Below are 57,671 nucleotides of genomic sequence, written 5' to 3' on the forward strand. Positions count from 1 at the left end.
GCGACTTGCATGCCTAATCCATGCCGCCAACGTTCATTCTGAGCCAGGATCAAACCCTTCAATTTTGTATTGATTCACCAGCGAGCAAGCTCGCCGGGAGAAAGCAAAGTTAAAACCGATAGCTGATCTGGTCTGGAGCCTCGGTAAAGACTCCAGCGATTCGCCATTTTTTCATTCATCCGAACCAAACCACTCCGAAAAGCAACTTGATCCAGAATCACGAGAAATGACCTCGCAAATCTAAACTCAACAGAAGTTTCATCACCAAATTGTCAAAGATCAATGTGTCTGGTCGCCCTCGATGTCGTCGCTGACCCGGAGGTCGCTGAGACAAAAAGTTGTGTGCCAAACGCGAGGGCGAATCATTACCCGTAGATCGTTCGTCGTCAATGCGTTGTCGCAGTGTTTCTTAAGATTTGGCACATTTTTTGCCATCTTTAGACGTGTGTGCTCCGCTCATTGCCTAAATCCTCGCCAATTCACGCAACAGTACAGCCTGGAATGATCACCATTTTTTGTTTTTGACTCATCGTTTCGAATTCGTCGCACTGAAGATGTCGCACTGAAGATGATGTCGGTCAGCAGATCTGCCGCGTGCCTTCGATTGGTTGGCATTCCGAGGTTTGGATTGCAATAGGCGAATGACGAGACCCTGGGAACGCTTCCCGGCTGTGGGGGGACGAAGCTGAGGGGACGACGTGGGCTGGTCGCCTGTACTTTGATTTTGCTTTATGATCCCAGACCATTAAGCCTTTGCCAAAATAGACCATCACCAAAAACGTTCCTCACCAAATACGTTTTCCAGGAAACGATTGAATGACTGATTCGAAGCAAGCATCACCACAGAGAATGGCCACCATGGCCCTGCACGCCGGGCAAGTCGTTGACCCGACCACCAACAGTCGTGCTGTTCCGATCTATGCGACGACCAGCTTCACGTTCAATGACACCGATCATGCGGCAGCTCTATTCGGGCTGACTGAGTTTGGCAATATCTACAGCCGATTGATGAATCCAACCGTCGATGTCCTTGAAAAACGGTTGGCGGCGATGGAAGGCGGAGTCACGGGACTCTGTTTTGCGTCCGGGCAAGCTGCGATCACGGCGGCTGTTCTTACGCTGGCTCATAGCGGCCAAAACATCGTCAGCAGCACGTCGCTGTACGGAGGGACGTGGACGCTGTTCACGCAAACGTTGAAGCAAATGGGCATCGAAGTCCGATTCTTCAATCCGGACCATCCCGAGGAAATTCACAAACTGGTCGACGAGAACACGCGACTGGTTTACATGGAAAGCATCGGCAATCCCAAGAACGATGTGCCGGACTTCAGGGCAATCGCCGATGCCGCGCACACGGCGCCCCACGGTGCATTGCCGGTGCTTTGCGACAACACCACGATGACACCGATGTTGTTGAAGCCATTCGAGCATGGCATCGACATCGTGATCTACAGCACCACGAAGTTTCTGGGCGGTCACGGCGTTCATATCGGCGGTGCGATCGTCGACAGCGGTAACTTCAAGTGGGCCGATCAGCCTGAGAAATGGCCTGAGTTCTGCGCTCCGTCACCTTCTTATCACGGTGCGATTTTCGAAGAGCACCTTCGACCGATGGGCAACATCGCCTACTTGCTGCACATCCGAACGCACTGGCTGCGAGACACCGGTGCGGCGATGAGTCCGTTTGCTGCGTTCTTGTTCTTAATGGGAATCGAGACCCTGCATTTGCGTATGCCGCGACACTGTGAGAACGCGATGGCAGTTGCGACGTTCCTGGAGAATCACGATTCGGTCGAATGGGTGAACTTCCCTGGACTGAAGTCGCACAAGGATTACGCACGTGGTCAGAAGTATCTGCCCAACGGCCAAGGTGCGATCATGGGTTTTGGAATCAAAGGCGGAGTCGAAGCGGGTAAGAAGTTCATCAACGCCTGTAAGCTGTGTTCGCACTTGGCAAACATCGGTGACGCGAAGACCTTGGTCATTCATCCCGCCAGCACGACGCACCAGCAATTGAGCGGCGAAGAGCAAGCTAAGACTGGCGTACGTCCCGAGTACATTCGTGTTTCAGTCGGTATCGAAGATGTTCAAGACATCATCGATGACTTGAGCCAAGCTTTGGCTGTCGCGACCGCATGACCGAGAATTCGGCCAATCTGCGAGGTGCCGAGAGCACCGATGATGTCCGTTCGGCTGCGCCCCTGAAGCACGTTCAGACGATCGACTTTGTTGGTCCGATCGTGCTTGAACTTGGCATTTCGCTTCCTCGCGTGACGTGCGCATACGAAACATGGGGCCAGCTGAATGGCGACGCGTCGAACGCGGTGTTGGTGTGTCATGCGATCACGGGTGACTCGCACGCTACGCGTCATGATGAAAATGATGACGCCGGTTGGTGGGAGCAATTGATCGGGCCCGGAAAGGCGATCGATACTGATCGTTTCTTTGTGGTCTGCCCAAATGTTCTCGGTGGCTGCCGGGGTACGACGGGGCCATCGGATATTGATCCTCTTTCGAATCCGCCCAAACCCTACGGAGCTAGCTTTCCGCGAATCACGATCGCCGACATGGTTGGCGTTCAAAAACGGTTGGCTGATCATTTGGGGGTCAAGCGTTGGCGATCCATCGTCGGCGGTTCGCTGGGTGGGCACCAAGCGATGACCTGGGTGACTCGTTATCCCGGATCGGCCGATTCCTGTGTGATCATTGCGTCCTCGCCACGTTTGAGCAGCCAATCCCTTGGCTTCGATATCATCGCTCGCAATGCAATTCAATCGGATCCAAACTTCGCTGGCGGTCAGTACTACGACAAACCACAACGACCTGATACGGGGTTGGCGATCGCAAGAATGCTCGGTCACATCACTTATCTCTCGAGTGAAGCGATGGCCGACAAGTTTGATCCTGATCGTCATGATCCGCGTCAGATCGCGTCTGGTTTCGAACAACAGTTCAGCGTCGGTTCGTATCTGGCACACCAGGGCGAGAAGTTCACGACTCGATTTGATGCAAACAGTTACGTCACGTTATCGATGGCACTCGACTTGTTCGATCTTGGGTCGACGCGTTTGCAGTTGATGGAAGCTTTTGACGAAGCGGACAGTAGTTTTCTAGTGATTAGCTTCAGCAGCGACTGGTTGTTTCCGCCGAGTCAGTCTCGTGACATAGTCGCGGCGCTTGCGGCGCTAGATAAACAAGTCACCTACACCGAAGTCACTTCGACTGCGGGGCACGATTCCTTTTTGGTCGACCGCGAAATTGGCCAATACGCGCCGATCATCGAAGCGCGGCTGGGGAAGGTGGACCGGTCGCCGCTGACATTAACGCGATTGGAAGAGTTCATTCTGTCATGTATTCCAAGCGGCCTTTCGGTGCTTGACCTCGGCTGTGGCGACGGCAATCTGATGGCGGCGTTGCGAGAACGGGGACATGAGAAATTGGTCGGTGTTGAAGTTGCCCAGGACAACATTTTGAAGGCTGCATCGCGCGGTTTGAATGTCATCGACTATGACCTGAATACTGGGTTGCCCGCATTCATCGACAACCAGTTCGACTTCATTGTGTTGAGTTCGACGCTGCAGGCGGTCGCCAATGTGGCCGAGCTGTTTGACGAAATGTTGCGAGTAGGAAAGCGGGTGGTCGTTAGCTTTCCAAATTTTGCTTACCGGACACTTCGCGAAGACTATGTCGTGCGAGGTCGTTCGCCGCGAGCACCGGGCGAATTCAATTACTGTTGGTATGACACGCCCAATCGCCGTTTTCCAAGCATCGCCGACGTGATGGATCTTTGTCGTGAGAAAAACGTGACTGTCGAGCAGGAGATCTACTTTGATTCTGCGACGCAGACGCAAATCTGGCCCGATGATGACCCGAATTTGAATGCCGAGACAGCGATCTTAGTACTTTCTCGCTAAGACGCTGTTACGATAGATCGTCGCGGTGCACCGATTTTGGGGCATCGTGTTCCCCATTTCTTCGTGTTCAAAGTGGTGCTGCGTTATGAAGTCGATTGCAGTTTTGGCGGCTCTTTGTTGGTCGTTTGGTTCGCTGGCGTCGTGCTTGGCGGCTGATCAACCTAACTTCATCATCATTTTCACGGACGACCAGGGCTACAACGACTTGGGGTGTTTTGGGTCAAAGAAGATCGAGACGCCGAACATCGATCGTCTGGCTCGCGAAGGCCGCAAGTACACCAGCTTCTATACGGCCTGTTCCGTATGTTCGCCTTCCCGCGCGGCACTGTTGACGGGCAGCTATCCCAAGCGTGTTGGCATGCACAAGCACGTACTGTTTCCGCAAAGCGATTACGGCCTGAACCCGGCCGAGTACACGATCGCTGACCATTTGAAATCCCAAGGTTATGCGACCGCTTGTGTTGGGAAGTGGCACCTCGGGCATCATCCCGAAACGTTGCCGCGTGCCAATGGTTTCGATTCGTACTACGGAATTCCGTATTCCAATGACATGAATCATCCCGACAACAAAGGCAAGCCCCGTTTGCCGTCGGATGAATTGTGGGCGAATCAAGCTTCGGCGATCGAGATCTGGAACACACCACTGTTCGAAAACGAAGAGATCATCGAATTGCCCGTGGACCAGCGCACGATTACTCGGCGCTATACCGACCGGGCCATCGATTTTGTGAAGTCGAATCAGGACAAGCCGTTCTTCTTGTACCTCCCTCATTCGATGCCACACATTCCGCTGTATGTTCCTGATGATTCGTACGATCCCAATCCGGCGAATGCGTATACGTGTGTGATCGAACACATTGATGCGGAAGTTGGCCGCTTGGCCGATACAGTGCGAGATCTTGGGTTATCCGAAAAAACGTACATCATCTATACCACCGACAATGGACCTTGGCTGCAATTCAAGAATCATGGTGGCAGCGCTGATCCACTGCGGGCTGGGAAGGGGACAACGTTTGAGGGCGGCCAACGTGTACCCTGTGTCATGTGGGCGCCAGGTCGAATTCCCGCAGGCACGACGACCGATGCTTTTGTAACCACCATGGATCTGCTGCCAACGATTGCGTCGATCACAGGTTCGCAGTTGCCATCCGAAAAGAAGATCGATGGCGTCGATATCTCGTCTACCTTTGAAACTGATCATTCACCACGGAACGAATTGATTTTCTATTCAGCACAGGGAGTCCTGGAAGGGATTCGGATGGGCGACTGGAAATATCTTTCCAAGGTAAAGACCAAGGGCAAGAACAAGCCGGCTGGTCGCGAACGATTTTTGTTCAATCTCGCTAAGGACATTGGCGAACAAGAGAATTTGATTGAAAACGAATCAGCGATTGCAGCCAAGTTGGACGCTCGAATGGTGGCCGCGGATGAAGAGATCACCGGGGCAGCTCGTCTCGTTTGGAAACGCGAAGCGGTACCCGCGAACTGATTGATCGACGTTCTATTTTTAGACGCGTGCCACTTTCGACATGAAACCGCAATCATCATTTATTCGAAGACCCGTTCTTACGCGACGCCATTTTCTTGGTGGCGTCATCGGTGGTGTGTCGATTGCCGGTGGAATGTATGGATGGGCCACTCGTGTCGAACCGCATTGGTTGCAGATCACTCGGCACACGCTTGCGATTCGTGATCTTCCGGAAAGCTTGCGAGGGAAATCGCTGGTTCAGATCTCGGATTTTCATATCGGTGTGGCTGACGAGAACTATCTGAGCTGGGCGGTGGAGCAGGCTAATGAGCTAAGCCCCGATATTGTTGCGGTGACCGGCGACATCATCGATCACGGCTTTGAAGGTTCAGCGGACGCAGTCCAACGAGTCTTTTCGAGACTCGAAGGCGGATCGCTGGCAACGCTGGGCTGCCTGGGCAACCATGACTACGGAAATCGCTGGTCTGATACGAACATTGCTGATCGTATTACCGAAACGCTGAGCGATGTTGGTGTGCAGATGCTTCGTGACGAGCACGTCACGGTTGAAGGGTTAAGCGTATTTGGGCTCAATGACTATTGGACGCCTCATTTTAATGCGAACCAGGTGCTGCGCGAGGCAGACCAGGGGCGCGACGGACTTTGCCTGTGCCACAATCCGGACGTCTGCGACGAGCACGTGTGGAACGGTTTTCGCGGTACGATTTTGGCGGGACATACGCACGGTGGGCAATGCAAACCGCCGTTCATGCCGCCACCACGGCTGCCAATCAAGAACCGCCGGTATGTCAGCGGTTTTTATGACGTAGGTGAAGACCGGACTCTGTTCGTTAACCGCGGTGTCGGTTACGGGTTCAAGGCACGGTTCAATTGCCGACCGGAAATCACTCATTTCACGCTGCAGCGTTCGTTGAGCTAGGTGCTGAATTGAGCGGGCACAGGCGCGGGGGAAAAAGCAGAACTCGCGTCGATCGGCAAGGGCTTCCCGGTGAAAAATGCTTCAGCAAAAAATAGGGTGGCGTTGTAGTCGCTACGACCGTCACGGCTGATCGGTTTTTGTTGCATTACGGCATCAATTGGCGTTGCCTTCGTGCCTCATTGTGCAAAAACGCGTGCTAGGGTTCTTCGGGCAAACTCTGCCCGCTTTGTTTCCCTTTACCAATCCGTTCGTCTGACTTTGCTTGGACGTTACGGTACCCATAGCACGCCGATGAATCACTCTGCACGGACGACCGATTCGCTCGCCACATCAAAACTGCCTACGTACCGGTTGTTCTTGATAGCGATCGCGTTGTTGGTTGCCCTTAGCAGCGGCTGCAGTCAATTGCGTTTACCGGCAATCGACCCATCCGGGGCCTGCCTGTTTTCGCCACTTCCGACGACCACCTCCATTGCCTTGCCCGGTTCGGGTGGCGAGGGATGTGGATGCTTTAGTTGCTTGGCTGGACTCAAGTCTTGCGTCACTAACCATCTGCGAAGCAAGCCAGGGATTGGGTTTCCGACACCTGCCTTCGTCGATCCGGTTGATCCACCGGCCTGTCCGACGCCTGGAACGCAGTCCATTGCGGCCGGGCAAAGCAATGAACCTTGCGTGCCGAGCGCTCCTTGCGCCGGATCGTGCGCGACTGGTCCTCGCGCTGTATTGTTGGGCGCTGAAACAGACCCGAACTGCAAGTGTTCGCTTCCCGACCGAGGAAAGCGCGGCTGCATCTTGTTGTCGCCCATGAAGATCGTTGCACCGGTCGGCGGTGAAGTCGTCTTGTTGTCGGGCGTTTGCGGTAATGACGGTTACCTGCAGATGAACGAGAAGCTGGAATGGATGCTGACGCCCGACAGCGTCGGTACGTTCATTCAAGTTGGCGATGACGAGCCTGGCGTGATCGGTCGATTGGCCGGTTCAAGCGTTCGTCCCGAGAAGAAAGATCCGTCGTACGCGATCGGAATCACCAGCACCAAAAAAACACTGATCACACGCGGTAACACCAACCCCAACGACGACGTGCGGTTAGAGAAAGGTCAGACCTGGATCACGCTTTCCAGCCCGAGTGAAGGAGTCAGCCACGTCACGGTGCTTGCGCCCGAGAGTGAATGCTGGGACCAACGCAAATCGACGGCGACGATTTACTGGGTCGATGCTACCGCACAATTTCCTGGTGCGCAAATCGTGCCCGCCGGGACCACGGTTGACCTGACCACTCGCGTCACGCGATCAGAAAAGACATTGCCGGCAAGCGGATGGAAAGTTCGCTACGAAATCCTGCAACCTGAACTGGCAACGTTTGCCGGAACCGGTGGATCGGCGGTTACCGAAGTCATCGTTGACGATTCGGGCAACGCAACTGCTCAACTGGTTCCCGTGCCGGGCACCAGCGGCACGACCGCCGTGAACATGCAAGTGATTCGGCCGGGCGGCAAGACTGATAACATGCCAACTCTGCCGCTTGGTAATGGTCAGACCTTTGTGACTTGGAGTTCACCGAAGCTTGAGCTTCGCGCCGGCGCGCCCGCGGTTGCATCGTATGATGTTCCCTATCAAGTTGTCGCCAACGTGCGAAATCCAGGCAACCAGCCTGCCACGAATGTCCGCGTCGACTTGCAGACTCCGCCAGGCACGAAGATCATTCGCGCTGACTCGTTCGCTCGCGTGGTACCCAACGGCGTAACCTGGGACCTTGGCATTCTGCCACCGCAGACTCAATTGGACCTGTTCGTTGAATTGGCTTCACAGTCACCCGTGGAGCTGAGCTTTCAGGCTCGCGGCGATGGGCTTGCCAGCGAAGACTCGGTGCGTGTCGACGTTTTCCGGCGATCGTTGGGGTTGGCCGTCGCGGCTGTTGAGGATCGCGTCGAAGCCGGTCAAGCGGTGACCTTCAATATCGATGTCACCAACAACGGCGATCGTCCGATGACAAACGCTTATGTGACGGCAACCGGTGATTCGTCCATCATCCACGAAAGCGGTGGTGTGATGGTTCGCGACAATAAAGACGGTCCACTGCAACCGGGTGAAACTTGGCGCAAGAAGGTCGTCTTCACACCGACTCAGTCCGGTCGTCGCTGCGTCAGGGTCGAAGCGTTCGCCGACGGAGGCCAGCGGGCTGCTCAAGAAGCCTGTGCACTTGTCATTAACCCCATCCCACTGACACCCAACTTAACCGCAACGATTGACGGCAAGTCGCAAGTCGCTACTGGTGACCCTACTCTGATTCGCGCTCAAATCGTTAACGAAGGTCGTGGCGAAGCTCGCAATGTCACCTTCAACATGGTGTTCGATCCGCAGTTGCAACTGATCGCCGCAACCGAAGGTGCCAACGAACGAGCCATTGGTCAACGCATCATCACGTGGAACGTTCCATCGATCGCGCCGGGACAACAGGTTTTGTTGGAAGGTCAGTTCACAACAATTTCGCCAAGTCCTCGATCACGAGTTTCCATCAGCGCCGAGAGTGCCGAGGGCGCTCGCGCGAACGATGAGTTTGTTTTCGAAATCATTGGCCCCGGACAAACGGTACAGCCGCCACGCGGTCCAAGCTTGCCACCGGTCGGAACGTCGCCTGAAATCCCCGGCGGGGCGGCTCCCGAGCCGCTTCGCGGTAACCCTGATCTTCGCCGAACCGATCCACTGCCGTCGCAACCTGGTCCGTCCCCTGAAACAGCACGAACGGGTCGGCTGGTGACTTCGGTGTTCGGTCGTGACAACCCGGTGCGAGTGAATGCTCCGATCCGTTACTCGATTCGAGTCACCAACGACTCCAATCAGCGGGATGGACAGGTTGGCATCCAGTTTGCATTGCCAAACGGCGTGCGGATGGAACGATTGGTTCCGCAAACAAGCCCGGAACTGAGTGACTATCGCTTCGATTCCGGAGTTGTTTCGTTGCCCTACATTCCAAATCTGGAACCAGGCCAAAGCGAAGACTTTGAATTGGTGCTTAGCAGCAACCAGCCGCAAACGTTCGACTTGAACGTTGCCGTACGAAGTTTGAACACGCCCAACGGATTCGTTACTACCGAAACGACTACCGTAACGCCTTAGGTTTCTTTAGGAATACTCTTCCATCGGTGGGCACGAGCAAATCAGATTTCGATCGCCATAAGCGTTGTCGATTCGTCCGACCGCTGGCCAGAACTTTGCGTCACGGAGCCACTCCATCGGCCATGCGGCCTGGTCACGTGAATAGGCGTGGGGCCACTGGTCGGCAGTCACTGCTCCCATCGTATGCGGTGCATGTTTCAGTGGGTTGTCTTCGCGATCGAGTTCGCCCTTTTCGACGGCTTCGATTTCAGCACGGATCGATATCATCGCGTCACAGAATCGATCGAGTTCGGCTTTCGATTCGCTCTCGGTCGGTTCGATCATTAGCGTGCCTGGCACTGGGAACGACATCGTCGGGCTGTGGAAACCGTAGTCCATCAATCGCTTGGCGATGTCGTCGATTTTGATCCCTGCAGTTTTTTCAAAGTCGCGGCAATCGATGATGAATTCGTGTGCGACTCGGCCACCCGCATCGGTGTACAGCACGTCGTAGTGATCGGCGAGCCGTTTTGCCATGTAGTTTGCGTTTAGGATTGCCATCTGTGTCGCCTTTCTCAGACCCGCGCCGCCCATCATCGCGATGTAGACATAGCTGATCGTCAAAATGCTAGGGCTGCCGTAGGGAGCCGCGGCGACGGGGCCAATCGCAAACTCGCCAGCCGTGTCAGGACGCTGGACGGGGTGCCCTGGCAGAAAAGGTAGCAACTGTTCAGCGACGCCGATCGGCCCCATGCCGGGACCGCCGCCGCCGTGAGGAATGCAAAACGTTTTGTGCAAATTCAAGTGACAGACATCCGCGCCGCACTTGCCGGGGCTGGTCAGCCCCACTTGCGCGTTCATGTTGGCACCGTCCATGTACACTTGCCCGCCGTTTTGGTGAACGACGTCGCAGACTTCGCGAATCGTGGCTTCGAATACTCCGTGCGTTGATGGATAGGTCACCATCAGCGCCGATAATTGTTTGCGATTTTGTTCTACTTTTAGTCGCAGATCCACCATGTCAATGTTGCCGTGGTCGTCGCACTTGATCGGAACCACTTTCATGCCCGCCATCACCGCAGACGCAGGGTTGGTTCCGTGCGCCGAAGTTGGAATCAGGCAGACGTCGCGAACGTTTTCGCGGCCTTCAAGAGCAGCGGCATGTTCGTGGTAGGCGCGAATGACCAATAGCCCCGCGTATTCACCTTGCGCGCCAGCGTTGGGTTGCAAACTAACTGCTGCGAAACCGGTGACTTCGCATAACCATCGTTCGAGTTCGCGGAACATCTGCGTGTAACCACGCCACTGTGTGTCGGGCGCGAACGGATGAATATTGGCGAACTCGGGCCAAGTGACGGGAATCATTTCGCTGGTCGCATTCAGCTTCATCGTGCATGAACCCAGTGCGATCATCGAATGGGCGAGCGAAAGATCGCGGCCCATCAGTTTGAAAATGTAGCGCAGCATCTGCGTTTCGCTGCGGTGACTGTGGAAGACCTCGTGAGTCATGAAGTCGCTCGTTCGGGCGAGCGATCCGAAGCTCATCATGCCCTCTCCGGCCGCTTCAATTACCAGCGAGTCGACGTCAAAGCCGGTGTAGTGGCCAAAGTTGAACGCGGCCAATAGGTCCGCCACGAGAGCTCGGTCCGATGTTTCGTCCAGCGTTACGCCAAGCGTGCCGTCGTCGTATTCACGTAGATTGATTTGTCGTTCGCGAGCCGCGTCGCTGACTTGACGTGCGGCATGGATGCGGCCTTTGCCAAGGCTGATGCGAATCGTATCGAAGATCGGCCCATTGCCGACGATGGTGTGGCCAAGTCGGGTGAGTCCCTTGGCCAAGGCACAGGTGTAGGCCTGAGTTCGCCGGGCAATTTGACGCAGGCCATTGGGGCCATGATAGACCCCGTAGAACGAACTGATGATCGCCAGTAGAGCTTGAGCCGTGCAGATATTGCTGGTCGCTTTGTCTCGCCGAATGTGTTGTTCACGAGTCTGGATCGCCATTCGCAACGCGCGGTTACCATGCGAGTCTTTGGAGACACCAATCAACCGGCCGGGCAACTTGCGAGCGTGCTTTTCGTGCGTCGAAATGAACGCAGCGTGAGGCCCGCCCAAGCCCATCGGGACACCAAACCGCTGGGCACTGCCGACACAGATGTCGGCGCCCCAGTTTCCGGGGGCTTCTAAGATCGCCAAACTCAGCAGATCCGCAGCCGCAACCACCAAGCAGTTCTTCGCCGCTGCGCTCGCCGTCAATTCGCGATAGTCTTGCACTCGGCCGTCGGTCGTCGGGTACTGGACTAACAATCCGCACAGCCCACCGTCGCCATGATCAAAGTTGACTTCTGCGATCGGGCCGACGATCAGGTCGATGCCTAACCCACGAGCGCGTGTTTCTAACAAGGCTAACGTTTGCGGGTGACATTCGTCGCTGGCAAAGAAGCCCGTCTTTTTGTGGTTGTGAATCGCCGCGCACATTCCCATCGCTTCGGCCGCGGCGGTGGCTTCGTCCAACAAACTTGCACCGGCAAGCGGCAAGCCGGTCAGATCAGCGATCATGGTTTGAAAATTCAGCAGTGCTTCCAAGCGACCCTGCGCAATCTCGGCTTGGTAGGGCGTGTACTGCGTGTACCAGCCCGGGTTTTCAAGCACATTCCTTAGGATCACCGGCGGAGTTACTGTGGCGGAGTACCCCATTCCGATACAGCTTCGGTAAACCTTGTTCTTGCCCGCGATCGTTTTTAGTGCCGACAGAAATTCCGACTCGCCGCGAGGCGCAGGGATGTCGAGTTCACGTTCCAACCGAATTTCCGGAGGGACCGTTGCCGCCGACATTTCGTCCAGCTCGCTGAAGCCTAGGCTGGCAAGCATTTGCGAAACTTCGTCGTCCGACGGCCCGATGTGACGGCGAATGAATCCGTCGGCAAAATCAAGTAGGCTCGCGGGGTCCGCGTCGCCGAGGTGAACAACAGATTTGGCACGAGAGGGCGATGCAAGGTTCATCGTCGACGGTCCGGGGGTTGCCGAAAGGACAAGGGGTCAAAGTCGATCACTGACGACTCAATTGAACCCGTATCCTAAAGACGTTCCGGTCGAATTGTCACGGGGCGATTTGCCAAAAACGCTGGTCCCCGTGAAAACGTCGCCAAAGTCGCAGTGGGCGGCTTGATTTCGGCCCTACGGACTAAGCGTTTGGCGAGACGGGCAGGTTGATCGTGGCCAGCGATGTGGGATCTTGAACCACAATCACAGGGCGTCCGCTTTGCCGTCTGACCCATTGTTTCAGCTCGAAACCGGTACACCAAGCCGCGTGACGAAGGCGTGGCATCAGCGTCGGAGCGACGGCTCGCATACGAAACAAGCGATGCGATTCAGTCGAGTATCGTGATTTGTAGGTTTCATCGCCACGCATGAAATCGAGCCCCACAAAGCCTCGTTCGTATATCTCCAGCAGACCGTCAATGCACATCAGCCGTCCCGGCTCGAGTTCAGCAAAGTTGATGTCATAGCCGGCGCTATAGCTGTAAAGAACTTTGTTCCCGCCAATGAATTTTAATTCGCCAGCGATCGGCGTGCCCTCGTGTTTTAGCACGGCCAAGTAAAGCTGATCGCGACTGAGAAACTGCTTTGCCGTTTCAATCATGAAGCTACGAAACGACTCGTTTGCGAAACTACCCGCTTCGCCGGCAGCAACCCAACGGCGCTGGTGCATTTCGATCACAAATCCGAGCAGTTCGTCGACTTCTGCGTCGCTTGTTGCGACAACTTTTTCCATCGTCTTGAGTTGATCGGCCCAGCGTCGCATTTGTCGTCGCTGAGTTTTGCCGTGGCGTTTAAGATGTTCGTCCCAGGACGTGTCGGCAGCTCGGTACCAAACGCTCATGCGGCTTTGGGCGTGTAGCGTCGCACCACCCTTTTTCAATCCGGATGCCAACGCGGACATCGGTTCGTCGCCCTCGACCACGCCGTCGATGTCGATGACTTCCCAGCCCCAGTTCGCGTCCGAAGCCGACTTTGCTAAATGCATCCCCATTGCGAAACCAACCTCTGCCGCATCGGCCTCGTCGGCCAAAACCGAAACGTGGTCCGTACAGGCTTCGCCGTCGCCGATCATGGCAAGAACACCCGGACCGTATTGGTACAACGGCAGCAGGCCTCGCATGTTTCCGTCTGAATCACGAGCGACTAGCACGTAGGCTTGGCGCCCCCCGTTCATGGCTTCCCACCATGCACCCAGCCACGATGTTTCGCGGAATGGAACTCCTCGCGAAAGCCGGTTCCACGCGTCAGCATTCGATAGGAGTTCTGCGATGTCGCTAGTGGTTTCAATCGTGAACATTTGAGTGTCGTGGCGGTATGATGTGAGTGCGGGGCAGAATGAAAAAACCTACGCCGTGTCCATGAACTCAGGCGTGCGAAGTCGCTATTCCTATTACAATGCTGACCCTACCTGAGCGGGACGCCGATCCAGTCGTCAAAACCGCTAGGACCGCTTCCTGTTGATGCCCTCCCCGCATTCTCCCCTTCCCCAGTTTGAAGATCACTGTGATGAAATCACTATGCTTGAATCGAGTCTTGCTGTCCGTGCTGATCGGCGCCGTGTCGCTTTGCGGCCGCCGAGCCCTGGCGGATTCTCCATCGCAGTGGAATCGGTTCCACGGTGACAACGGCCAGGGCTATGTTGCCGATGGAACATTGCCGGCGGCGTGGGACGCATCGGACTATACGTGGACACGGAAACTAGGCTCGCGAGACGTTTCGTCACCAATCGTGGTTGGCGACAGCGTGATGTTGTTGGTGTCGCACCCCGAGAAGCAGAAGATTGCCGTCGAGGCGTTGGATTTGGCGTCCGGAAAATTGAAATGGTCCAAGTCGTTTGACCAAGTTCCGCATCACTTGCATACGCGAAACACATTGGCAGCCAGCACTCCGGCGGGCGACGACGAATTCATCTTTGCCGCTTGGTCGGACCCGATGCACACGATTTTGAAGTGCTTTGATCACGATGGGAACGTCGTCTGGTCGCGAGACTTTGGCACGTGGCAGTCCCAGCATGGCTTCGGTACATCGCCCGTCATCATTGGTGACTTGGTCGTGCTGCTGAACTCACAACAGGCCGAACAGTTAAAAGAAGGTCAGCAGGCTGGCGTTTCTCGAATGATTGCTTTGGATCGCGAAAGCGGACAGACCGTTTGGGAGTCTCCATTGACAACGACTCGATCCTGTTACGGTGTGCCGGCAGTCTACGAAAAGGATGGCGAAGTCAATCAGATCATTGCGTCGAATTCCGGCAATGGGCTGTTTGCGATCGACCCGGCGAGCGGAAAAATGTTGTGGTCGATACCCGTATTCTCGCAACGTTCATGCAGCACGCCGATCGTGGTTGGCGATGTCGCGATTGGTTCTCACGGCAGCGGTGGTGGTGGCAATGAATTGGTGGCCGTGCGCATTCCGGCAACCAAAGATGCCCAACCCGAGGAACTCTATCGGATTATTCGCAACGCACCTTACGTTCCAACGCCAGTTGTGAAAGGCGATCGATTGTTCATGGTCGATGACCGTGGGATCGCGCAATGTGTGAAAGCGGAAACAGGCGAGGTCGTTTGGTTCAAGCGAATCGGCGGCAATTTTGGTGCTTCGCCGATCATCATTGGCGACACGATGTTGATGATCAGCTTGGAGGGTAAAGCGACTTTGGTCGCGGCGGATGACGAATTCAAGAAGCTTGGTGAAGTCGATTTGGGTGGCCCTGTCGGCGCGACTCCAGCTTTTGTGGACGGGAACCTGCTGCTGCGAGTCGATGACGAATTGCGATGCTTGGGCGCAAAGCGACTCTAATTCGTTTTCCCTAACAGATCACGACTGGTTCATCAGATCTTCAATTCTCACTGCCAAGTCGACGGGCGGATCGCTGATCTGGAATACTTTACGGCGGTTGGTTTGACCGCCGATAAGTTCGATTTGCGATGGCTTGATTGCCATCGCTTTCGAAAGTGCCTTGGCGATCGCCTTGTTGGCTTTGCCTTTGTCCGCCACGGCGGTCACCGAAACTCGAAGCGCATCATCATGGCATCCACCGACGTGGTTTTGTCTGGCTGATGCTGTCGCGTGAATCGAGATTCGCATGTCCGGCTATCCGTGACCGATGTCGGTGACGCCTTCGAATAATCGCGACCCGATTCGCACCATGGTGGCGCCTTCGGCAATCGCTTCGGCGAAGTCGCCGCTCATTCCCATTGAAAGATGCGGCAATTCCAGCCCAAATTCAGTGGCTAGCGTGTCGCGAAGTTCACGGGTTTCGGAGAACTGGGACTGAGCGGCTGACGAGTCGGTGTCCCAGCCGGCCATGGCCATGATGCCGATTACTCGCACACTGTCGCTGGGCATCGTGCCAAGGACCACGCGGAGTTCGTCGGGGGTCATGCCGGTTTTCGATTCGTCGCCGCTCGCGTTGACTTCAAGCAGCACGTCGGTCGTGATCCCTGCGGCCGACGATTCCTGGGCGATCGTGGTAAGTAGCTTCTCGCTGTCGACTGAATGGATCACTGGCCGATGACGCAGCGTCCGACGTGTTTTGTTGCGTTGCAGGTTGCCGATTACGTGCCACTGCACTGAATCGTCCAGCGACAAAATCTCGGCTTTTTGCCAGAGCACTTGGGGGCGGTTTTCACCGAGGTTGTCACAGCCCGCGTCGACTAACATCGCCGTGATCTCAGCGTCGACGTACTTGGTCACGCCAATCACGGTGACTGAATTCGGGTCACGTCCCGCATCGGTCGCTGCTTGGTGAACGTCACTTAATACCGCGTTCCAGTTTTCGTTTAGGCGGTTTTGCGAATCGTCGTCCATCAAATCTCTGTTCTCATTGAATTCAGTTTCATCCGGATCTGTTTATATCAATCTTCGCCTGGTTCGCTATCGTCCACTGTTACGATTGCGTCGTGGTCGCCGTAGGTCGGGTCAAACCGTGATGCAAAGAAGTCGGCGATCAAGTGTTTGCCAAGCACGCTTCGTGTTTTGGGTTCACCCAGAGTGCGGTAAATCATCCACTGCTCCGATCCGACTTGAATGCGATAGCCGACCGCTTCGTCGTTTCGGCACAGACGCAAGTTGTCGACGACCGTCAATTGACGCCAGGTGCGTTTGCGTTTGAAACGGCGCTGTGAGCAGTCGATCCATAGCGGGCAATACAGACGCCCCTTTCCTTCGGACGCGAAAACCAGATGCCCATCTTCGGACGTCTTTAGCGTCGCTGCCGTCGGCCCGACTCGCCATTCGCCGGCCGAGATTGGCAGCACCATGGCGGATCGCCGGCCGTCGTTCAGGAACACTTCGCGAGTTTCGGGCTCCGGATCGGCTTCAATGTTTTCGGCCATGGGAATGCGCGACATGTAGCGAATGCTGCGAAAATCGTCGGTTCCCACGCCGGTGTTGTCCAGAGCAGCGCTGTCCGGGGCAGCATGATCAGGATCTGGCACGATCGCATCCGCTAAGTGGATACAGCGATCTTCGCGAACGTGCATCACTTGGCGTTGCAACAGGATGCCGCCGGTCCACGGTTGTTCAAGTTCGATGTAGTGAACGTCGTCGTCAGTGTATTCACAGATTTCTGACCAAGTTCCAGTTGGCCGTTGTTCTTCGCCGTCGATTTCGATCGTCGAATGCCAAGCACCATCGATGACTTTGTTTCGACCGGCAAAGATTTCGATCAAGACGTGTTCACCGGAGTAGTCGATGTGCGTGCGACTCTTTTGAACGTCCCATTCGGGCAACATGATTGCAAGTTTTGAATCGGAATCGTGCCACATCGTTTCCGGCAGTGACACTTCCCAGGCCAATCGGCCACCGGTTTGTGTCTGCCCTAGCGCGGCAGCGATCGCAGGTTCAAGCGACTCGATGTCCATGGCAACGGCATGATCTAGAAGTCCACCCTCGGCGATGTCGTCAGCCACGTCTTCGCGCGTCGCCGAACTGAGTGCGGAACCGCCTTTTCGCACGGTCATCGCGGCAACCCAGGTTGCCAATAAGTCGGCCGCTTTGGTGTGAACTTTTTTGATTTTATGATTTGACGTGCACCGAAGGAGCGTCAGGCTACGGGTAAGTGACGCAAAGACTGCCCGAGTATCGACGGCGCCCGCGATGGCCTCGGCGATTGCGATGTCGAATTGGTCACACCAGTCGGTGATCGCGGCGATCGACTGTTTTTGTAATCGCAGACAAGATGGCACGTCTGCCATTCGCCAAGCCAGCGTTAGCCCAAGTTCGCCGCCCAGAATCAAATGAGTGGTTGAATAGGTCTGGTTTTTTGAAATGACCGCTTCATGCAGTTGGCGTAGCGAGGTCATCAGTTGCCAGCTAAATCTCGGTTCAAGTTCGCGGCAAAGGGCCGGCAGCGCTGCGGCCCAAGCGACGGCTTGGTTGGCTTCGACGACGGAGATCGCGGACGCGGTTTCGATGGAAAGGATGAAATCCTCGACTGCGCCGACCAGGTCAAAGGATTCATGCTTTTTGCCGATCGTTCCACCGCAGGCGAGACGGCTAAGCAGTTCGAATTGTTCACTACATTCCGTCCCGGTGGCGACTGCGATTCCCCATCGATAGACTGCCCCGGACTTGCCGGCTTTGCCGAAAATGGATGCGGCTGGTGTCGACTTGCTGGTGGCGATTGCCTTCAATCGCAGGGCTTCCCATTGTTTGAGTGAATCCATTGAACTGGATTTCGATTCACGATTTTGGGTTGTGTCGATAGACATAAAGAGATGCGCAGCAATAGCGGGGACGTCAATTGTGAAGATTTTCAGTTGGCCAGCGGCCGCAATCTGAACAGGATCGGACGATACCATAGCTGTTAAATTGGGCAACGCCAGATAGTTTGGAAGGGTTGAGAGAGTTTTGACCAGGGCCGGTCTGGGCGTATCCTTGACCTACTGATTGGTCGACAATCGGGCCGTAGCCGGATCTTTAAGTCTGCGATTGAGTCTCGGTTGGCTGCGAAGCCACTCCATTCGTGAAAATTAAACAGGAAGCATCGATGTTCGTTAGGTCGATTGGACAATTCATCTGGATACTCACCATTGGTTTCGGCTGCCAAGGTCTGGGACTTGCCCAGGAAACGAAGCAAGCCGCAAATCCGGACGCGGAAACCGAGAAAGAGATTCGGATGCTGCCGTCCATCGACGATCCGTCGGACGACGAGAAAGAGCAGACACCGGTCGACGAGATGGTCACTCGAGACCAAGTGGCAGCCAAAGCGTTTGGTCCGCCGCCCGGGGCAAAGTCGATCAGTCCGCGGAATCTTTGGATCGATGCGAAAAAGTCATTTGTCATTCTGGACGGTTACGTTGCCATGAATGACGGGCCGCTGGAAATGTTCGCCTGTCCTGCCGGAACCAAAGAACACGAATCAGTGGTGGCAACGATCGCCAAGTCATCCGAAGTTCATGCGGCTTTGTTGGCGGTCAACGCTCAGTCTGGCACGACGGTTCGATTCTTGCCTCGCTATGTGCCGGCCACCGGACAGCGGATTCGTGTCTGGGTCTGCTACCGAGATAAAGACGGCAAGTTCCACGCGGTCGACGGCCGAAAGTGGGTTCAGCGGGCCGAGTCCGGAAAGTCGATGGAAGTCGATTGGGTTTTCGCGGGCAGCGGGTTCTGGACTGATCCGTCCGACAATCACGAATATTACCGAGCCGACTCCGGTGACATGATTTGTGTTTCGAACTTCAGCACGGCCATGATGGACATACCCGTCGCAAGCAGTGCCGACGCTAGTCAATTGGACTATACGCCAATGACCAAAATCATTCCCCAGCGGGGAACGCCGGTACGGATGGTGCTGGTTCCGATTCCAGTTCCAACCGACACGGACGATGAAAAAGCCAAGGAAATCAAACCGCCAACCGAAGACATTTTGCCTGCGGTCCGCTAAGCGATTGGAACGTCACGCACTAGCCGCTGAAGATTCCTGCGCCGAATGAATCGTCATCATTGGAATCGACGCTGGCGGATTCGCGTCCGCCCGATGGTGGATCGATGAAGTGTGGTCGTGGCGGTGCCGGTTTGTGTTGCGGCTTGGGCGAATCGATAATCGCCTGCGGTGCGTCGGAGTCGACGTCCGCAAAGTCATCGTCGTAGCGTGATCGGTAACCGGGTTGTTGACATCGGCTCAATTCAGCTTCGAATTCAGTGATGACGGCGTTTTGGATCAGCTCGCGACACTCGCTGTTGATCGGGTGGGCAACGTCGGCGTACAACTTTTGTGGTTGGTCGTGATTGTCGTGCGAATCGTTTTGGATTTTTGTCCCACATTGATTGCAGTACGACGCTCGTAAGTGATTCTTGTAGTTGCATCGGTTGCAATGCCCGCTCAACTTTCGACTGGGCATTGCTACGAATGGACCGCTGGTTCCATCGATGATTTTCAGATCACGGACCACAAATGCGTTGTCAATTGTGATCGAACAGAATGCACGAAGGCGGTCTTCGGAGCCTTCCATCAACTTGATTCGAATCTCGGTGATTTCCATCTTCCGACCTTCCCTAACCGGCGAACCAATCACAATCCATTGCGACTCGTCTGCAAGTCCGTGTAGTTTAGTGGATACTTACAATTGCTGGAACTCGCGTGGTGCGAGTCGCGGCAACGATCGCACCGCCTCCCGGGTGCGCGGTTTCCCGAAGTGAAGCCCGCAGCTTTTTTGCCAACCGACGAGCTTCAACGGGTGAGCGAACCAGCGCGAAGCACGCCGAACCACTGCCTGTCAATTGACACGTTCTGCAGCCCGCCCGCCACACCGATTCTATGATTTCGTCAATTTGCGGTGCAAGTATTCTGGCAGGATGGGATAATCGATTCATCATCGACTCTTCAATGGCTTCATGATTCGCATTGGCAAGCGACAAAACAAGATCCGCTGCGTTGCGGGGATCCGCGGGAACTTGGGAAGCTGCGTAAACTTTTGCGGTTGAAAGACTGACACTTGGGTAGATGACCACGAAATCCAGTCGTCCACCCATGGCCACCGGCGCGAGGTTTTCACCTCGCCCCGTGGCTCGGATCGCTGACATCGGCTCGCTGCCGAGTCCCAAGAAAAACGGCACGTCACTACCAATTTCCGCTGCGACCTCGATCAATGCTGGGTGTCGCGGCGAAACTGAGATCAGTTTTGCGGCGCATGCGATTGCGGACGCAGCATCACTGCTGGCGCCGCCCATGCCAGCGCCGGCGGGAATGGTCTTCAACAGTTTGCAATCGAAACCCGTTTCAAGTTCAAAGACTTCGGCGACCCGCATCAGGGCTCGCGTGACAAGGTTCGTTTTGTCGGTTGGAATCGACAACATCGATGCTTCGCGCTGAGGATCGTTTTCGATTTGCAACCGTTGAGCGACGATTTCACGTGATGGCAGCCAATCGAGCGACAATCGAACCCCTGGATCCACTGATCTTGTAACCTGCAGTTGGTCACACCAATCGATCGGAACCATCACGGTGTCAATGTTGTGAAAACCATCGTCGCGGCGATTGACTAATTCTAAAAACAGATTCAGTTTCGCTGGCGCGCGAGTCCGAGCAATCGCATCGATCGGCAATAGTTGGGGCGATCCGTTGGTTGATATAACTGGCGATTCACGGGGGCGGGTGTCGTCGATCATGCGGCTTGCCAAGCAGCGGGGTCGCTGCTCCGGTGCAGTTGGCTGTTTTCGATCGCAATCATCGTGATCCCAGCAGCCCGCGCATCGGCGATCGTCTTTTCGCGTTCGACAACAATTGTTTTATCTGCTTCGATCACGATCGCAGTGCCGCCCGCTGCGCGAACTTTTTCGATCGTTTGCGGGCCGATCGTTGGCACGTCGAAACGCATGTCTTGATTGGGTTTGCTGACTTTTACCAGTGTCCATCCGCCCTTTCGGCACAGTTTCCCAGTGCGTTCGATGCAGGCATCGGTGCCTTCGATGGCTTCGACCGCGATGACGGTTCCGTCTTTGATCGTGATCGTTTGTCCGATGTCCATGCCGCCCATTTGTTTGGCGACTGCCCAGCCCGCGTCGATATCGTTTTGCAGTTGAGCGCTGGGGGCTTTGCCCGTCAATATTCCGCTTTTCACTAGAAGCTCCGGTGCAAAATCAGTGGCGGCGCAGATCTCGATGCCGCTTCGAATGTAAGTCTTGGTGACGGCCAGCAGCAAACTGTCGTCCCGGGCGTCACGTTTGCGACCAAGCAGCGCTGGGCCAAAGGTTCGCAGGCAGGTGAGGTCGGGGAAGTGTTGCAACCAGATCGAACCGCTGTAAAGCAGGTCGGCTTTGAACAGTTTACCCGCCATCGTGACGTGCCGAATGCCGCTGCGGCGGAAATATCGCAGGTGTTTGCCAACCTTGCCCACGCCCGACCATAAGACGTCGTCGCAGATAGATTCAAGCGCCGTGCTGGCGTGACCCTTGATAGCGATGCAGGAAACCGAGTGGCCGCTGCGGACCAGTGCCAGGGCGACTTCGACGGGAAAGTTGCCCCAGCCCGCGACGATACCGATCGGCGGAAGTGAAGATTCAGATGGCTGGAGGGTCATGATATCGCTTGATCGCATCGGATTGTTTCCGTATCGGTCACTTATGCGGCGTTTCGATTCGGTTCGGCATCACCACCAGCTTTCGATTCGCCGGATTTTGATTGTTCGATGCTTGCAATCAGAGCGTCAAAGTCACGCCGCAGTTTCTTGACTTCGCGTCGCATCTCGGGAAGCTTGCGTTCAACCGCCATGATTTGCATCTGTTCGCGCTGAGGCGTCGCAGGCGATCCAAGGTAAACTTGGTTGCCCGGACAATCGTCCATCACACCAGCTTGGGCGCCGACGATCGCGTGATCGCCCAGCGAGATGTGATCTTTCAGTCCAACTTGGCCCGCCAGGATGACGTAGTCGCCGGTTCGTGAACTGCCAGCGATCCCCACTTGGCTGCACAGCAGATTGTGGCGTCCGATTTGACAGTTGTGGGCGATCATGACTTGGTTGTCGATTTTGGTGCCTTCGCCGATTCGTGTTGCGCCGTACGTACCACGGTCGATCGTGACACTGGCGCCAATTTCGACGTCCGATTCGATCGCGACATAGCCGAGCTGGGCGGTTGGAACGTGGCGGCCATTTTGCTGGCGATAGCCAAAACCATGGGCGCCAATCACCGTGCCTGCGTGGATGACGACTCGGTCGCCCAGCGAGGTGTATTCGTAGAGTGTGACGTTCGCATACAGGACACAGTCTTCACCGATCGTGCAGCGTGGCATCACCACGACGCCCGGCGCGATTCGCGTGCGAGCACCAATCGAAGCGCCCGCACCGATGATTGCGCTAGGGTGAATCGATGCCGTCGGATCAATTTGGGCCGTCGGGTCGATTCGGTCGGCCAACATCGACTGATCGACTGGCGGCCGATAATGGGCCACGACGGTCGCGAAAGCAGTATGAGGGTTATCGACGACGATTTGAGCACACGGGAAGTTGTCGGCTTCCGTGGACGTCATGATCGCGATCACGCCCGAATCCGCGATCAAGCCTGCAACCGTTTCGGCCCGTTTGGGATCGTCTAGCATCGTGATTTCACCCGTCCCGGCTTGGTCGGGCGGATTGGTGCCGACGCAGATGGCGTCTAGATTGGATGAGTCGCAGACGAGGCGACCGTCCACCATCGCGGCGATTTGTTCTAGCTGCATCGTATTCCCCGCGGGCGGCTGTGTCTGGATCGCTGTATTCAGATTGCTGTATTTTGAATCGGCACTTCGAACCTTCGTATACAAACAAGGTGCGGGTCGCATCAAGGTTGAAAGTCATGCGTTTCACGATTTCAGTTTTGGCAGACCGGCCAAGTCGACCGAGAGTTGTGGCGACCGAGAGTGGTTAAGCACAGCTGGCTCGATCGATCGGTGCGTTGTTTCATTTCATTCAGGTCCGTGGTTATGTTGGAATCGATCGTTGTTCCCGCCAACTTGTTGACTTTTCCGTTGTCGCCGGATGCGGTGCGGTTGCTTCGCGATGCGGACGAACGAATTTCGGACTTCACGCGTCGCCAGCGGCCCTGGGTCGAGAATTTTGCAGTTTGCGACTTTCGGCTCGTGGATGCGGCGCTGGCGTGGATCGGCGAGGCTGACTTAGCACGCGGAGAGCGGTTTTGCGAATGGGGCAGCGGATTTGGGGTAGTTGCGATGCTGGCGGCTTTGCGTGGCTGGGATTCGTTTGGCATTGAAGTCGAGCCGGTCCTGGTCGACGAGGCTCAGTCGTTGGCCGAAGATCACGAAATCGAAGTCATCTTTGCCGCCGGCAGTTTCATTCCCGAAGGCGGTGAAGATTCATTGCAGATCGTTGACGATATTTCGCACATCGACATGGATTGCCCGAGCGGATACGACGATCTTGATGCGGACGTGGCTGACTTTGATTTGTTTTTCGCCTTTCCATGGCCAGGCGAACATGCTTACTGGGAAGCGGTCTTCGATCGCTATGCGGCGGAGGGTGCGTTGTTGTTGACGTACCACGGAATCGAAAGTCGTGAAGTCGACAGCTTGAAATTGCAACGTAAGGTTGGACAAATTGACCGGATTGATGAAACGAATTGATGCATTGGCGTCGAAGCTGGACGAACTAAACGTTGACGCGATGCTGGTGTCGGACGAGCAAAACGTTCGTTACTTGTCCGGCTTCACTGGCGACAGTTCGTCGCTGTTGGTGACAAGCAGCGAAACGATCGTGCTGAGCGACGGTCGTTACGAGACACAGCTTGCCGATGAGTGCCCGTCGCTATCCACCGTGATCCGTCCACCAGAACAAACTTTGGCGGAATTGACGGCCGAGGTCTTGGCGTCTTCATCGCACAAGCGTGTCGGTATCGAGGCCAACGCGTGGCCGCTTGCAGCGTTTCGAAAGCTTTGCGATACCTGCCAATCTGTTCAGTGGGTCGAGACGACGTCGGTGGTCGAAAACCAACGGATGATCAAGGACGCCGACGAGATCGAGACGACCCGCACGGCCGTTCAGATTGCTCAGCGGGCCTACCAGTCGCTGTTGCCGATGCTGTCGGGGCGTTGGACCGAGTGTGAGGTCGCCCATGAACTAGAAGCGAAGATGCGATTCTTGGGCGCCGAAGGATGCAGTTTCTCGCCCATCGTGGCGGCCGGTCCGGGCGGTGCGCTGCCGCACTATCATCCGACCGATCGGCGACTGGGCGACGACGCGACGCTCTTGATTGATTGGGGAGCCAAGTATCGAGGATACGCCAGCGATTTGACTCGGACGATTCACCGCCCGCACGCCAGCGATCGGTTTCGTCGGGCTTACGAAGCGGTATTGGAGGCTCAGTTGGCATCGATTGACGCGATTGGTCCCGGCGTGAAAGCTGCCGCTATTGATGCGATCGCGCGAGAAGTCCTGAGTCGTCACGGCATGGCCGAAGCGTTCAAGCACGGACTAGGACATGGCACAGGGCTGCAAATCCACGAATCGCCGCGAATGTCAGCCAGCAGCACCGAAACGCTGGAAGCCGGTATGATTATCACCGTAGAGCCCGGTGTTTATTTTGCGGGAGAGTTCGGAATTCGCATCGAAGACGACATTTTGGTGACTGAGTCGGGGCACGAGGTGCTCAGCGACCTGCCAAAGGGCCTCGAAGAGTCCGCCTGGTTGCTGTAAAACTTGCTTCGAAGAACCGTTCACGATCTCCACCAGGGGTCAGTCCAATCAATCCAAATCAACCCGACCGCGAGTCAAGCATGAGCAAAGGCGGAAAGCCAAAGGATGTATTCGACGTCGAACGCATCCGTCAGATCATTGAATTGATGGAAGAACACGACTTGTCGGAAGTCGATCTGCAGCAAGGCGACGAGAAAATCAAGCTTGGCCGTGGCTCGACGGCACCCGTCTACGCTGCTCAGCCGATGGCGGCGGCACCTGCGGCTGCGGCTCCTGCCGGTGGTAGCGGCGAAGCCAACGAAAATGCGGGCACGATCACGATCAACGCTCCGATGGTTGGCACCTTTTACAGTAAGGCCAACCCTGAATCGCCTGCGTTTGTCAAAGTCGGCGACCGCGTTGGCCCCGATACGGTGGTCTGTATCGTTGAAGCCATGAAGGTTTTCAATGAGATCCCGGCTGAGTGCAGCGGAACGATCGTGGCCATTTTGGCGACCGATCAAAAGCCCGTTGATTTTGGAATGCCAATGTTCCGCGTGAAGCCGGACGCCTAAACCTTGTTTCAAAAAATTCTGATCGCCAATCGTGGCGAAATTGCGTTGCGAATCATCCGTGCTTGTCGTGAGATGGGCATTGGGTCGGTGGCCGTTTACAGCCAAGCCGATGCCGATTCGATGCACGTTCGACTAGCCGACGAAGCGTATTGCATCGGCCCGGCTCGCAGCAGCGACAGCTACTTGAAGATTGATCAAATCATTGCCGCGGCGGAAGTCTCAGGTGCTGATGCAATCCACCCGGGCTATGGCTTCTTGGCCGAGAACGCCCACTTCAACGAAGTTTGTCGATCCAGCGGTTTTGAATTCATCGGTCCCAGTCCGACCGCGATGGAAAAACTTGGCGATAAGAATACCGCACGTTCGATGGCGATCGCCAGCAAGGTGCCGGTTGTTCCTGGTAGCGACGGCCTGATCGAAGACGGTGCCAAGGCGCTCGAGATCGCCAAGAAAATTGGTTTTCCCGTGCTGATCAAAGCTACTGCCGGTGGCGGCGGCAAAGGCATGCGAGTGGCCGAGACCGAAGACACATTGGTGAAAGCGGTCGAGCAAGCACGCACCGAAGCTCAAGCAGCGTTCGGCAATGGCGGCGTTTATTTAGAACGATATGTCGGTTGCCCTCGGCACATCGAAGTTCAAGTCATCGCTGACTCGCACGGCAATGTTTGCCACCTGTTTGAACGCGACTGCAGTGTCCAGCGCCGTCATCAAAAACTCATCGAAGAAGCGCCCAGTCCAAACCTGCCCGAAGCACGCCGTCAAGAAATTTGTGACGCTGCTGTTCGCATGATCCGCGGTGCCGATTACAGCAACGCGGGTACGGTCGAGTTCATCGTTGATCAAGACGACAATTTCTACTTCATCGAAGTCAATGCGCGGATCCAAGTCGAGCACCCGGTATCGGAAATGATCACCGGCGTCGATTTGATCAAGGAACAGATTCGCGTTGCGGCAGGCGAGCCCTTGTCGTTCAAGCAAGAAGACTTGGTCGTGACCGGTCACGCGCTAGAGTGCCGCATCAATGCGGAAAATCCAGACAAGAATTTTCAGCCGAACCCGGGAAAGATCACGTCGATGTTCGCGCCAGGCGGATTGGGCGTGCGTTTTGATTCGCACGTCTACAGTGGATACAGCGTGCCGCCGCACTATGATTCGATGATCGGCAAACTGATCATCCATCGGCCGACCCGCGAGGAAGCGATTGCAACGATGCGACGCGCACTGGCTGAGTTGCAAGTCGAGGGGATCAGCACGACCGCTTCGTTCCATGACAAGGTTTTGCAGCATCCCGAGTTTGTCGCGGGGACGCACGATACGAAATTTGTCGAGCGTGAGTTTTTAAGCTAAGTCCCGAATCAGGTCAGCGAACTAGGTCACTGTGTTTCCGTCCCCAGATCCATTCACGATCTTGCTCGCGATGGTGCCCTTGATCGGGTATTTGTTGCTGATCAGTTTCGTCCGGCTATCCGGGCGAGGGATGGTCACGACTGGTGCTCGTGATATTGCGGCGCTTGCCATTGCAATCGCTGGGATGTTGGCCGTCGGGCCAGCCGAGTTGTTTTTTCCAGCCACGGCGGCGACCGTCTTTGGCCCGATCGTTTGGTTGGCTCTGATTGCGTTTTACACGTTGGTTGTCGCGTTGATCGCGCTGACCAGCACACCCAAGTTGGTCGTCATAGGACGATCGCCGGACCAAGTCTACGCGCCCCTGCTGCGTGCGGCGACGCGAATGGACGAGGCTGCCATTGGTGATGCAAATTTGATGCAAATCCGGATGCCAACGCTTGGTGTTCAGCTTCGTGTTGATGGTCCGCGTGGCATCGATCACTCGCGAGTGCTTTCGTTCGAGCCGATCGGATCGCCGATGTTTTGGCAGTCGCTGTTGGGTAATTTACGTCACGAGGTTCGCCAGGAACCCGTGCCGATCCCTCGCCGCGGCTTTGCGATGTTGGCGTTCGCAGCAATGTTTGCCTGCGTTTTGTTGTGGCAGGGCATAGGGAATCAAGAATTGGTGGTCGAGGGCTTCCGCGAATGGCTCTGGCGATAGAGAATTTCGCCCGCTCGATTCATCTTCTTCCTTCGTCGGATACCCTGCGATGCTCGCAAAAGACATTAAGACCGGAACGGTTGTCGTTCACGATGGCAATCCAGTGATCATTCAAGGCATTCATGTCCAGTCGCCTTCGGCTCGGGGCGCGGCGACGCTATATAAATTCCGTGCTCGCAATGTTTTGACCAAGAACAAGATCGACATCACGTTCAAGGGGACGGACAATCTAACCGAAGCGGACTTTTCGCGACGTGACGTGCAAGTGACCTACACGGACACGACGCACATTCATTTGATGGATAAAGAAGACTTTCAGGACTACGACCTGTTGCTCGAAGAAGTCGAAAACGAGCTGCCGTTCATGGCCGAAGGCTTGGAAGGGATCCGGGCGCTGATTTATAACGACGCATGCGTTGGTATCGAATTGCCAGCGACGGTCGAGTTGACGATCACTCAGTGCGATCCCGGCGTCAAAGGCAACTCGGCGACTTCGCGAAACAAACCGGCCACGATGGAAACTGGATTGATTGTCCAAGTGCCTGAGCACATCAAAGAAGGCGAACGATTGAAAATAGATACGCGAACAGGGCTGTTTCTGTCTCGCGCGTAGTCCTGCCGCATGTTCAGAATGTTGCTATCGCGGAACTTCGTTCACACTCAGTTCAGCCCACAGCGGGAATTCGGTTGCGATTCCTGCTAGCGGCATTGTTTCCAATTGCCCCGATTTGCCGCCGTATTCAGATGTGAATCGTGGGTCAAGCAAGATATGCTGGCTGGTTCCTTCGCCGCCGGCGATCGATTGGATACCGGCGATTTGTCCGAGCTCGCCTAGTCGCAAGCGTTCGACGCCAAGATTGCCAACCAAGATGCAGTCTTCCTCCCCCGTCGTTTCGTAGCCGTAGTTGCGAACGCTCGTGAAGACATCATCGAGCACCGCAATGTCGCCTGCTGGATTGATGTTGCTTGGTGGCATCGCATAGGCGTTGATAAGCGTGAATCTTAGTGGACTGCGGCCATCGGTCAAACCGACCCGAGACTCGAAGGATCCGTACATCGGTTCGAACAGCATTCGATCGGATCGGTCCTCAACCACACCGATCGAACCGGGCGGCGAGATGATGCGAGTGTCGTCCCAAATCATTGCATAGGCTTGGAAGTGGCCCGCTCGGCCGACTGGGTTGCTGACATTGGCGACGTAATTAGCGCCTGATCGCCGGAGGCTTTCGACGGCCAACCGTATGGGGCTCGAATCAGCCGGGTCGATACCTTGCAAAGCAAGTACATCAAATTGCGAAATGATGTTAGCGAGCGCAGCAACTTGGGGCGGCGTGACCTGGGACGCATTGGCAAAGCCGTCTAGGCACAGGGTTCCAATACGAATTGTGTCTGCTGATTTTTCAAGCGGCTTATCCAGCGAAACTGGTGTCGACGTGATGAGTGAGCCTTCGGTGTCGTTGCCAAAGCGATCGAGAGCGGAAAGGTTAATCTGGCCGGAAAGCACCATTCCGCAGATCACAAAGAATGCCACCACAGTCGTGACGGGACCGATCCAACGCAGCAACGGCACGTCCAGATTGACGCTGGTTTCGCGGCTACGGCGAGTGCGACGGCTGTTGCCGAAAATGTTGATCATTTCGACTCCGCTTGAAGGCTTCGAGTGTTCCATCGCTGTTTGGTGTCAGCTAGCAAAACTCAACAAGAGTTTCTTTGTGCCCAAGATCGCCAGGAAATTCCTGGAGTTGTTCGCTGTGAATTTTTCCGACAGTGCGAGTCGCGGATGAGCGTTAGGCCGCTTCGCCTATCATTTCCAGTGCCTCTTCGACCAACCGTTGCAGTCGCGGTGGCGCGTCTTCGGCGGTTCGGCGCAAGGTGATCGCAGCCGATGCTGCCGATGGTCCGATCTGGCTGAGAGCCCATGCGGAGCGTTCGCGTGCAGGCAGGTACATCGAATCGCCGAGACAGATTTCCAGCGAGTCGACTGCCAACTTGGTCCGTGGACCAACGTTCGGACCCAGGCGGCCAAGCATCGTCGCTGCCCAATAGCAGGTCTCGCCTTCATCAATGCAAGCTAGCAGGTCGGAAATCGCTTCGACTTCGTCTGGGGTGGGAGTGATCGATGATTCGAGTGCCGCCGTTGCCCATTTTCGCACCTCAACATTCTGGCTGTTTGCCAATTTAATCACTGCGGCAGTGCAACCGCGGATGTCGGCCGACTCGGCCATTTGTCTCAAAATACTGCCCTGGTCCTTGGTTTCAGCGGCTAACTTTTCTGACCAAAGGATCGATTCGGCGGTCATAAGGTGTTCTCTATTGCTTTTTCTCGCACTCGGACGAGTGCGGGTGGTAGGGCGATTGCATTATCGTGCTAACACGAATCGCTGGTGACGACTACAATCGAATGGAGTTAGTGGTACCGAAAACGAAGCGTTTCCTACAAGAGCTTTTTGATGCAGCCGACAAACGATTTTGCGATCATTCCCGATCGAGCCTCGATTGGATCGGTAGAACGAGAAATCCGTTTTTTTCCGACCCATAACGATGCACCTCGGGTACTTAGTGCTAGCGATATCGAAGCTTGGAACCGCGACGGATATTTAGGGCCGTTGGAAGTCTATGAAGCCGCTGAGATCGCTGAGATTCGCACTTATTTCGACCAACTACTGGCTCAGGCGATTTCCGAAGGTCGCGACAGCTACTCGATCAGCAGTGCCCATCTGAAGCACGGCGGAGTCTGGGATATGCTGACCAATCCCAGGATCGTTGGATACGTCAGCGACTTGCTGGGGCAAGACGTGGTTGGTTGGGGAGCACACTTTTTCTGCAAAATGCCTGGTGACGGCAAGAGCGTCGACTGGCACCAAGATTGCAGCTATTGGCCGCTGACACCGACCAAAGCCGTCACCGTTTGGCTTGCCATTGACGATTCGACGCTCGAAAACGGTTGTATGGAAGTCTACAACGGGTCCCATCAGTTCGGATTGATCGATTTTGAAACCAGCGACTCCGAAGCTGGAAACGTGTTGGATCAGTCCGTTAAACATCCAGAAAAGTACGGTACCCTGCAGCAGACGCCAATTCGTGCTGGACAGATTTCGATCCACAGCGATTTGCTCGTTCACGGTTCGGCACCGAATCGAAGCAAAAACCGGCGATGTGGTCTGACCTTACGTTATTGTCCCGCCGATGTGACGGCTTATTTAGGATGGAACGCGAAAGGTGTCGTCGTTCGCGGAGCGGCAGATGCATTGGATTGGCCCGGGGCGCCGCGCCCGATGGCTGATTAGTCGATAATCATTTCAACCATTTATTTGAATTTATAATAGGCAGTGAAGATGAGTTTGATTTCCCACTACGAAGGCGCCAGTTGTGCAATCTCGTTCGAACTTTTTCCACCCAAAACCGAAGAGGGGATGGAAGCAATGGCCGACAATGTGCGGCGGTTGTGCGAGTTCAACCCGAGCTACTTTACCTGCACCTACGGGGCGGGCGGTTCAACTCGTGGCACCACGTTGTCGGTGCTAAAGAAAGTTCGCGAAATCACAAACTTACCCGTCGCTTCTCACCTGACTTGTGTCGGATCGACGGTCGCTGAATTGGATTCATACTTGAACGAAGCCACCGAGCAGGGTGTCGACTACATCGTTGCTCTTCGTGGCGATCCGCCAAAAGGCACCGACAAGTTCGTTCCTGTCGAAGGCGGTTTGCGATACGCCAACGAGTTGGTCGAGGTCATCAACGCTAAGTTCTCTAAGTTGGGGATCGCCGTTGCTGGCTACCCCGAAGTTCACCAAGAGTCGCCGGATGCCAAAACCGATTTGGAAAACTTAAAGCGCAAAGTCGACGCCGGCGCCGACATCATCATCACGCAGTTGTTCTACGATAATATCGACTATTTCCGATTTCGTGATCGTTGCGTGGCGGCGGGGATTAACGTGCCGATCGTTCCGGGGATCTTGCCGGTCACGAATTTCAAGCAAGCTCAACGGATCGCGGCGATGTGCAAAGCCAGCATCCCTTACGAACTTGAACAATCAATGAACAGTCACGATGATGCCGGTGACCAGTTCCGCATTGGCGTTGACCATGCTCGCAAGCAAACCATCAACTTGATGGAGCATGGCGTGCCCGGCATCCACTACTACGTGCTGAACAAGAGCGACGCAGCAACCGCATTGTTGGATGGCCTACAGATGGTCAGTTAGACCGCAGGCCTATCCCGAATCAATCAAGTTCATGCGTCCACCAATCTTTGACAGCGGACGATTCGCAAACTGCCAGTCACGCTAGCCAGAGCTTTCTCGTTGCCGTGACGCGGCTCTGTGCCTATGCCTGGGGTTCAGTCATGGTCCAAGGGTCGAGAGCTTCCTTGAGAGTTTCCTCCGGCAGGATGCCTTTATCGCGGCATAGTTCGCGGATGGTTTGTCCTGACGCGAATGCTTCCTTCGCTAGCTTGGCCGCTTGGTCGTAGCCAATCAACGCATTCAAGCTGGTGCACATCGACAGGCTTTTTTCGACTGACGCTTCGCATGCTTCTTCGTTGGCTTCCAACCCGTCCAAGCAGAATTCGACGAAAGCTTCGGTGCCTTGCGAAAGTAAATGGACGGATTCAAGGATCGTGTCCGCCATCACTGGCATCATGATGTTTAATTGGAAGTTACCGCCGCTCGCCCCGCTAACAGTAATGCAGGTGTCATTGCCCATCACGCGTGCGGCCAACTGCATCATCGATTCGCACATGACCGGATTCACTTTGCCCGGCATGATGGAACTGCCCGGTTGTCGCGACGGCAGGATGACTTCGAAGAATCCACAGCGCGGACCGCTGCCCAGCCAACGAATGTTGTTCGCCACGTTGAATAGTGTTTGTGCGATGCACTTCAGCTCGCCATGCGAGTGGACCACTGCATCGCGTTGGGCATTGGCTTCGAAGTGGTTGGCGGCTTCGACGAAAGCGATTCCGGTTTTTTCAGCCAGAACCGAGGCAACGCGAGATCCGAATTCGGGATGTGTGTTGATTCCGCTGCCGACGGCTGTGCCGCCAACGGGCAGTTCTAGGACTGCGTCCCGAGCAGCTTCGGCGCGTGCGATCGACAATTCAAGCTGTCGGGCAAAGCCGCCAAACTCTTGTCCCAATCGCAGCGGCGTCGCGTCCATCAAGTGAGTCCGGCCGATCTTGATGATCTTGTCCCACTTTTTTGCTTTGTCTGCCAGCGCGGCATGCATGCGACGAAGCGCCGGAAGCAGTTTGGTTTCGATTTGGATGGCCGCCGCGACATGGATCGCGGTTGGGAACGTATCGTTTGTGCTCTGCCCCATGTTCACGTGGTCGTTGGGGTGGATCGGTTTTTCAGTTGCCAGTCGATCGCCACCAACGATCTCGATCGCACGATTGCTGATCACTTCGTTGATGTTCATATTGCTGCTTGTGCCACTTCCGGTCTGAAAGACGTCGATTGGAAACTGGTCGCTTAACTTGCCGTCGGCGATTTCCATGGCCGCTTGCAACATGGCGTCGACTTGGCCATCGAGCATTGGATTCTTGCCAGAACCGGTTAGTTTGCCTAAATCTCGGTTGGCGACGCCGCAGGCGTATTTGACCAATCCCATTGCCGAAACCATCGCCGGTGGAAGTCGCCATCCACTGATCGGGAAGTTCTCAACCGCTCGCTGGGTCTGGGCCCCGTAAAAAGCGTCTGCAGGAACGCGAACTTCGCCCATCGAATCGCGTTCAGTTCGGAAATCAGTCATGGCTCAGGGGGCTCTGGTTTCAAGTGGGAAAGCGGGATGTTCTGTCGTCACAAATTGCGAGTCCGCGACACTGGGCATGATACGTTGATTGCGACTTTGCTGGGAGACGGCTCCGTTTGGCGAGTTTTTCAGCAGCGATTTTGGCTTTATCTGCCTAGCAAGTCGTCGTCACAATTCGGACGATCGTTAAACCCGTAATCTCGCAGGCACGGCTCTACTGGTTCCGCTTTCGAGCGATGGATTCAACCAAAGCTCTCCCTTGTTACCGGGCTAACTTTTCAAGTGCTTCATCCCCTGTTTGGTTTCTACCGAATCACACTGCATCGACGTGTGCGTCAAACCGCTGCCCTGCACTCCTGTTCAAGAATAAGTCATGTCCAATTCTGGTGACCTAACCGCCGTCTCAGCTTCGCGCGTTCAAGCCTGCGACGTCGTTGCGGGTGAAGAGGTGGACCAATTGTCGGAAGCTCTGGCGATGAAATTCGAAGAATTGGCTTTGATTCATCAGCTCAGCGAAAAGCTAAAACTCGAAGAAGATCCTGGGGTCTTGTGCGACTCGTTGCTGGAGCAACTGTCGCCTTGTGTCTCGGCAACGGCTCTAGTCATCGATTTGAATAGTGATGAAGAGAATGGAATCAATGCCGAGCATTTCATTGTGGGTGATGGGTACGGCATCGAGCTTGTGCGGGCAATCGCCAAGGAAGCCTTTGCCTCACGCGGAAGCCTGACGCACGACGCCATCGTCGACAATCACATCGTGCTGGATGCTCAGCAGTTTCGGGATGATTTGATCGGCGACCAGTCCTCCAATTCGTTTGAAACGTTGCCGAGCAGTTTGATTCACCGCGTTGTGGTGGTACCAATCCAGCAGCAGTCGCAAGTCTTGGGCAATATGATTGCGATTCGCGAATCTTGCGATGATGAATTTGGCACTGTTGAAGCTGATCTGATGAAATCAACGTCAATGTTGATGGGCGTGCACTTGGTAAATCAGCGTCAATATCACGCAATGCAGCAATTATTCGAGGGCATGATTGGATCACTCGCGTCGGCGCTCGATGCGAAAGACAAGTACACATCGGGGCACAGCAGTCGAGTTGCCGATTTGTCGGTCGAACTTGCCAAGCGATTGAATTTTGATGAGGCGGGGATTCGCCGAATTCGGATGGCGGGGATTCTGCATGACATCGGGAAGATTGGGGTCAAGGATTCAGTACTGTGCAAGCCAGGGAAACTCACCGACGACGAATTCGAACAGATCAAGCAGCATCCGGTTTTGGGTTTTGAGATTCTGCGAGGCATTCGACCGTTCAGAATGATTCTGCCCGCAGTTCGGCATCACCACGAATCGTGGGATGGGGCCGGCTACCCAGACGGTTTGAAAGGCGAAGCAATTCCTCGCGACGCCCAAGTGCTGGCCGTTGCCGATGCGTTTGACGCTATGACGAGCGATCGGCCCTATCGAGCAGGAATGCCGCTTGAACGTGTGATCGAGATCTTTCGGGCAGGAAGGGGCGTCCAATGGGCTGCCGACGTCGTCGACGTGCTATTGGCCTGTCCCGATGTGATGCAGGTGTATTCCAATCACAATTAGCAGACGCCATACTTGAAGGCCCTCACCACTCGATTCGGAGTAGCCTCGTGATGCGTCTTGTTCCTGTTTGCTCGGTCTTTGTCGCCGTCGCCGTCTCGTTGATTTCTAGCGCTAGTGAGCCGGTTGAGCTTTTTCAAGAAATCAAGTTGGGCAATCCGTTTGGCATCGAAATCAACGGTGACCAGATTTGGGTTACTACGGTTGACGACCAATGTGTGTATCGAGGAATGCTCGATTCGCCGTCGCTCGTCCGTGTCGCGGGAAACGGAAAACTTGGCTATAGCGGCGACGGTGGTCCAGCAACCGACGCGACCATGAATTGGCCGCACGAAGTTCGGCGTGATGAAGCGGGAAACCTGTTCATTGCCGATACTCGGAATCATGTGATCCGGCGAGTTGACGCCGAAACGTTGGTGATCACAACGGTCGCCGGCGATGGCGTTGCTGGATTTGCTGGCGATGGAATGTCAAAAACAAAGGTTCGCTTCAATCAACCTCACAGTGTGGTGCTTGACGGCGAAGGCGGCTTGCTTGTGGCCGATACGGTCAACCATCGGCTCCGACGCATCGATTTGCAAACCGGCATTGTCGACACGATTAGTGGCAATGGAAAGAAAATGCTGCCGACTGACGGTGCTCTGGCAGTTGAGTCGCCACTGCACGGTCCTCGTTCCTTGGCGGTGGATAAAGCGTCAATTTGGATCGCACTTCGTGAAGGCAACAGCGTTTGGCGGATCGATCGCGAAGCAGGGACGATTCACCATGTCGCAGGAACCGGAAAAAAAGGCTACAGCGGTGACGGTGGGGCATCTAAGGATGCGACCTTTAGTGGTCCGAAAGGCTTGGCAATCGATGGTGCAGGTCGGTTGTTGGTTGTCGATACCGAAAACCATGCGGTCCGGCGAATTGACCTTACTGGCGGAAACATCGAAACAGTGTTGGGCGGCAACAATGTCTCGGCCGGCACCAAGCTAAAGCGACCGCACGGCATCAACGTCACCGGCGAAACCGGCTTTGTCGTGGCTGACTCGGAAAACAATCGAGTCCTTCGCGGCGAGTGAAAAACATCGCTGCGGATGCGCATCGCTCGTCCGCTGGACAGGGTTTGGAATGGGTTTGATTTGCAATCGCCTACGTTTTCGGGATGTTGCGCGCGATAAGAGTCAGTGCGTCTTGCCATGCTTGGTGGTTTGCAAACATCTCGGACTTCAAATGCAACCACTGTGAATCATCTGTGCGTCCAAGCGTGATGTGATGATCAGTCTGTTGGATGATTTCGTAACCCTTCCACTTGACTGATTCATTGACGACATCCAAGTCAGTCACGATGCTTTCGGATGATAGGTGACCAGCGAGATGATGCAGCAGTCGGGGACGTCGTTTGTGATGGGAACGGTACTTCAAGAACCAGAAAATGCCCACAACCGCGTATCCGATCACGATGACCTTTACCGTATCAGAAGACGGCCACACCATTCGGATCATTTCGTAAACGAGTCCACCGATCGAAACGATGAGCGAGATTCGAATTGCATGAGCGCGCCACGGACGACCTCGGCGAAATTTCCGAGAATCTACGTTCATGCGATCCTGAGTGGTCAAAGGTCCGGAAAAGGACACCGCGTCAGCGGGTAGTGGAACAGTCCGCGCGCGATTCGGGCTGCGCATCGTGGACCGGACCTTGATCCAACGATCGCCCGTTCCATCTTTCGCATAGCAGCTTTGCCAGAGCAAAATCGTTTTTTCTAGTTGGTGCCATCCGTCCAAGTGTTTCAACATAGACGGGTTGAACATTACTGTCTTGTAGTTGGGCATCGCCAATCGAACGACAACCAGTTCCGGAACGGCAATGCACTCTAGCAATCCATTCCAGCGAAAAGTCGTGGTCGCATTGTCGCTATGCAGGGTTAGTCCGTGGCGGTGGAATTGGCCACGGATGGGGGCTTGCCAATTTGGTTGGTTGTTTCGGAATACCGATCGGCGATACGCCGGCGTTGAGACCGTGATCAGAATTCCGAGCAGCAACGACGCGTACAAGCCGATCGGAATCCACTGGTTGCCGCCAATTCCGATGGTGACCAGCATGAACAGGGCTAAGGACACGATCATTGCGATGGGAAAGACATATCCGATGTCGCCGTCTTTTTTCAAGAACCGTCGCAAGTCGTCAGCATCCGCAGCACCGGAAAAGTCGATTGGTTTATCACCGAGCAGTTCGTCTAGCGACGAACTGAAAGCCGCGGAATCAGTGTCCCCACGCCTCTCTAATGGGTTGCTGGCTGCGGGCGGCTGATAGGGATTGATTGGCATTGAGTCATCTTACCACCCGCTAGGTAGCCTCCAAGTCACCGTAGTCGGATCGACTAGGCCCGGTGTAATCCGAATGACCCCTACGCGCATCAGAAATGCTGCGACCGCAGTCGCAAATCATCGTCTTATTGAAATTGGAAATGGTTCGGTGCGACTTGTAGGTAAGACTCGTCGATAGTTAGCAATGAACACAACTGAGATATCACGAGTGTTCAAGGCGTGTCGCCATCAGGTGATCGGGCCGTGAACTAAATTGAATTCAAACCTTCGCCCACGTCTGGGATGAGTTCGAGTTGATGTTCACACAATTCCGGTTGCATCCTAAGCGACTCTGCCTCGCTGAACCTTCCCAAAAAAATACTCCATGGAGATAACACGATGCGTCGTGCTTTTGTACCTGCTTTGCTTGCGGTCGCTTTGGTCGCTTGTAGCTCGGTCAACGCCAGTGCGTTTGGCCTCTTTGACAAACTTTGTGGCAACAGCTGTGATAGCTGCTGCGACGTTGAACCTGCTTGCGGTTGTGAAATCGCTGCTCCAGCTTGTGGTTGCGAAGTTCTCGATCCTTGCTGTGACACCGGATGCGCACCAAAGATGGGCCTGCTGAAGAAATTGTTCAGCAAGCACAACGGTTGCGGATGCGACAGCGGCTGCGCTGTCGAGCCAGCTTGCGGTTGTGAAGTTGCAGCTCCTTGCGGATGTGCAGCACCGACTTGCGGTTGCGAGATTGTTGATCCTTGCTGTGACTCGCGTCCAGCTTGTGGAACGAAGATCAAGAGCTTGTTCTCGCGAATTTTCCACCGCAGCAGCAGCTGCTGTGACAGCGGTTGCTCGATCGAGCCAGCTTGTGGTTGCGAAATTGCAGCTCCTTGCGGTTGCTCGGCTGAGCCAGCCTGTGGTGCAGAACCAAGCTGTGGCTGTGGCTTCTAGTTTGATTGGTTCAAGGCTGACGCCGAATTGAGTTGCTGAAAGCGACAGTCACGAGCCATCAAAATCAAAATCAGAGATCCTCGGTACCGGAAACGTTGCCGAGGATTTTTTATGGACTGGCGTCGACTTCAGCGTCAACTTTGATGACTTGGTTGATGGTCATCTTCAATCCGACTTTCCCATACAGTCGATTGAACTGATCAATGAAGTCGTTTGACCGCACCGTTGGCAGCCGAACCGGACCAGTGCTACGGTCCTGATGTTGCAGTACCGCGTCACAAGCTCCCCCGCTGCGATTGCTGCTGCTGATCGAGTTGCTGCCAATCGGTTGCTTGGTCAAGTGGACTCACCTCGGTAGGCGACCGATGGATGAGGGAACCCGAGTACCTTGTCGACGCGGTTGTAGGGTGGTTTGCCCGACAAGTAGCGACGCAAGTTCAAGCAAGCCAAATCGGTGGTGTCGTCGACTCGCCGCGCCGATTGCGCACCCACGTGCGGCGTGATGATCACTCGCGGGTCGTCCCAAAGTGCACTGGAGGGGGCAAGCGGTTCGACTTCGGTCACATCCAATCCGGCGCCCGCCAAATGGCCTGAAGCAAGCGCGTCGGTAAGCGCCGATTCGACGACGACGGATCCGCGAGCGACGTTGATAAAGTAACTGCCCTTTTGCATTCTGGAAAAACGATCGGCATCGAATAGTCCAAGCGTCGCCGAGTACAGCGGCAACGCCAGGATCACGATCTCACTTTGCTGAAGCAGTCGATCGAGCTGATCGGCGGGCCAGAGCTGGTCGACTTCGGGCGGTTGGTCGACGGGGTAGTAATCGGTCGCGATGATTCGAACATCCCATGGGGCCAGCATCTTGGCCAACATCCGGCCGTTGCCTCCCATGCCAACGATTCCTACGGTTTTTCCCCGTAGGTCATCCGTTGGCAGACGAACGAACTCGCGTTTGGCTTCGGCTTGAAAGAACAGTGGCAGCCGACGCAAAACGCCCAACAGCAAAGCAAACGTTTGTTCGGCAACCTGTGGGGCGAACAGTCCCGATGCACTGCTGACCACGATGTCAGAATCGATCACACCGGGCACCAAACAGTGGTCGAGACCGGCAGCCGACGACTGTATCCAGCGGAGTTTGCCGGCCGCCAAGACTCGGTCCCAGTCGACTGGAACCTTTGCGTGACCAATAAAGATGTCTGCGGTTGGCAACAGTTCATCGACTCGCTCTTGCCCGGCGTCAACGATTTCAGCTTCGGGAGCCGCCGCCTGGATCTGAGCGATGTGCTTTTCGTTGACGGGGTAACAAAGAACGATACGCATGGCGGCCGTCCGCTAAACTGGAAGGAGGACAAATGGAAACGGATTGCAACGAGTTTTCAATGTGAACACTGTAACTTGCTGCTTACTAATCGCGAAGGCAGTCATGGCCGAGCTTGGTTCTAAGGGAGCGTTTGATGGTCACTATACCAATGAGAATGGCATTATGAAGTGTTTATCAATTGTCATCGTCACGATCATCGTTGGCGTCGCGTTGGCTGCTCCGCTGCCGGCTCAGACGTTCGAATTCTCTGCAGACGATATCGTGGCAGCCATTGGCGTGGCCAGCGATGGCTACAGCACAGACGAAATTTTGATTCGCGACGAATTGCGAAGTCGGTTTGTGGATCATCTTTCGGCGAGTCTTGGTCGCCCGCTCGCACGTGACGAGGAACGCGGTGCTGTGCTCGAAATGTTGAAACTGCGGAAAGCTGGCAAGTTAAATTCGTTCGCGACTCGTCGCGGACGACCCGTGAACGATTCAGTCGCACCGATCGCCGAAATAGCCGCCCGAGTCGTGGGCGATCGGCATCGCGTAAGTACGGATACGTTGCTGGCTGATCCGACACTGCGTGAAGAATTGCAATCCGAAGCGGAATTGCTTCGGCCCGGAATCGATGCCTATGCCGTGCGTAAATCCGTTCTAGGACTTCGCAAAAAACGTGCTTTGAAGCCTGAGTTGGTTCTGCAAGTTGCCGATTGGGATCGGACGATCGAAACACAAACGATCGAACAACTGCGAGATCGGCTTGATGGAGCTAGTGTCTCTACGGGACCGGGAGTCTATCTGTTTCGCAGCGGCGACGGATATCTGTATGTCGGTGAGGCATCAAATTTGTCGGCGCGGTTGACCGAACATTTGGGCGGCAGTGATCGGATTTCATTGGCCGAATATCTGGCCGGCGAAAACGCAGCAGGCGTTTCGGTCGAAATGCACATCTTTCCTGCCGACTCGCCTGTGAAACGAGTCACGGTACGACGAGCGTATGAAAGCGAATTGATTCGCAGTCGCGATCCGAAATTCAACGTGCGACCGTAAACAACGATATCGACTACGATCGTGTTGCTCCTTGCTTAGCTCCGCAGTTCCTCGGCGAGACGTTCGCGGAAGATTTTACTGTTGTGTCGGATGTCGACTGGCAGTGGTTGGTCGCGGATGATGATTTCCCCGATGCGGCGCGTCAGCGGATTTCGAGACCCTAGTTCTCGAAGCTCAGCTTCTAGTGCGGATTGCTCCGATGCATTGGCTGGCATGGATTCCGCGTGCGGTTCAATCATGACCACGGGAGTTTGGTGAGGACGTTGTCCGCGACCCACCAGTGCCGATCTGTAAACAGACGGATGCGCGTTGAAGATGGCTTCGCACTGGATCGTATACATATTTCGTTTGCCGACCGTGACTCGGTGAGCTTTGCGACCACAGAACCAGAAGCGGTCGCGGTCATCGAGATACCCAACATCACCCATGCGGTGCCAAGTTCGGTCGCCGTCGGCGACTTTATGCAGCGCGTTTTGGTCGGCTCGAACCACGTATTCGGTCGTTACCATCGGGCCGCTGACCATCAGTTCGCCAATTTTTCCGCGTGCGACCTCAATCGCCTGTGAAATGTCTGTGATCGGGCCGTCGTTGATTTCAATCACCCGCCACGCGACGCCTTCGAACCGAGTGCCGACGCAAACGCCTCTTCCTTTCGCAGCGGCGGGGCCGGTTTCCGAAAGGATCTCGCGTGATTCAATCGATGCGATCGGTAACGCTTCGGTCGCGCCATAGGGCGTGACAATCATGGCTTCGGGATCGATCAGCGACCGCAACTTCAGCAGCGTTGCGGCGGGAACGGGAGCGCCGGCAGAGAGGATTCGCCGCAGCGTTGGAAACGGTCGTTCGATTTGGTTTGCTTCAGCCCACCGGACCACCGTGTTCCAAAGTGCGGGCGAACCGAACGCCTGATCAATCTCCCACTGGTTCGCCGCTTGAACCAAGCGTTCGGGGTCGACATCCGCCGGACGCGTCGGGTCCATGTCGGGGATGATCGTAGTGACACCCATCACAGCATCGAACAATCCAAACAGTGGGAAGCAAGCCAAGTCACGCGAACCGCGATGGATGTCGTAACGTTCGCGAATTCGATCGATTTGGGCGTGGAAGGTACCGTGCGTGTAAAGAACGCCCTTTGGTGGGCCCGTGCTGCCGGTGGTGAAGATGACCGCGGCTTGGTCGGTGCGCTCAATCGTGGGCAAATTGTCGGAGTTGCGGACCGCTTCTCCAATTGACTTGATCTGATCGAGTGTTCTGCCGCCCCAGAAGTACCGTCGTCCAACAGTGACATTCCATTTGGCGTTTGGGAATTTCTTTCTCAGCAGCGTTCGGACCGCTTGCGCCTTGGGGATCCCGAGAAAGCCGTCCGGTTTGGCTTCTTCAAGGCATTTGATCAGGTGTTTTCGGCCCATTCCAGGGTCAACCAAAATGACCACAATGCCCGCTTTTAGCAGGGCAAACGTTAGCTCGATGAATGACGCACCAAAGGGAACCAGCATGGCGACTCGCATGCCCGGTTTCAGCCCCCACGCATGAAGGCCTCTCGCGATCGTCTCGCTGCTAGTGTCAAGACTGCCGAACGTGGTTAGTGCATAGGATCGGGCATTTCCTGGATGAGGCGGCCCATCAGGTTGGGCGATTGCGATCGCGCCAGGCATCAGCGATGCCACGATACGCAGTCGGGCCGCAACATTTCCATCGCTCGGTTGACTTGCCATTACATTGCGGCCTGTGACATCGCGGATGCTTCGCGGCAAAGGAGTCCGACGATTCGGTCGGCAATGTTGACTTCGCTCACTTGTTGGGCACCTTTCCAGCCTGGGATTCCGTTGACCTCGACCACGCACGGCGATTCGTCGTCGCGATCAAGTAAGTCCACCGACGCAAACTTCAATCCGATTTGTCGACAGACATTTATCGCAAGTTCAACTTGTTCGTGTTTCAACGCGATGGCTTGGCATTGTCCGCCGCCGGCAACATTGGTGCGAAAATCGCTGTCGCTAGTGCGCCGGAAACCAAAGACTTCGTCACCAATGACCAACAACCGAGTGTCTCGCCCGCCGGGTGCGACGAACGCTTGAACGTAGGCGACGGCGCCGATCGATTCCAGGGCGCCAAACGCCGTCCAAGCCAATTCGCGATCACGGATCCGCATCACACCACGACCTTCACCGCCAAAAATTGGCTTCACCACACAGTCTTGCCCGAGTGCATCGAATGCGTCCAAGGCCTCGCGGCGAGATTGCACAACATGAGTTGCCGGTACGGGGTAACCAAGCGATGAAACAACGGCTAGGGTCGCAAACTTATCAATCGCAATTTCCAGTGGTCGAGGCGGGTTGACCATCGCAGTCACTGCGTCACTTTTATTCAGGCTGTGCAGCACGGCCAATCGAAACGTGATCGTTTCGAGTGTCCCCATCGGCATTGTGCGCATCAGTATCGAATCAAAATCAGCCAGTGGTCCAGCATCGCACCGAGTGACCAGTCGGCCATCGTGATCGATCGACGCAGCAAGCGATGGGTAAGTTCCCTGCGACACATCGCAATCATGGTGTACCGCGGCGCATCGAATTTGGTCGGCATGCCAACCTTCGCCGCCGCCGAGGGTCAACAGTCGCATGCGACCAGTCATGACAAGAACGACCGTCGTAACACGTCGGTTTGAATTTCACCGTGTGACCAAGTTCGTCCCGATTGCAAATTGTGAATCGTCACCACCGCCGGGCTGAACAGCATCGGGTCAACCTTATAGAAATCGTATTCGTAATCCTTGAAGATGTTCGCGAACGGGCGACCGTGGTCTTTCGATGAACTGCTCGGTACGTTTGCGGCTACAGCCTCGATCGCTGTGTCATCCGCATCGACCCACAGGACGACTTCGGCGCCGTACAGCATGGCGTCGTTGGTACGTCCGATGCCACCGACCATATCGCCCGGTTTAGCGGGCGGTGGCAGCGGCGCGTTGCCGGTCGCGGACACAATCGAAGTCACGTCGAACTTCAGTTCATGCAGTTTGTGCATCGCCGTTTCGATGCTGCGCGCGACCACTTGGATGGAACCGGCAATCGAGGTGCTGGGTGCGACCGCTAAGTGGATCCCGGAGGGAGCGACACCACACTGCTCGGCGATCAATGCGATGGCCGATTCGGTGGGCAGCTTATCGGACTCTAAAACGCCGACGACTTGGCTGCCCGTTTCGGAAAGATTCAATTCCTTCAGAGTTGCTTCGCGGCCACGGAACATCCGCATCGGCCCGCTTCCCATTGCAAAGAAGTCGTCCGTCTGCACCGGCCAGCCCGCGTACTGGGCGCCCAAGCAGGCTGCCAACGGATGATCGGTTTGTACATGGATCGAATTGCAAACGGCAAACCGAGCAGCATCGGCCGGATGCAGCGACACATTAGCTCGGTCGCCAAGGCACAAGCGAGCCATCATCAGGCCTGCGGTGATCGATCCGGGGGTGTCGATACCCGCATCGATCAGATTGGCGCCGCCGACCGAAGCGACTTTGCAGTTCAAAACTGCCGCTTTTTCTGCGGATTGCAAAAAGAGACTGCGGGCGAGTTCGTTCAGGGTTTGGTCATTTTTCATGGTCCGTAAATGGTCGTGGAAACGGTCGATTGTGTCTAGAACGGGTCCGCCGAAGCCTGAGCTGACGAATCTGTGGCGGGTCTGTGGCTACCCAACCGCGGCTCGATCGATCATTCTAGGCCTTCGCCCGTCCGTTTTCCGCGTCCCGTCCAACGATCATGCAGCTGAGCATCATTCCCTACCCGCACCCGACGCTGCGGATTCGCAGTAAACCGATCGTCCGGGTCGACAAGCAATTACGTCAGATCGTCGACCAGATGCTCGATCTGATGTACGAAGCCAACGGGGTTGGATTGGCGGCCAATCAGGTGAATTTGCCGATCCGAGTGTTTGTCGCTAATCCATCGGGCGAACGTGGCGAAGGCGAAGAACTTGTGCTGATCAACCCTGAGCTGCAGCGTCCCAAGGGCAACGAGACTTCGCAAGAAGGATGTTTGAGTTTGCCGGGTTTGTACGGTCAAGTAAAACGGCCGAAGTCGGTTAGATTGAGCGCGTTCGATTTGCAGGGCAATCCAATCGAGCGGAATGTTGACGGTTTTTTAGCTCGGATTTTGCAACATGAAAACGATCACCTCGACGGAGTGCTGTTCTTTGACCGTATGTCCGAAGAAGCTCGTCGCGATTTGGATGATGGTCTGATCGAACTGGAAACTGATTTTCGTTCCAAGCAAACCTCCGGTGGCATCCCTTCGGACGACGAGTTGGTTGGAAATTTGTCGACCTGGTACACAAAGTACACGTAGTTCATGGTTTTCCCTGACGTATTCACTCACTGCCAGGAATAAGTCCTGGCCAACAATTGCGAAGCGAATTGTGTCTAAATCAAAGCGTCTGGTATTGATGGGCACTGGCCCTTTTGCGGTTCCTGCTTTCGAAGCTTTACGCGGCGAGCATGAAATTGTCTTGGTGGTGACCAAGCCAATGCCGCCAGTGAAAAGTCGAAAAGGCCCACCGCCGTCGCCGGTTCGTTCGTGGGCCGATACGCACGGCTTGCCGATATTTGATCCGTCAACGATCAACGATCCGCAAGCGATTGCTCGCGTGGGCGAACTTGATCCCTGGTTGCTGGTCGTATGTGATTATGGGCACATTCTGAAACCGGCCGCACTTGCGACCGCCGCGATCGGTGGCATCAACTTGCATGGTTCATTGTTGCCCGCTTACCGCGGCGCTGCGCCGGTTCAGTGGTCGATGCTCAACGGCGATGCGGTAACCGGAGTCTCGGTCATTCACATGACGCCTCGCTTGGACGGCGGGCCGATCATTGCAAAAGAAGAAACCTTCATCGGCGATCACGAAACCGCTGGCGAACTGGAAGATCGATTGTCGCAAATCGGCGTTGCCGCTGTGCTTCACGCGGTCGAAAAGCTACGAGCGTGGGACGGCAATTCGGAAATCGGCGAAATGCAGGACGCATCGAAAGTGACCAAGGCTCCGCGGCTTGCAAAGACGAACGGAGACATCGACTGGGGCCGTTCGGCTCGTGAAATCGATTGTCACGTGCGCGGCATGCAGCCTTGGCCGGTCGCTTTCACTCACATTCGCGTAGACGCTGGCAAGCTTCCGATCCGTCTGGCGATCAAAGAAGTTGTGATCACAGACATCGATACCTCCGATCGGTCCCCGGGGGAAATCCTTAATGCCGAAAGTATTGCAGGCGAGAACTCTGGTGCCGATGGTTTTCTAGTGGCGACGGCCGACCACGCGATCGAGATCAAACGACTGCAACCCGCTGGCAAGCGAGAAATGCTTGCGACTGATTTTCTGCGCGGGCATTCGCCGCCGGAAGGGTCCAGATTGTTCTCGCCGTGAACGCCTGAAATTGATAAGAGCTTGGTGAACCGGTGTGCGTCTTGATTCACTATGCGAATTTCAAAATCACGATGAGCCAATCTCAATTTGATTCTAGCAGCGACCCTGACCAGAAATCGACAAAGTCAGGATCAAGTCAGTCTGATTCACAAGCGTTCGGTTCTCTGCCTCGCGAGGTAAGGCCGTTTTTGGGGATCCAATTCAAGTGCTGTCGAACGTACGGCCGGATCTATCGCAACAACAGCCGCAATGCCTACGTTGGCAACTGCCCGATGTGCGCCGCGCGGGTTAACGTCCCCATCGGCGGTGGCGGATCGAGTTCGCGTTTCTTTTCGGCCAGCTAGGTTACCCCCGTGCCACCTGCACTGGGAAATTGTCTGCACAGTCAGGGTTTTCAGCGGAATCTTGCTGATGCCTAGCATCTTTGGGAAGCCGGACTTTCGCGGTGCCCGACTGTTTTGTTAGTGTAAAATTTACTGACTGGCCGAGTTGCGTTTCACGCTGGAAGTTTCATGATTGGTGAATACAAATTCAACCGCCCGACTCGCCAGTGCTATGCACTGAAGCGACCGTTGCGCGAAGGTGAATGGTATTTTTCGGTCATTCATGAAGCGGGAGACGACTTTGTTCGTCACGACTATTCGGCCGAGGCGTGGACCGGTCCACCCGACGACGCAGTTGGATGGTGGAAAAAACGTATGCCAATGTCGGATCAGCGAAAGTTGGTGTTGGCTCCGCCCGAAGTGCTGATTGACTTGCTTCGGCAAATGGATCAATTTCCGGACAAGGCCAAGAGTCGCTATTTATTGGCGTTGATGTTGATGCGACGACGATTGGTGAGGCCCGGTGAAGCGACCGAAGCCGAGCCGATTGCTGAAAACCAATTTCGCGTCGAAGTGATTGCCGATGGCAGCACGATTGACGTCGAAACCTGTGAAATCTCGCGAAGTGAGTCCGAGTCGCTGCGAGATGAACTGAACGAACTGCTTTACTGCGAAGTCACTCCGGACGATGACACTGCGGATGAAGACGCTGCCTAGTATTGCACCAGCCAGGGGATGTCCTGGCTCACCACCCATCACTAATTTGACGCAACAGGGATCGCACGGATGCGAGCTTTCGGCACCATCGCTATGGGATTCGTCCTGTTCGTTTCCGGTGGAGCGACGTGTGCGCGGCGGCCCGCGCCGCTGCCCTTCCCCCCTGCGCCGGTCGTGTTCAACGAAACGCCGACCTTGCAGGAGGTCGCTAGCGTTGTCAATCGAACGGCAAGCGTCCAACAGCTGTCGACCAATTCAGCGTCGGTTGAAATGCTTAGCATGCCCAGCCTGCCGCGATTGAGTAGCGCGACAATGAACCTGCAGCGAGATCGAAATTTACGCCTGCGCGCGAGTATCCCGATTCTGTTGGGAATGGGGTTGGACATGGGCAGCAACGATGAAGTGTTTTGGTTCGAAGTGCCCGAGGACATGAGCAAGAAGCTGTATTACGCCAACCATCAGCAGTACAAGCAGCAGCTCGATCGCGCCATTTTGCCCGTCGATCCGACTTGGATCATGGACGCTCTTGGCTTGGCCCAAATCGATCCGGCCACCGTCATCGCTGGGCCAATAGCGTTGCCCGATGGCAAGCTACAAGTTCGCAGTACGATCCCGTCGCCGAGCGGAAACTACCAGCGAGATTTGTTCATTCACCCCAAGGCCGGGTACATCACTGACCAATTTCTGTACAACCCGCTAGGCCGATTGGTGGCTCAAAGTCAAGCGAGTAACCACAAGTACTACGACGCCCAGCAGTGTGCCCTGCCGCATCGTGTTGATATCAATTTGGTGCCCACGGTGGGGCCGCCTTTGACGATGCGAATCGAGGTCAGCGACTACACCGTCAACCAATTGTTGAGTGGCGATCCGAACTTGTTCACGATGCCGACCTCGGCGTCACGTTCGGTTGATTTGACGACCCTGTCGGCAGCATCGCCTGGTTCGCTCGGCATGGCGAGTCCTTCGGCGAACTACTCTGCCGGGCCAAGCGAATACTCCGCCGAAGCGCCAACCGCGTATCCGATCCGCGGCACATTTCGCTAACTGTTTCACACGATTGCTCTTTCGGTGACGTCGGTGGATTTGGTAACCCACGCGTAAGGCAAAGGAATTGCCTCAATTTTTTGCGAAGGAATGCGACCCATGAAATCGTTTGGCGTTCGACTCGGCGCAGGTCTGGTCACCATCATCTTCGGCGCTTATGCCGCAGCTCTGGCTCAAAAAGACAAACAAAACGGCAATAGCACTTGGTCCGGCGAGGCTCCGTCACTGGGCCAGCCAGCTGCACCAATAGCCGATTTCGCGGGTGCCGATTCAGGCGGCGACTCCTGGTCGCGCGGCGCTGAAGCCGCCGCTGCTTTGGTGAATCATCGAGAGTCGCACGACGACGTGTTCAGCCAAGGCGGGGTCGCGTTGGTTGATCACACCGAAGAAATAACGCACGGGAATGCATCGGGGGGCTTTGCGTCCCCTGTGTTTTCGCCACCCGTGGATGGGCAAGCTTCTGCCATTGAAGCACCTGCGTCGCTGGGCACTCCTGATCCCGTCGCGGGCGATATGGAATGGGCGATGCCGCCAGCGGTCGATCAGTCGGCTGGCTACGAAGCTGAAAATGTACAGGGCGAGCGTTCGCTTTCGATGACGTTCCCGTCCGAAGCTCCGGCCGGCCAGGCTGCACCACCCGCCGGAGCAGCTTCCGCAACCAACATGCCCGCCTTCAGCATGACTGCGATGCCGGACGTCGAGTACTTCGATGAAGGACAGGCGCCCGTTGCCCAAGAATATCCGGCCGATAACGATGCGCCGGAAAGCTACCCCGCGGACAACCTCGCCGCAGCTCAAGGCAACATGCTTCGGGATTCCGGGGACACTAATCAGTTGCGTGGTGATGTGCCGCCGCAGCCGCCCGTCGAAACGTACGCAGCACCTATGCCGATGAACACACCCGCGCCGCGTACGATGTCGATGGCAGCCGCACCGCCGGCGTACGAAAGTGCTCCGGCCGCGCGCGATCAGTATGCTGATCAGCTCGCCGCTCAGGCTCCCCCTGCTCGTATGGCCAGCTTGCCAAGTGGATATGACACCGCGCCGACTGGATATGCCCAGCCTGAAACCGGGTATCAACCGCAAGCCTTTGCTCAACCAGCAGGCGCCATCGCAATCGATCCAAATTCGGTTGTTGATTCGCCTGGCGATCGTCGCCTTGATGGTGTGCAGACTCCAAGCGTTGTGATTCACAAGCGTGCTCCGTCGCAGGTTACCGTTGGTAAGCCTGCTTCGTTCGTCATTCAGGTTCAAAATGTTGGTGCGGTTGAAGCGCTCGACGTCAATGTTCACGATCGTATTCCAGCCGGAATGCGTTTGGTCGACGCATCGCCCGCGCCGGTACAACAAGGAAGCTTGTTGATGTGGCAGTTAGGGGCGATGCCTGCTGGTGACGAGCGAACCCTGACGATGCAGTTGATCGCCGAAACCGAAGGTGAACTTGGCAGCACGGCTCGCGTATCGTTCGAGGCGGCCGCTTCGGTTCGTACCATCAGCACTCGGCCCGAGCTAAAGATCGTGCAACGAGCACCCGACAAAGTTTTGATTGGCCAGCAGCTAGAAATCGAACTTGAATTTTCTAATCCAGGCACAGGGCCAGCCGCCAACGTTTCGCTGCAGGAAGACGTGCCCAGTGGACTCGAGCATCCTAAGGGACGCCAACTCGACAACTTGATCGGTACGTTGGCGCCCGGCGAAACACGGTCTCAGATTTTGCGACTCAAGGCGGTCTCGCCAGGCATGATTCAAAACGTTATTCGCTTGGTTTCCGAAGACGGCTTGACGGCCGAGCACGCCATCAATGTCGAAGTCGTCGCACCGCAACTTGCCATTCAAATGACGGGACCCAGCCGTCGCTACCTCGAACGTCAGGCAACTTATCAGCTTGAAGTCGCGAACACCGGAACCGCCGACGCGACCAACGTTGAAATCGCCGTGCAGCTGGACCGTGGGTTCACGTTCGTTAGCACCGATTACGAGGGGCACTATGATCCTTCGCGTCACTCGGTGATCTGGTCGTTGGCGATGCTGCAGGCCGGCAAGAGTGGTTCGGTTCCGTTGACATTGTTGCCTGTCGAAGTGGGGGAGCGTGCAATCACGATCGACGCTCGAGCCGACTTGGGCGTGGTTGCCAAGAGCGAACGTGCGGTGTCGGTCGAAGGGATCGCAGAGCTGAGTTTCCAAATTGTGAACCCAGGCGGCCCGATCGAACTAGGTGCCGAGAGCAGCTATGAAATCACGGTCGTCAACAGCGGATCGATGGCGGACGAGAACGTGCGAGTCGAATTGCACCTGCCAGCTGGTCTGGAATTGATTGCCGCCGATGGCGATGCCGGGACCGACGGTCGCGGATTGGTTGCCTTTCAGCCACGTGCCCAGTTGTTGCCGGGCGCCGAAATGAAGCACCGCGTGCGAGTTCGCGGCGTCGCGCCAGGAACTCACTTGGTCAAGGCTGTCGTGGTCAGCAACCACGCCAATAAACCGGTGTCCAAGGAAGAAAGCACGCTGGTTTACGCAGACCAGTAATCCGGTAGGGCTAAAATCAAGCTGCCACAGGCGGCTAACTGCATTCGCGAATGCTCACGCATCGTTCGCGTGCGACGATGATGTGGTCCAGCACGTTGATGCCCAGGATTTTCCCCGACTCGGTCAGCCGATCGGTCACCTGGTGATCTTCGCGACTTGGCGTAGGATCGCCGCTGGGGTGATTGTGGACTAACAGGATCGCGGACGAGCTATCACGGATGGCCGCACGGAACACTTCGCGAGGATGCACAAGGCTGGCGTCCAGCGTTCCGATGGTGATGCAGTGCGACTGGATCGGCTTGTGTTTCGTGTCCAGCGTCACAATGTGAAATTCTTCTTGCACCGCATCGGTTGCCAATCTCGCAAACGCTCTTTGGCAATACTCAAGTGCTTCTTTTGTGCTGGTGATCTTCGTTGCGATCGGGGCGCGGTTGGATTCGACCGCTGCAATTCGTCGACCCAGTTCGATACCAGCCATGATTTGGCAGTAACTGTCGGATTTGACCGAAGGCGAAATTGATTTTAGGTCCTTCGGCGTGCATCGCGGTAAATCTTCCAGTCGATCCGAAAATCGATTGGCAACCTTTTGGCCGCCGACAACGGCGGACTCTTTCACGACGCCAACGCGAATCAGAATGGCGAGCAGTTCGGCCCTGGTCAGCGCGGCCGCGCCGAGGCGAAGCAGACGTTCCCGAGGTCGCTCTTCGGTCGGAGTCTCTTTGACTTGAGTGCCATGGATTTGCGCGTCGATCCAACGATCAGGCTCAAACGTTTGCCGGTCGGCAAACCACTGGTAGCGAAATTGGCCATCGACTTCGCAGCGTTTCAAAATACCATCGCTAACCAACTGACCGATTGTGCGAGTGACATAGCCAGGATGGGATTCCGAGCAAGTGTCTTTGGCTTGTTCGGATGAAAAGTTATCCAGCTCTACCAGTGATTCAACGACCGCGGATAGTCGTTGGCGTCGTTCGGAACTCACGCAATTTGCCCCCGTAGATAATGGCTGAAGAGCCACTGTTTTAACGGTTCTGGAGGCGTGTTTGTGAATTGCAGGCTCGCTGCCCTGCAACAATCCGTCTGTCAGTTTGGCTAACGCGTGCCGGGAATATACTGGCTGGCGTGAGGATTTCCAAAGTAGTGACTGCCGGGCGACTGAGATGGTGGCGTGCCGCGAGTGATTGAGCCGTGTCCATAACCTAGACCAAAGCCGTAGATCGGATAGCCGTACCCGCCGTAGCTATTGCCGTACCCGTAAACGTTTCCGTAGCCGCTGTGGTAACCGTATTCGTACGGCGGGATGCTGAAGCCAGGATTGCCAATGGTGTACCCGTACGGATAAACGCCGCCGTAGGGATAGACTGGCTGAACCGGGAACCCAGGTTGCATCGAATGCCCTGTGCCGTGCCCATGCTGGACATGCGAGTGATCGACAATGACGCCGTTGTCTCGTTGAACGGAATTCTCCGTTTGCCGTTGTCGTCGCTGCAGATTGGCGCCGATCGACTTTGGTCGCATTACCGATTTTCGCGTCTCGCCGATTTGCGCCGATGCGGTGGATGAAAACGAAAGAACAAAGACTAGGCCAAGGCTAAGTTTGGTAACGGATCGAATCAGCATGGCAATGTCCATCAAACGCGAAAAGAGGCTTTCAACATCATGAAGCCTAAAGCTTTGCGGTCGCCGGTCAATGAACTTTCGTCGCTCGGCGACAAGAATCTGGCCAAATCACGGCCGAGGATTGAATGTACTGCGGCCCATGAGTTCGCTATTCGGGACGAACGCCGAGTCTAGCTGTAGAAGCACAGATAGGCGGTTGTTTCGGCCACCTTCACGCCGAATTTGACGTTTGCAGCAACGCGAAACTCGGTCCCCGTTTTATAGGAAGTGAAGGCTGTGTCGCCCGGCAATTTGACATGCAGCTCACCAGAGACGACTTTCATCAGTTCCTTTTCGCTGGTTCCAAATTCGTATTCGCCAGCCAACATCACGCCGGCGGTGGCGCGGCCTTCGCTGTTTTCGAAACCGATGGATGTGACGTTCCCGTCGAAATACTCGTTGACTTTCATGCTTGCTCGAAACGGACTGGCTAAGGGTTCAGGGGCGGAAATTCTTGGCTAACTAATCGCCGCCGGCTTGGTCAGCGATGCTTTCGCGTCGCTGATTCGCACCTGATGCGCGTTTCGGTCCAAGAAAAAGTTGACGTGGTTGTATCCGCAATCGGCCAATAACTCTAGCGCCGTCTCGTATCCGTCCGCCACCCGGTGTGGCTGGTGGGCGTCGGCACCAAGGGTAACCGGGATGCCACGCACTTGCATTTCTCGCAGCATGTCTGGGAACGGGTTCATTTGCTGAACCGTTTTGTTAATCCCGGACGTGTTCAGCTCCATCGCGATTCCCGTCTTGGCGATCTCGTCGAGTGATCGGCGGATGTCGTCAAATACCAGGTTGGGGGCCCACGAATCGGCAAACAGGTTCTTGATCAGATCGGGGTGCGCGAGTGAATCAAACAGGCCAGACTGAGCCGCTTTTACGAGCAGACGGAAGTAGGTGCGTTGGACTTCACTTGGATCGTCTGACCAATATTTTTCGCGAAACTCGTCGATTTGCGGGTGAACTGATCCCAACACAAAGTGGAACTCTTGCGATGCAAGTTGCTTTTCCAGGTACGATTCGTATCCCTCGAAGTAGTCCGCCTCTAACCCAAGCCGAACGTCGACGCACCCTTCCCATTCCTGACGTGTTTGGGCGACCAAATCAACGTACTGGGGCAATTCGTCTTCTCGCATTCGCACGCGAGCTGAAAACCCGTTGGGCATCGGGTTGTGGCAGGTCACGATCAGGCCTCGCAGCCCACGCTGCTGTGCGATGGCAGCGTACTCGGTGGGTTGACCGACCGCGTGATTGCAAAGCGGAGTGTGAGAGTGCGATTCGAACAGAAGGGGGGCTGGGATGGACGGGTTTGTCACGCGGCGAAGTTCCTTCAGGCGGTCAAAGACAACAGTCGGGGACCAAACTGGTCTGCCTATACCGTACGCAGCAGAGCGAAGATCGACGAGCCCAAGTTTTAACGACCAGGTGCGAATTCAATGGCATCCGCAGCTTTCCCGTCTTTACGCCGCTCGTCGTGATTGGGACGAACGCAGTTCCTCGATTTCTCGCTGACAGCGATCGAGTTGTTCGCCAGCGGCTTTCAATCGGCGTCGGTAGTGTTCGATCAGCAATTTGCCGCGAGCCGTTCCGGCGCTCAGTCGAGCACGCAATCTTGCCGTTTCACTTCGAGATGCATCTGCATCGGCGGCCGCGACTCTCAGTTGTTCAAGATCGGCTTGTTGGATATCGCTGTGTTCGCGAAGCAAGCGAATCTGCTCAATCAAATCGTCGCGTTGCTCGTGCAGAAACGCTGCCCGATGGTCTTGTTCTTGCTGCAGACGCTGTGCCTCTTGTTCCGCCTTCACGCGGTGCTCACGCTCGTCTTCTAGTGTCATCGTTAGCTCTTCGGCGGCAACTTGCAGCTCGTCGATTCGTGTTTGGAACGATGCAAACTCTGAGTTCTGGATCTCGATCAAGCGGCGTTCTTGGTCCTGCATCTTCGCAAGTGTGGATTCCTGACGCTGCAGTTGATCCGTCGCAGACTGAGACAGTTTCCACGCTTGGGCGAGTTCGTCCTGTGTCTGTGTTAGTTCCGAATTGGTCGCCGAAGCTTCGTTCAGTAGCTTCACGCACTCGGCATGCTTGGCTTCCAATTCCGCTCGCGTGATGGACAGTTGGCCTTCCTTGGCACTTAGTTCCATGCGGCAAGTCGCAAGTGCGTTGGCGGTCGCGGCGAGGTCGGTTTGGCTAGCACCGGCGGCTCCGCGAATGGCGTGCAAGTTGGCTTTCAACTGCTCCAGTTCGGTGGACTTTGCGTCCCGCTGGTTGATCGTGGTTTGGTGGTCCCGGCAAACTTGCGCAAGCTCTTGTCGGCATTGGTGCAGCGAAACTTCGAGGCGTCGAACTTGGTCAGCCGCTTCTCGCAGTCCGTCGCTAGCGGTTTCACGGGTCGATTCAAGTATTGTTTCAAATTCGTTGCGGCTGGCCTGCAGTTTGGTGTCGCTTTCGGCCAGGATTTCCTGCAGACCGCGAATTTCAAACTGACTCGCTTCGCATTCGCGCGATGCGATTTCATCCAGGCTGGCGATGTCGATTGTCAGGCGATCAATTTCTTGGCTGCTGAAGTGTCGAATCGAGTTGAGGCGATAGGCCTCGGTTTCCCAGGATTGAGATTGATACTCAGCCAGCATCCATTTTGTGGTTAGTGTTTGTAGCTTTTCTTTCGTTTCCTGGTGAGCCAAGATCGATTCGGAAACTGAAGCTTCGGTTTTGGCCTGGGCTTCTTTGGACGCAGCAAGCGCCAACTGCGATTTGGAACACGCTGCGCGAGATGCTGCAAGTGCTGAACGGGCTTCGGCGCACTCGGTCTGAGACACCGCAAGTGCCGACTGGGATTCACAGCGGGCTGAATGCGAGGCAGCAAGGGCCGATTGTGAAATCGACAGCGACACGTCGCGGCTCGACAATTCGTATTGGGTTTGCTGCATCGCCCAGCGGTGTCGATATGCCTCGGCTTCGAAGCGGTCAAGCAAGTTCTGCGTTTGACCCAGTTCGTTTTTTAATTGGCGGTTTTCTCGTTCGTTCTTCAGTTTCGATTGCTCGATCTGCGATTCGATGCGAACCCTTTCGGCCACTGATTCGGCAAGTCGAGCGGTCAAGTCGCCGCATTTGCTTTTCGCAATGTCCAGTTGCGCATGCAACGAGTCGGTTGCGATCTTTAAATGCGACAAGTCCGCGCGGTGGTTGCGATCACTTGTAGCTAGTACGTCTATCGCATTGGCGAGTTCGCGTTGAGCAAGCCGAAGCTCCTCGGCGAGTTCGTCGCTTCGCTGGCGAGCGATTTCGGCTTGTTCATGCAACTCAAATTCTCGTTCGTCCCAGTCTCGGGCACAGTCGGCCCAGTACTGTTCGCGTTGGTCCCAGCGGTCGAGCTGTTGGGACCAGTGTTGTTGGCTCGCGGTCCAGGCAAGCTGGTGTCGCATCCACTTCTGTTGCTGAACTGCCCATTCTTTTTTGTCGGACGCGGCTTGGGCTCGCAAGGATTCGATCTCCGCAGCGAGCTTTGCCGTTTGTGCGGTGGATTGTGCTTTTTGCAACGTCTGTTCTTGCTGCATGCGGCGCATTTTGTCCGCCCAGGACGCTGCTGCCATCTCGGCGGCTTCGGTGTTAGCGCGGTTTCGTTTCAATTCGCAGGCGAGCTTGGATTCAGCATCAGCAACCTTCTGCTCGTAGTCCTCACGCAATCGTTCGAGCTGCGCTTCAAGTTTCTCTTGATCGTTTGTGCAAGCTGCAAGTTGTTTCTCGTATCCGACGACGTAGTGCCCCAACCGTTGGTTGTCGGCCGCGCGCAATTCAATCTGATCGAAGACCTGCGAAACAGCGTGCTCGCGTTCGCCAGATACTCGCGCGAGTTGAGCGACCAGCCGTTCAATTTGCGTGGTCTTTTCGAGGACCGATTCTTCAAGACGGGCCAGGTCCGAATCTAGCTTTTTGATCTCGCTGTCGTGGACGTCGCTGGCCGCTTCAAGCAGCAGACCGTTGGCACGGTGCTGGTCGGATGTCAGGATGTCGACCAACTTTGCGCGTTTGTTTGGGGCATCAATTGGTCCAGCAATCGGCTGGCGAACCGGCATCTCGGTGCGTTCAACTGCTTCGGTGCGGTAATTGCGTCCCCGTCGAAACGGGGCAACCGACTCAGCAGCGATACTCTCGCCGCTTGATTGACTTTTCTTAGTGCTGTCGAGCCACCACATCACGCGACCTCGTGTCTCGCATTCGTGCCGATTTGTCGGGATCCATCCAACGTCCGGCGAGAGATTACCTGATCACCCAGGATGGACGCAAACCCAAGTTTTTTCGGGGAAAACGCAAACGCCGAAAACACAACGCGTCTTGCGTTTCCAGGTGTTTATCCGCGCGATCCGGTCAACGACTAGTCGGTCTTGGGAAATCTTCGGAACACGTTGATTGCGATCAGCACCGAAATGGCCGATAAAATCGACCCTGCCAGTAGCGGGGCTCCCGGTAGTTGGATGGGGGCTTGGTCGCTGATGAAGTAGCTGAACAGCAGCGTATTAAAGAATAATGGCGCGACGATGTTGGTCAGGCTGGTCAGCGATGTCAGAGCGCCTTGGATTCGCCCCTGCTCTTTCTCGCTGACCGACCCGGTCACCAGGCTCTGGATTGCCGGGCCTGCGACGCCGCCAAAGGCGCCAAAAACGATGATATATGGGATCATCCAACCCTCGCTAGCCAGACCGTAGCCGGCAAACGCGATCGCTGAAATGATCGTTCCCAAAATCACGGCGCCCCGTTCGCCAATCCGTTTGATCGTCGGCCGGACCATTCCGCCTTGAACAACGATCGCCATGATGCCGACCAAACCAAGTGCCATTCCGTTTGTGCTTGCATCCCAGTCGAATTTGAAGCCCGTGTACAGCACCCAAACGTTTTCGAGTCCACGTTGTGCCAATGATTTGAATACGAAGACCGCCGCAAGCGCCGCCACGATTGGATAGGCGCCCAAACGTTTGATCGAATCCAGTGGGTTGGCGCCACGCAAAGTGAACCCCGTTCGTTTGTCTTCGGCTAACGATTCGGGGACGACAAAATAGCCGTATAACCAATTCACTAGGGCGAGTCCGGCGGCCACAAAGAATGGTAGTCGCAAACTGTAGCCGCCCAACAGTCCGCCAAGAGCTGGACCGATCGTGAACCCCAGCCCAAACATGACTCCCACCAAACCAAAGTTTCGGGCTCGGTTGGCGTCAGTCGAGACGTCCGCGATGTAAGCGTTGCCAGTCGTCATACTGGCACCCATGATCCCCGCCAAAACACGGCCAACGAACAGCCAAACAATATTGGGCGCGAATCCTTGAATCAAAAAATCAATGCCCAGCCCAAACATCGAAACCAATAGCACTGGTCGCCGACCAAAGCG

General features: G+C 55.6%; 48 protein-coding genes (1 of these 48 running past the window's edge). 24 read left to right on the forward strand and 24 right to left on the reverse strand.

What is annotated here, in order from left to right; translation table 11 throughout:
• Positions 1 to 816: 816 nt before the first annotated feature.
• The 5 genes from Poly59_RS12720 (at position 817) to Poly59_RS12740 (ending at position 9,439) form a co-directional block, all read left to right on the forward strand.
• Positions 817 to 2,139, forward strand: coding sequence for an O-acetylhomoserine aminocarboxypropyltransferase/cysteine synthase family protein (locus tag Poly59_RS12720; protein ID WP_146534517.1), 1,323 nt, complete (start codon positions 817 to 819; stop codon positions 2,137 to 2,139).
• Positions 2,136 to 3,914 carry a homoserine O-acetyltransferase MetX gene (gene metX, locus Poly59_RS12725; protein WP_146534518.1) on the forward strand — a complete coding sequence of 593 codons (1,779 nt, stop codon included), beginning with the start codon at positions 2,136 to 2,138 and terminating at the stop codon, positions 3,912 to 3,914. Before Poly59_RS12720 ends, metX begins: the two co-directional genes overlap by 4 nt.
• An 85-nt stretch (positions 3,915 to 3,999) precedes the next feature.
• Positions 4,000 to 5,403 carry a sulfatase family protein gene (locus Poly59_RS12730; RefSeq protein WP_146534519.1) on the forward strand — a complete coding sequence of 468 codons (1,404 nt, stop codon included), beginning with the start codon at positions 4,000 to 4,002 and terminating at the stop codon, positions 5,401 to 5,403.
• Positions 5,404 to 5,443: 40 nt separating this feature from the next.
• Positions 5,444 to 6,322: a metallophosphoesterase gene (locus Poly59_RS12735; RefSeq protein ID WP_146534520.1), complete on the forward strand. Its 879-nt coding sequence runs from the start codon at positions 5,444 to 5,446 to the stop codon at positions 6,320 to 6,322.
• A 291-nt stretch (positions 6,323 to 6,613) separates the two neighbouring features.
• Positions 6,614 to 9,439, forward strand: a complete 2,826-nt coding sequence (locus Poly59_RS12740; RefSeq protein WP_146534521.1) for a COG1361 family protein — start codon at positions 6,614 to 6,616, stop codon at positions 9,437 to 9,439.
• Between the two features lie 6 nt (positions 9,440 to 9,445).
• Here Poly59_RS12740 and gcvP read toward each other — a convergent pair whose 3' ends face one another.
• Together gcvP and Poly59_RS12750 are read right to left on the reverse strand one after the other, a co-directional pair.
• A complete protein-coding gene (gcvP, locus tag Poly59_RS12745; protein WP_146534522.1) occupies positions 9,446 to 12,421 on the reverse strand; it encodes an aminomethyl-transferring glycine dehydrogenase in 2,976 nt (991 codons plus the stop codon).
• Between the two features lie 181 nt (positions 12,422 to 12,602).
• A complete protein-coding gene (locus Poly59_RS12750; protein WP_146534523.1) occupies positions 12,603 to 13,757 on the reverse strand; it encodes a GNAT family N-acetyltransferase in 1,155 nt (384 codons plus the stop codon).
• A 209-nt stretch (positions 13,758 to 13,966) separates the two neighbouring features.
• On the opposite strand from Poly59_RS12750, the gene Poly59_RS12755 reads away from it, so the two are divergent.
• Entirely contained in the window at positions 13,967 to 15,256 is a 1,290-nt protein-coding gene (locus Poly59_RS12755) for an outer membrane protein assembly factor BamB family protein (protein WP_146534524.1), read from the forward strand.
• Between the two features lie 18 nt (positions 15,257 to 15,274).
• On the opposite strand, the gene Poly59_RS12760 is transcribed toward Poly59_RS12755, so the two are convergent.
• From Poly59_RS12760 to Poly59_RS12770, 3 genes are read right to left on the reverse strand one after another with little or no spacing between them, the layout of a single operon-like run.
• Positions 15,275 to 15,544 carry a DUF167 domain-containing protein gene (locus Poly59_RS12760; protein ID WP_146534525.1) on the reverse strand — a complete coding sequence of 90 codons (270 nt, stop codon included), beginning with the start codon at positions 15,542 to 15,544 and terminating at the stop codon, positions 15,275 to 15,277.
• Positions 15,545 to 15,550: 6 nt separating this feature from the next.
• Positions 15,551 to 16,267 carry a YggS family pyridoxal phosphate-dependent enzyme gene (locus tag Poly59_RS12765; RefSeq protein WP_146534526.1) on the reverse strand — a complete coding sequence of 239 codons (717 nt, stop codon included), beginning with the start codon at positions 16,265 to 16,267 and terminating at the stop codon, positions 15,551 to 15,553.
• Between the two features lie 47 nt (positions 16,268 to 16,314).
• On the reverse strand, positions 16,315 to 18,126 hold the full coding sequence (locus Poly59_RS12770; RefSeq protein WP_146534527.1) for a hypothetical protein: 1,812 nt from the start codon (positions 18,124 to 18,126) through the stop codon (positions 16,315 to 16,317).
• Between the two features lie 299 nt (positions 18,127 to 18,425).
• On the opposite strand from Poly59_RS12770, the gene Poly59_RS12775 reads away from it, so the two are divergent.
• Complete coding sequence (locus tag Poly59_RS12775) at positions 18,426 to 19,346, forward strand: YdjY domain-containing protein (protein ID WP_146534528.1); 921 nt, start codon at positions 18,426 to 18,428, stop codon at positions 19,344 to 19,346.
• Positions 19,347 to 19,365: 19 nt separating this feature from the next.
• Here the strand turns inward: Poly59_RS12775 and Poly59_RS12780 are convergent, their stop codons facing one another.
• The 4 genes from Poly59_RS12780 to lpxD form a co-directional block, all read right to left on the reverse strand.
• Positions 19,366 to 19,944, reverse strand: coding sequence for a SpoVG family protein (locus tag Poly59_RS12780; protein WP_146534529.1), 579 nt, complete (start codon positions 19,942 to 19,944; stop codon positions 19,366 to 19,368).
• 67 nt (positions 19,945 to 20,011) lie between these two features.
• Positions 20,012 to 21,070: a 4-(cytidine 5'-diphospho)-2-C-methyl-D-erythritol kinase gene (gene ispE, locus Poly59_RS12785; protein ID WP_146534530.1), complete on the reverse strand. Its 1,059-nt coding sequence runs from the start codon at positions 21,068 to 21,070 to the stop codon at positions 20,012 to 20,014.
• A complete protein-coding gene (locus Poly59_RS12790; RefSeq protein WP_146534531.1) occupies positions 21,067 to 21,999 on the reverse strand; it encodes an LpxI family protein in 933 nt (310 codons plus the stop codon). The genes ispE and Poly59_RS12790 overlap by 4 nt, the downstream gene beginning before the upstream one ends.
• Before the next feature lie 23 nt (positions 22,000 to 22,022).
• The gene (lpxD, locus tag Poly59_RS12795) at positions 22,023 to 23,219 is read right to left on the reverse strand and encodes a UDP-3-O-(3-hydroxymyristoyl)glucosamine N-acyltransferase (RefSeq protein WP_146534532.1); all 1,197 of its coding nucleotides are present in this window, start codon (positions 23,217 to 23,219) and stop codon (positions 22,023 to 22,025) included.
• Positions 23,220 to 23,360: 141 nt separating this feature from the next.
• On the opposite strand from lpxD, the gene Poly59_RS12800 reads away from it, so the two are divergent.
• From Poly59_RS12800 to Poly59_RS12825, 6 genes are all read left to right on the forward strand, one after another.
• Positions 23,361 to 24,017 (forward strand): methyltransferase domain-containing protein, encoded by a 657-nt coding sequence (locus Poly59_RS12800; RefSeq protein WP_146534533.1) that lies wholly within the window; start codon positions 23,361 to 23,363, stop codon positions 24,015 to 24,017.
• Positions 24,004 to 25,086: a M24 family metallopeptidase gene (locus tag Poly59_RS12805; protein WP_315852587.1), complete on the forward strand. Its 1,083-nt coding sequence runs from the start codon at positions 24,004 to 24,006 to the stop codon at positions 25,084 to 25,086. The genes Poly59_RS12800 and Poly59_RS12805 overlap by 14 nt, the downstream gene beginning before the upstream one ends.
• A gap of 80 nt (positions 25,087 to 25,166) precedes the next feature.
• Positions 25,167 to 25,640, forward strand: coding sequence for an acetyl-CoA carboxylase biotin carboxyl carrier protein (gene accB / locus Poly59_RS12810; RefSeq protein ID WP_146534535.1), 474 nt, complete (start codon positions 25,167 to 25,169; stop codon positions 25,638 to 25,640).
• Positions 25,641 to 25,643: 3 nt separating this feature from the next.
• Positions 25,644 to 26,987, forward strand: coding sequence for an acetyl-CoA carboxylase biotin carboxylase subunit (accC, locus tag Poly59_RS12815; RefSeq protein ID WP_146534536.1), 1,344 nt, complete (start codon positions 25,644 to 25,646; stop codon positions 26,985 to 26,987).
• A 31-nt stretch (positions 26,988 to 27,018) separates the two neighbouring features.
• Positions 27,019 to 27,687, forward strand: coding sequence for a hypothetical protein (locus Poly59_RS12820; RefSeq protein ID WP_146534537.1), 669 nt, complete (start codon positions 27,019 to 27,021; stop codon positions 27,685 to 27,687).
• Positions 27,688 to 27,736: 49 nt separating this feature from the next.
• Positions 27,737 to 28,300, forward strand: a complete 564-nt coding sequence (locus Poly59_RS12825) for an elongation factor P (RefSeq protein ID WP_146534538.1) — start codon at positions 27,737 to 27,739, stop codon at positions 28,298 to 28,300.
• A 24-nt stretch (positions 28,301 to 28,324) separates the two neighbouring features.
• On the opposite strand, the gene Poly59_RS12830 is transcribed toward Poly59_RS12825, so the two are convergent.
• Positions 28,325 to 29,323 (reverse strand): exonuclease/endonuclease/phosphatase family protein, encoded by a 999-nt coding sequence (locus tag Poly59_RS12830; RefSeq protein ID WP_146534539.1) that lies wholly within the window; start codon positions 29,321 to 29,323, stop codon positions 28,325 to 28,327.
• Positions 29,324 to 29,474: 151 nt separating this feature from the next.
• Positions 29,475 to 29,987 carry a hypothetical protein gene (locus Poly59_RS12835; protein WP_146534540.1) on the reverse strand — a complete coding sequence of 171 codons (513 nt, stop codon included), beginning with the start codon at positions 29,985 to 29,987 and terminating at the stop codon, positions 29,475 to 29,477.
• Positions 29,988 to 30,137: 150 nt separating this feature from the next.
• Here Poly59_RS12835 and Poly59_RS12840 point away from each other — a divergent pair, with 150 nt between their 5' ends.
• Entirely contained in the window at positions 30,138 to 30,974 is an 837-nt protein-coding gene (locus tag Poly59_RS12840) for a phytanoyl-CoA dioxygenase family protein (protein ID WP_146534541.1), read from the forward strand.
• A 48-nt stretch (positions 30,975 to 31,022) separates the two neighbouring features.
• On the forward strand, positions 31,023 to 31,892 hold the full coding sequence (metF, locus tag Poly59_RS12845) for a methylenetetrahydrofolate reductase [NAD(P)H] (RefSeq protein ID WP_146534542.1): 870 nt from the start codon (positions 31,023 to 31,025) through the stop codon (positions 31,890 to 31,892).
• A gap of 121 nt (positions 31,893 to 32,013) precedes the next feature.
• Here the strand turns inward: metF and Poly59_RS12850 are convergent, their stop codons facing one another.
• The gene (locus Poly59_RS12850) at positions 32,014 to 33,438 is read right to left on the reverse strand and encodes a class II fumarate hydratase (protein ID WP_146534543.1); all 1,425 of its coding nucleotides are present in this window, start codon (positions 33,436 to 33,438) and stop codon (positions 32,014 to 32,016) included.
• Between the two features lie 373 nt (positions 33,439 to 33,811).
• On the opposite strand from Poly59_RS12850, the gene Poly59_RS12855 reads away from it, so the two are divergent.
• Positions 33,812 to 35,032, forward strand: a complete 1,221-nt coding sequence (locus Poly59_RS12855; protein ID WP_146534544.1) for an HD-GYP domain-containing protein — start codon at positions 33,812 to 33,814, stop codon at positions 35,030 to 35,032.
• A 50-nt stretch (positions 35,033 to 35,082) separates the two neighbouring features.
• Positions 35,083 to 36,093 (forward strand): NHL domain-containing protein, encoded by a 1,011-nt coding sequence (locus tag Poly59_RS12860; protein ID WP_246151720.1) that lies wholly within the window; start codon positions 35,083 to 35,085, stop codon positions 36,091 to 36,093.
• A gap of 70 nt (positions 36,094 to 36,163) precedes the next feature.
• Here the strand turns inward: Poly59_RS12860 and Poly59_RS12865 are convergent, their stop codons facing one another.
• The 3 genes from Poly59_RS12865 to Poly59_RS12880 form a co-directional block, all read right to left on the reverse strand.
• Complete coding sequence (locus tag Poly59_RS12865) at positions 36,164 to 37,342, reverse strand: hypothetical protein (RefSeq protein WP_146534546.1); 1,179 nt, start codon at positions 37,340 to 37,342, stop codon at positions 36,164 to 36,166.
• Between the two features lie 1,036 nt (positions 37,343 to 38,378).
• Positions 38,379 to 38,609: a hypothetical protein gene (locus Poly59_RS12875; protein WP_146534548.1), complete on the reverse strand. Its 231-nt coding sequence runs from the start codon at positions 38,607 to 38,609 to the stop codon at positions 38,379 to 38,381.
• Positions 38,606 to 39,589, reverse strand: coding sequence for a D-2-hydroxyacid dehydrogenase (locus tag Poly59_RS12880; RefSeq protein ID WP_146534549.1), 984 nt, complete (start codon positions 39,587 to 39,589; stop codon positions 38,606 to 38,608). The genes Poly59_RS12875 and Poly59_RS12880 overlap by 4 nt, the downstream gene beginning before the upstream one ends.
• A 163-nt stretch (positions 39,590 to 39,752) precedes the next feature.
• On the opposite strand from Poly59_RS12880, the gene Poly59_RS12885 reads away from it, so the two are divergent.
• Positions 39,753 to 40,625, forward strand: coding sequence for a GIY-YIG nuclease family protein (locus Poly59_RS12885; protein ID WP_146534550.1), 873 nt, complete (start codon positions 39,753 to 39,755; stop codon positions 40,623 to 40,625).
• Positions 40,626 to 40,660: 35 nt separating this feature from the next.
• Here the strand turns inward: Poly59_RS12885 and Poly59_RS12890 are convergent, their stop codons facing one another.
• The 3 genes from Poly59_RS12890 to mch are packed head-to-tail and all read right to left on the reverse strand — an operon-like array spanning position 40,661 to position 44,216.
• Positions 40,661 to 42,340, reverse strand: a complete 1,680-nt coding sequence (locus Poly59_RS12890; RefSeq protein WP_146534551.1) for a fatty acid CoA ligase family protein — start codon at positions 42,338 to 42,340, stop codon at positions 40,661 to 40,663.
• Positions 42,340 to 43,245, reverse strand: coding sequence for an ATP-grasp domain-containing protein (locus Poly59_RS12895; protein WP_186776219.1), 906 nt, complete (start codon positions 43,243 to 43,245; stop codon positions 42,340 to 42,342). The genes Poly59_RS12890 and Poly59_RS12895 overlap by 1 nt, the downstream gene beginning before the upstream one ends.
• An 8-nt stretch (positions 43,246 to 43,253) precedes the next feature.
• Positions 43,254 to 44,216, reverse strand: coding sequence for a methenyltetrahydromethanopterin cyclohydrolase (gene mch, locus Poly59_RS12900; protein WP_146534553.1), 963 nt, complete (start codon positions 44,214 to 44,216; stop codon positions 43,254 to 43,256).
• A gap of 158 nt (positions 44,217 to 44,374) precedes the next feature.
• On the opposite strand from mch, the gene def reads away from it, so the two are divergent.
• The 6 genes from def to Poly59_RS12930 all read left to right on the forward strand — a co-directional run bounded on the left by def (position 44,375) and on the right by Poly59_RS12930 (position 50,638).
• Positions 44,375 to 44,959 (forward strand): peptide deformylase, encoded by a 585-nt coding sequence (def, locus tag Poly59_RS12905; protein ID WP_146534554.1) that lies wholly within the window; start codon positions 44,375 to 44,377, stop codon positions 44,957 to 44,959.
• A gap of 70 nt (positions 44,960 to 45,029) precedes the next feature.
• Positions 45,030 to 46,028, forward strand: a complete 999-nt coding sequence (gene fmt, locus Poly59_RS12910) for a methionyl-tRNA formyltransferase (protein WP_390621470.1) — start codon at positions 45,030 to 45,032, stop codon at positions 46,026 to 46,028.
• Between the two features lie 71 nt (positions 46,029 to 46,099).
• Complete coding sequence (locus Poly59_RS12915; protein WP_222436098.1) at positions 46,100 to 46,372, forward strand: hypothetical protein; 273 nt, start codon at positions 46,100 to 46,102, stop codon at positions 46,370 to 46,372.
• Between the two features lie 168 nt (positions 46,373 to 46,540).
• Positions 46,541 to 47,068 (forward strand): hypothetical protein, encoded by a 528-nt coding sequence (locus Poly59_RS12920; RefSeq protein ID WP_146534555.1) that lies wholly within the window; start codon positions 46,541 to 46,543, stop codon positions 47,066 to 47,068.
• A 69-nt stretch (positions 47,069 to 47,137) separates the two neighbouring features.
• The gene (locus Poly59_RS12925; protein ID WP_146534556.1) at positions 47,138 to 48,112 is read left to right on the forward strand and encodes a hypothetical protein; all 975 of its coding nucleotides are present in this window, start codon (positions 47,138 to 47,140) and stop codon (positions 48,110 to 48,112) included.
• Positions 48,113 to 48,211: 99 nt separating this feature from the next.
• A complete protein-coding gene (locus tag Poly59_RS12930; protein ID WP_186776220.1) occupies positions 48,212 to 50,638 on the forward strand; it encodes a DUF11 domain-containing protein in 2,427 nt (808 codons plus the stop codon).
• Between the two features lie 34 nt (positions 50,639 to 50,672).
• On the opposite strand, the gene radC is transcribed toward Poly59_RS12930, so the two are convergent.
• The 6 genes from radC to Poly59_RS12960 form a co-directional block, all read right to left on the reverse strand.
• Entirely contained in the window at positions 50,673 to 51,620 is a 948-nt protein-coding gene (radC, locus tag Poly59_RS12935; RefSeq protein WP_146534558.1) for a RadC family protein, read from the reverse strand.
• A gap of 110 nt (positions 51,621 to 51,730) precedes the next feature.
• Positions 51,731 to 52,258: a hypothetical protein gene (locus tag Poly59_RS30550; protein WP_146534559.1), complete on the reverse strand. Its 528-nt coding sequence runs from the start codon at positions 52,256 to 52,258 to the stop codon at positions 51,731 to 51,733.
• Positions 52,259 to 52,428: 170 nt separating this feature from the next.
• Positions 52,429 to 52,707 (reverse strand): pyrimidine/purine nucleoside phosphorylase, encoded by a 279-nt coding sequence (ppnP, locus tag Poly59_RS12945; protein ID WP_146534560.1) that lies wholly within the window; start codon positions 52,705 to 52,707, stop codon positions 52,429 to 52,431.
• 48 nt (positions 52,708 to 52,755) lie between these two features.
• Entirely contained in the window at positions 52,756 to 53,607 is an 852-nt protein-coding gene (locus Poly59_RS12950; protein WP_246151614.1) for a histidinol-phosphatase, read from the reverse strand.
• A 144-nt stretch (positions 53,608 to 53,751) separates the two neighbouring features.
• Entirely contained in the window at positions 53,752 to 56,484 is a 2,733-nt protein-coding gene (locus Poly59_RS12955) for a coiled-coil domain-containing protein (protein WP_186776221.1), read from the reverse strand.
• A gap of 179 nt (positions 56,485 to 56,663) precedes the next feature.
• A protein-coding gene (locus Poly59_RS12960; protein WP_146535271.1) for a TCR/Tet family MFS transporter crosses the window boundary here: on the reverse strand, positions 56,664 to 57,671 show its 3' portion. The gene runs 369 nt beyond the window's last position; only the last 1,008 of its 1,377 coding nucleotides appear in the window; the start codon falls outside the window, past its right edge — the gene reads right to left on this strand; its stop codon occupies positions 56,664 to 56,666.

Source organism: Rubripirellula reticaptiva, from assembly GCF_007860175.1.
Taxonomy (GTDB): Bacteria; Planctomycetota; Planctomycetia; order Pirellulales; family Pirellulaceae; genus Rubripirellula; species Rubripirellula reticaptiva.

Excerpts from the sequence above, each read along its gene's own strand:
- Poly59_RS12860 (WP_246151720.1), top strand. The coding sequence starts at position 35,083 with ATGCGTCTTGTTCCTGTTTGCTCGGTCTTTGTCGCCGTCGCCGTCTCG.
- Poly59_RS12880 (WP_146534549.1), bottom strand. The coding sequence starts at position 39,589 with ATGCGTATCGTTCTTTGTTACCCCGTCAACGAAAAGCACATCGCTCAG.
- Poly59_RS12830 (WP_146534539.1), bottom strand. The coding sequence starts at position 29,323 with ATGATCAACATTTTCGGCAACAGCCGTCGCACTCGCCGTAGCCGCGAA.
- Poly59_RS12770 (WP_146534527.1), bottom strand. The coding sequence starts at position 18,126 with ATGGATTCACTCAAACAATGGGAAGCCCTGCGATTGAAGGCAATCGCC.
- Poly59_RS12895 (WP_186776219.1), bottom strand. The coding sequence starts at position 43,245 with ATGCGACTGTTGACCCTCGGCGGCGGCGAAGGTTGGCATGCCGACCAA.
- ppnP (WP_146534560.1), bottom strand. The coding sequence starts at position 52,707 with ATGAAAGTCAACGAGTATTTCGACGGGAACGTCACATCCATCGGTTTC.
- Poly59_RS12840 (WP_146534541.1), top strand. The coding sequence starts at position 30,138 with ATGCAGCCGACAAACGATTTTGCGATCATTCCCGATCGAGCCTCGATT.
- Poly59_RS12920 (WP_146534555.1), top strand. The coding sequence starts at position 46,541 with ATGATTGGTGAATACAAATTCAACCGCCCGACTCGCCAGTGCTATGCA.
- metF (WP_146534542.1), top strand. The coding sequence starts at position 31,023 with ATGAGTTTGATTTCCCACTACGAAGGCGCCAGTTGTGCAATCTCGTTC.
- Poly59_RS12755 (WP_146534524.1), top strand. The coding sequence starts at position 13,967 with ATGAAATCACTATGCTTGAATCGAGTCTTGCTGTCCGTGCTGATCGGC.
- Poly59_RS12730 (WP_146534519.1), top strand. The coding sequence starts at position 4,000 with ATGAAGTCGATTGCAGTTTTGGCGGCTCTTTGTTGGTCGTTTGGTTCG.
- Poly59_RS12890 (WP_146534551.1), bottom strand. The coding sequence starts at position 42,340 with ATGGCAAGTCAACCGAGCGATGGAAATGTTGCGGCCCGACTGCGTATC.
- Poly59_RS12800 (WP_146534533.1), top strand. The coding sequence starts at position 23,361 with ATGTTGGAATCGATCGTTGTTCCCGCCAACTTGTTGACTTTTCCGTTG.
- lpxD (WP_146534532.1), bottom strand. The coding sequence starts at position 23,219 with ATGCGACCCGCACCTTGTTTGTATACGAAGGTTCGAAGTGCCGATTCA.
- Poly59_RS12955 (WP_186776221.1), bottom strand. The coding sequence starts at position 56,484 with ATGTGGTGGCTCGACAGCACTAAGAAAAGTCAATCAAGCGGCGAGAGT.
- Poly59_RS12765 (WP_146534526.1), bottom strand. The coding sequence starts at position 16,267 with ATGGACGACGATTCGCAAAACCGCCTAAACGAAAACTGGAACGCGGTA.
- Poly59_RS12805 (WP_315852587.1), top strand. The coding sequence starts at position 24,004 with ATGAAACGAATTGATGCATTGGCGTCGAAGCTGGACGAACTAAACGTT.
- Poly59_RS12740 (WP_146534521.1), top strand. The coding sequence starts at position 6,614 with ATGAATCACTCTGCACGGACGACCGATTCGCTCGCCACATCAAAACTG.
- Poly59_RS12850 (WP_146534543.1), bottom strand. The coding sequence starts at position 33,438 with ATGACTGATTTCCGAACTGAACGCGATTCGATGGGCGAAGTTCGCGTT.
- Poly59_RS12750 (WP_146534523.1), bottom strand. The coding sequence starts at position 13,757 with ATGTTCACGATTGAAACCACTAGCGACATCGCAGAACTCCTATCGAAT.
- Poly59_RS12915 (WP_222436098.1), top strand. The coding sequence starts at position 46,100 with ATGAGCCAATCTCAATTTGATTCTAGCAGCGACCCTGACCAGAAATCG.
- Poly59_RS12855 (WP_146534544.1), top strand. The coding sequence starts at position 33,812 with ATGTCCAATTCTGGTGACCTAACCGCCGTCTCAGCTTCGCGCGTTCAA.
- Poly59_RS12885 (WP_146534550.1), top strand. The coding sequence starts at position 39,753 with ATGAAGTGTTTATCAATTGTCATCGTCACGATCATCGTTGGCGTCGCG.
- gcvP (WP_146534522.1), bottom strand. The coding sequence starts at position 12,421 with ATGAACCTTGCATCGCCCTCTCGTGCCAAATCTGTTGTTCACCTCGGC.
- Poly59_RS12930 (WP_186776220.1), top strand. The coding sequence starts at position 48,212 with ATGAAATCGTTTGGCGTTCGACTCGGCGCAGGTCTGGTCACCATCATC.
- Poly59_RS12760 (WP_146534525.1), bottom strand. The coding sequence starts at position 15,544 with ATGCGAATCTCGATTCACGCGACAGCATCAGCCAGACAAAACCACGTC.
- Poly59_RS12825 (WP_146534538.1), top strand. The coding sequence starts at position 27,737 with ATGCTCGCAAAAGACATTAAGACCGGAACGGTTGTCGTTCACGATGGC.
- metX (WP_146534518.1), top strand. The coding sequence starts at position 2,136 with ATGACCGAGAATTCGGCCAATCTGCGAGGTGCCGAGAGCACCGATGAT.
- Poly59_RS12780 (WP_146534529.1), bottom strand. The coding sequence starts at position 19,944 with ATGGAAATCACCGAGATTCGAATCAAGTTGATGGAAGGCTCCGAAGAC.
- Poly59_RS12790 (WP_146534531.1), bottom strand. The coding sequence starts at position 21,999 with ATGCGATCAAGCGATATCATGACCCTCCAGCCATCTGAATCTTCACTT.
- Poly59_RS30550 (WP_146534559.1), bottom strand. The coding sequence starts at position 52,258 with ATGCTGATTCGATCCGTTACCAAACTTAGCCTTGGCCTAGTCTTTGTT.
- Poly59_RS12865 (WP_146534546.1), bottom strand. The coding sequence starts at position 37,342 with ATGCCAATCAATCCCTATCAGCCGCCCGCAGCCAGCAACCCATTAGAG.
- ispE (WP_146534530.1), bottom strand. The coding sequence starts at position 21,070 with ATGATCGACGACACCCGCCCCCGTGAATCGCCAGTTATATCAACCAAC.
- Poly59_RS12720 (WP_146534517.1), top strand. The coding sequence starts at position 817 with ATGACTGATTCGAAGCAAGCATCACCACAGAGAATGGCCACCATGGCC.
- def (WP_146534554.1), top strand. The coding sequence starts at position 44,375 with ATGCAGCTGAGCATCATTCCCTACCCGCACCCGACGCTGCGGATTCGC.
- Poly59_RS12925 (WP_146534556.1), top strand. The coding sequence starts at position 47,138 with ATGCGAGCTTTCGGCACCATCGCTATGGGATTCGTCCTGTTCGTTTCC.
- accB (WP_146534535.1), top strand. The coding sequence starts at position 25,167 with ATGAGCAAAGGCGGAAAGCCAAAGGATGTATTCGACGTCGAACGCATC.
- mch (WP_146534553.1), bottom strand. The coding sequence starts at position 44,216 with ATGAAAAATGACCAAACCCTGAACGAACTCGCCCGCAGTCTCTTTTTG.
- Poly59_RS12735 (WP_146534520.1), top strand. The coding sequence starts at position 5,444 with ATGAAACCGCAATCATCATTTATTCGAAGACCCGTTCTTACGCGACGC.
- Poly59_RS12835 (WP_146534540.1), bottom strand. The coding sequence starts at position 29,987 with ATGACCGCCGAATCGATCCTTTGGTCAGAAAAGTTAGCCGCTGAAACC.